Below are 57,671 nucleotides of genomic sequence, written 5' to 3'. Positions count from 1 at the left end.
CGCTGAACCCGAAGGACACGGCGGCGAGCACGCCGCCGAAGGCGAACACGCCGGCCAACCCGTCGCGGTAGACGGCGCTCGCAATGAGGAACCAGAAGGTCGGCCGGTGCTCGCGGAAGAGCGCCACGATGTCGTGCACGAGCACGACGTAGCTCTCGAAGAACCCGACACGCCGGCGGTCGGGGCTCGCCGGCGACTCGGGCACCAGGAAGACGAAGGGGAGCGCGAACAGCACCGTCCATACCGCGGCGCCGACGGCGATGAGGCGGTATGCCAGACCGTCCGAGACGTCGAGTCCGAACCAGTCGAAGGTGTTGAGCACGACGACGAGGGCCAGTGCGAGGATGCCGCCGATGTAGCCGAGGCCCCATCCCAGGCCGCTCACGCGGCCGATCGTCTTCGGGGTCGAGACCTGCACGAGCATCGCGTTGTAGTTGACGCCCGCGATCTCGGACGAGACCGAGCCGAGGGCGACGAGGATGGCGCCCAGCCAGAAGAACTGCGGCTCTGCGTAGACGAAGAAGAGCGCGAACTGCAGCAGGGCCAGCACCGCGGTCGCACCGACCACCCAGCGCTTCTTGGTGCCCGCCGCGTCGGCGCGCTGACCCAGCACCGGCGCCAGCAGGAGGATCAGGATGCCGGCGGCGAAGGTCACCCACCCGTACCACTCCGAGAGGTCGGAGAGGGCGCCGCAATACTGCGTCGCGGCGTCGGCGGCGCGCGAGCAGACCATCTCGCCGTCGGCGTTCTGCGCCGCGACGTCAGCCGGCAGGAACGAGTCCGACACGAGGTACAGCGACACGAAGACGAAAGTGAGGATGACCGAGTTGAAGGGCTGCGTCGCCCAGTCCCACAGCGCCCAGGCGAACACCCGCCGACGCGGCACCGGGGTGTCGTCGAGGCCCGCGGTGTTCAGGGCGGCTGTCGACAGCACCGGATCGGCCGGCGCGGCGGGCTCGTCCGATCCAGGGGCGGGTGAGCTCATGTCGGTCATCGTGACGTCCTTCAGTGAACGGCGGGTGTCGCCGCCGCGGGCGTCACTTCGGCGTGGCGCGTGGCCACACTACTGGAGCGGAAGGATGCCGGGGGTCGGACGCGCGACGCAGGACCGGAGGGTTCGCGGCGACACACCGGCCGGCGGTTGTCGCCGGCCGGTGTGCGCACCATTCTCCGGCGGGAGCCCGCCGTGGGCGGGCTCCCGGATTCGTCGGAGGTCAGCCCTGCGGCACCGTCTGCGTCGTCGCGGCCGCGAGCTGCGGAACCTCCATCGTCGTGCGAGCGACGCCGTTGGCGAAGCGCAGTTCGATCTCGTGCCGGCCGGGCGTGAGGCTCTGCAGGAACGGTGCGCGGAGCGTGATCGCCGTGCCGATGTTGGTGTGGTGCACGGGAGCGATCGAGATCGCGGCATCCGTCCCCGCCACGAGGGCGAGGTCGCTCGACTTCGGCCCGAACGCCGGATACAGCGACGGGTCGATGGCCACGCCGTCGATCGTGATCTCGCCGACGCGGGTGAGCACGTCCTCGGGCAGCGTGTTCACGTAGAAGCGGCGGAACGAGGCATCCGTCACCAGACGCAGCTCCTGCTGTCCCGGGGTCAGCACCGTGTCGGCACCCTCGGTCACCCCGAAGTCGCGGTTGCCCTCGGGGAGCGCCGCGCCGTCGGAGGTTACGTTCTTCAGGCCGCTGCTGTCGGCCCAGACGGCAGCCCCTGACACACCGTCGAACGTCACGTCGTCGAACGAGCTGTCGGTCAGTTCGTCGATCAGCGGGATGCCGGTGTTCGTGAAGTGCACGTCGCGGAAGTGCAGTCGGTTCGAGGCGATGAACGGGATACCGGCGGCCGCGAGCTTCGCGTCGTCGTGGATGCCGTCGACCACGATGCCGCCCGTGCGGCTGCCGTCGACGGTCACGCGCGAGATGTCCCAGTCGTGGAACGAGGGCCAGCGCGTCTTGGTGTACTCGCCGGGGTAGTGCGTCGTGAAGATGAACGGCGCGCCGTCCATCTGGTAGCCGATGGTCAGCGGGTCGACCTGACCGTCGACCAGGTTGGTCAAGTCCTTCATGGCCATGTCGCGGACGGTCACGAAGCGCACGCCGCCGCCCGAGCCGGGCTTCGACTTGGCGCGGATGCCGTCGCTCGTGCCCACGGCGATGTTGTCTTCGACGAGCACGTTGTCGATCCACGACGTGGTGCCGCTGCCGAACGCGATCGCACCGTGGCCGCGGGCGAGGTAGTTGTCGAAGATCCACACCGAGCCGGCGACGGCGCCGATCGGGTCCTTCTGGTACTCGCTGATGTTGCCGGCGTTCAGCACGATGTTGTCGTCGCCCGAGTTGATGACGTTGTTGAGCGCCGTGAACCCCTTGAAGCGGGCGACGTTGATCGAGTCGCCGTTGTTGCCGTTGAACGACTGCACGGTGATGCCGTTGACGATGTAGTTCGACAGGTACTTGAAGCCCGTCACCGAGTTCGCCGGGTTCTGCAGGCGCAGGCCGCCGCCGATGTACATGTTGTCGATGTGCTCGCCCTCGATGAGGTTCGAGCGCTTCTTGTAGCAGTTGGAGTCGCCGGTCGGGCCGCCCGCCGCCACGCACTGCCGGTACATCTCTCCGGCGAGCAGTCCGTTCTCGGCGATCGTGCGGAACGTGCTGGGCAGGGACTCCGCCAGCCCCAGCTGGTCGCCGTAGGCCACGTTGGGCGCGCCGTCGGTGCGGTACTTCCACCCCTGACCGTCGATGGTGCCGGTGCCGATGATGCGCACCTTCTGCAGCCGCGCGCCGGACTGGCCTTCGACGTTGATGAGGTTGAGGAACTTCTCGGCGTTGGTCATCGTGAACTTCGTGCCCTCCGGGACGTACCCGGTGAGGTCGAGGGACGCCGTCAGCGTGCCATCGACCCGCAGCGTGACGCCGGTCTTGAGGAACACCGCCGCTGAGAGGACCCTGGCGTTCCGGGGGATCACGACCTCCGCCGAGCGGCCGGGGTTCGCCACGGCGAACGCCGATGCGTCGTCGATGGCCCGCTGCAGGGCGGCGGTCGATACGAGCGCGCCGCCGTCTGCCGCGGAGGCGACGGGCAGGATGCCGGCATATCCGTCGTTCGCGACCTGGAACTTCTCGGGCCGCTGATCCGGCATCGCGACGGTGCCCGTCGTATAGGCGTCAGGGAGAGCGATCTCGGTGCCGTCAGCGCGCACGCCGACCACGCGGAAGCGATAGTCGTGTCTGCGCTCGAGACCCGAGATCACCAGGTTGTGTGTGGTGGTCGGCTGCGCTGCCGCGTTGCTGGGGTCGGCGCGGAACACGTCGAACGCGTCCTGCGCCGGCGTGGCGTTGGAGCTCGCGAGCCCGACGCGCGAGAAGGCGCCGTACGCGGCATCCTGTCGCTTCTTCGTCGCGCGGTAGACGGCGTAGTCGACGAACTGCTCGTACCCGGCGGGCTTGCCCCACACCAGGGTGGCGTTGAGGCCGTCGGCGGTCGCGTCCTGGGTGATCGACTGGTCGAGCACGGCGGCACCGTCGGGTGCGCGGTCGACGTTGACGGGGCTCGTCGCCTGGGGCTCGTCCTTCTGGGCGAGGGTCGCGCCGGACGCGGTCCCGGCTGCGCCGACGGCGCCGAGCATGAGCGCCGCGACGGCGCACAGCGCCAGCGCGCCGGTTCGGATGGTGCGGAACTTCATCATTCCTCCGTACTTCGTGGGGTGGGGCGACACCGGCTCAGGCGGCGGGAGCCTCCTGAGCGGTGTCCTCGACGTCGATCTCGACATCGAGGACGGTGCGCAGCGGCCGGAAGGTCGCGACGCCGCCGGCCGATCCGTCGCCCAGCGGAGCGGCGGCGAACAGTCCGACATGGGTGCCGATCCAGCGGCCGGGCGTGAACGCCACCGCGTCGGCGAGTTCGATCCAGGTGCGCCCGTCGGTCGACCAGCCGAGCCAGGCCTGCTCGGCGCCGTCGGTACGCACGCGCACGTGGAGCGTGCCGTCGATCGGGACGCCGGCCGTCAGTGCGCGCTCGGCGCCGCCCGGCTCGGTCGAGGCGCGCATGACGGCGCGGACGACTCCGCCCGCCCGTTCGACGCCGACCCACGCGTAGTCGCGGCCGAGCAGCACGAGGCCTGCGCGGCTTGCGTCGCCGGTCAGCGCGGAGGCCTCGATGGTCGTGCTGATGACGGCCGCCTGCCCCGGCATCCGCTGGCTCAGTACGTGGCCCAGAAGGCGCAGGTCGCCGGTGTCGTCGGCGACCGCGGCGAGTCGCAGCGCGCCGTCCGCGGGTCCGGCGGTCCACGCCGCGCGCGGGTTCGCCTGCCACGTCCACGACGGCGCGAGCGACCCGGTGAAATCGTCGTCCTCATAGGGCAGTCGCCGGTCTGGGCCGTCCTCGACAGCACCTTCGGGCGAGGGATGCCGCAGCACGGGCTGACCGACGCCGTCGGGTCCCGGCATCCCCATCTCGGGCCAGCCGTCATCCGTCCAGCGCATCGGCTGCAGGTGGACGACACGGCCGATCGGGCCCCGGTCCTGGAAGTGGAGGAACCAGTGCTCGCCGCCGGGGGTGTCGACCCACGCGCCCTGGTGCGGGCCGTTGATCTCGGTGTCGCCCTGCGCGAGCACGATGCGGTGCTCGTACGGCCCGTACGGGTCGCGCGAGCGGAACACCGTCTGCCAGCCGGTCTCGACGCCGCCGGCGGGCGCGAAGATCCAGTACCAGCCGTCGCGCTGGTACAGCTTCGGACCTTCGAGGGTCGAGAACCCGTCGAGGTCCTCGCCGTCGATGACGACTCGCGGCCGCCCGACGACCCGCGTCAGGTCGGCGGAGACCTCGACCACCGTCAGCCGGTTCTTGAAACCCGCGCGGCTCTTGGCCCAGCCATGCACGAGATAGGCGCGTCCGTCGTCCGCCCACAGCGGGCACGGGTCGATGAGGCCGCGACCATCGATGAGCGCCCGGGGTGTGCTCCACGGCCCGCGCGGGTCGGTGGCGGTCATGACGAAGATGCCGTGGTCGGGATCGGGATACACGATCACGAACCGGCCGTCGTGGTGGCGCAGGCTCGGCGCCCACACTCCTCCGCCGTGGCGCGGGAGTGAGAAGTGCCCGGTGGGCGGCACCTCGGGCAGGGCGTTCGCCACGTGCTCCCAGTGCACGAGGTCGCTCGACCGCAGCACCGGCAGTCCGGGTGCGAGGTTGAAGCTCGACGCGATCATCCAGTACTCGTCGCCGACGCGGACCGCGTCAGGGTCGGAGTAGTCCGCGTCGATGACCGGGTTGCGGTACGTCGGAGCACGCCGAACGTCCATGGTGGCCTCCTGGGGCACGAGAAGAGGGGGAGGGATGCCGCGGGCCGGGCCGCAGAGTGCGGCCCGGCCGGCGTCTCACGAGATGTTGCTCTGGAATGCCGCGAACATCTGGGCCGCGGCATCCTTCACCGTCACCTGACCGAAGATGACCTTGTCGTACATGCTCTTGAACTCGGTGAGGCTCTCGGAACCGCCCTCGGGGGCGACCGGCGGCGCGGGAACGACCGCGTCGGCCATGTCGGTCTCGAACTCGTACGTGGCCAGGTCGCCCCCGGTGAAGCCCGACGACAGGTCATCGAGGATCGCCGAGTTGGCGGGCATGCCGCGGGTGATGCCCAGGATCTCGCCGGCCTCCGGGTCGTTCAGGAAGAAGTCGATGAACTTCGCCGCCTCCTCCTGGTGCGTGCTCGTCTTGGCGACCGTGAGCAGCTGCGTCACGCCCTCGAACATGCCCGCGGCCTCGGCGTCCTCGTCAGCGGGGAACGGTGCCAGCGCCACCTCGCCGAACGCCTGGAAGTACGCCGACGCGAGCGACACATCGTTGAACTCGCCGAGGGCGACGCCCTTGACCAGCGGCGAGTTGGCCGTGGTGCGGTCGTTCGCCGTCGTGATCTCGGCCGGCGTGAGCACGCCGTCCGCCACCAGTCCGGTGGTGAAGTTCCAGAACTCCTCGAGGTCCTTCTGCGTGAAGTTCACCTCGCCGTCGTCGGTGTAGAGGCTCTTGCCCCGCTGCAGCAGCCACGCCTGGAACCACGGCGCCTGGTCGCCGAAGTCGGCAGACAGGTACTTCGCGCCGCCCGACGACTCCTTGATCTCCTCACCGGCGTCGGCGAAGTCGTCCCATGTCCAGCCGAGCTCGGGGGCGTCCAGGCCTGCCGCCGCCCAGGCGGCCGGGTCGTAGAAGAAGGACTGCGTCGACCGGCCGGTCGGCATGCCGTAGATCTTGTCGTCCAGGGTGCCGGCCGCGAGCGCCGCCTCGGCGGTGTCGTCGGTGTGCAGCACCGCGTCGTCGCCCTTCGTGAACGGCGTCAGGTCGGCGATCACGCCGCGCTGCTGGTACTCCTTGAAGTACTCCAGCTTCATCTGGAACACGTCAGGCGTGTTGCCGCCGGCGACCTGCGTCGCCATCTTCTCCCAGTAGTTCGCGTCGGGAGCGAAGCTCGTCTCGATCGTGACGTTCGGGTGCTTCTCCTCGTAGAGATCGACGACCTTCTGGGTGGCGGCGGCGCGGTCATCGTTGCCCCACCACTGGAAGGTGAGGGTGACGGGCGCGTCGGGGTCGGTCGACGGCCCGGCGGACGGCGAGCTGCCGACACCGCACCCCGTCGCCAGCAGGGTGATGCCGGCGACGGCTCCTGCGGTGGCCAGGATCCGGCGGCGAATCCTCGATGATCCGTTCATGATTGCCTTTCGTTCGATGCCCTGTGCGGGCGGGGTCTGTGCCCGGGCCCCGGGCGGCGGCGGCGTTCGGGACGCCGTGGTTCAGGGGATGTCGGCGGAGGCGCGGGACTCGGCGCGCGCCCGCACCGCGGCGGCCGCGACGCAGAGCGGTCCGCCGGCGGCGATCGCGACCGGAGGCACCCACGTCACGATCAGTGCGACGCCGACGACGGCGGTGGCCAGCAGCGCGGTTCCGGAGAGGTCGGTCGATGCCCGGGAGACCGCCGCGCGGACTGCCTCGGACCACGCGATGCCGACGCGCCATTCCGCTGCAGTGCGCAGTGCGACGGTGGCGAGCACGATCGCCGAGATCGCGGCCGCGGCCGTCGCGGGCGCATCCAGTCCCGCCCGTACTGCGAAGAGGTCGGCGGCCAGCACGCCGAGCACGAGCACGGGAACGAGGAATGATCCGACGAAGCCGGATGCCGCGGCATCCCGCCATGCCTTCCAGTAGGTGCGCCACCCGACCGTCGCGTCCTCGGTCTCGCGCAGCCGCGCGAGACGTGCGCCGGCCGCGACCGCCACGAACCACGTCACGACCGGGAGCGAGCCGAGGAGGACGAGCACGCCGAGCAGCAGCGCGTCGGTGAACGCCACGAACCGCCCGCGATAGGTGCGGTGGGCGTCGGGACGGGCGATGGATCGCATCAAGCTCGACATTGCTCAGCCCTTCAGCCCGGATGTCGCGACACCCTCGACGAGGTAGCGCTGGAAGACGAGGAAGAACAGCAGCACCGGAAGGAGCGCCAGCACCGACATCGCGAACATCGCGCCGTACGAGGAGGTGCTGGACTGGTCGATGAACAGCCGCAGTCCGAGCTGGACCGTGTAGGTGGCGGGGTTGTTCAAGAAGATGAGCTGTCCGAAGAAGTCGTTCCAGCTCCAGATGAACGAGAAGATCGCGGTCGTGATGAGCGCCGGCTGCAGCAGCGGCAGGATCACGGAGAAGAACGTCCGGTAGGGGCCGGCGCCGTCCACGGTGGCGGCCTCGTCGAGCTCGCGGGGGATGCCCCGCACGAACTGCACGACGAGGAACACGAAGAACGCTTCGGTGCCGAGGAACTTCGGCAGCACGAGCGGCAGGAAGGTCCCGATGAGACCGAGCTGCTGGAAGATGATGTACTGCGGGATCAGGATCACGTGCATCGGCAGCATCAGCGTGACGATCATGAAGGCGAAGAACGGCCGCTGCAGCCGGAATCGCATGCGTGCGAGGGCGTAGCCGGCCAGCGTGCACGCGAACACGTTGCCGACGACCGACAGGACCGACAGGATCAGCGAGTTCGCGAGCAGCTGCCAGAAGGTGAGTGACCCCGCGCCCTCCAGCGCCTGCGTGTAGTTGCCCGGCGTCCATTCCTGCGGCCAGAACTGCGTCGCGGTGAAGATCTCGCCGCTCGACTTGAAGGACGCCGACACGAGCCAGGCGACCGGGTAGAGCAGCACGATCACCATCGCGATCAGGGCGACGTGCCACGCGGTGACCTTCACCGAGCGGAGCCCCTGCGCGCGGCGCAGGTTCTCGCGATGAACGCGCGTGGTCGAGGTGGCGGGCAGTGTGTCGGTCATCACTTCTCCTCGGCGGTGTAGTGCACCCAGAAGCCGGCGGTGCGGAAGACGATGAGCGTGACGACGCCGATGGCGACCAGCAGCACCCAGGCGAGAGCGGACGCGTAACCCATGTGGAAGAACGTGAAGCCCTCGCGGTACAGGTAGAGCGTGTAGAACAGCGTCGAGTCCGCGGGACCGCCGCGGCCGCCACTGATGATGAACGCCCCGGTGAACGACTGGAAGGCGTGGATGATCTCGAGCACCAGGTTGAAGAAGATGACCGGCGAGAGCATCGGCAGCGTCACGCTGACGAACTTGCGCCACCGCCCGGCGCCGTCGATCGAGGCAGCCTCGTACAGCTCGACCGGCACCTGCTTCAGCCCCGCGAGGAAGATCACCATGGGGGCGCCGAACTGCCAGGCCGCGAGCAGCACGAGCACGTACAGGGCGTACTGCGGGTTGTCGATCCAGCCGCCCGTCTCGATGCCCACCGAGCTCAGCCCGTTGTCTACGGGGCCGCCGGTGGAGAAGAGGGCCCGCCACACCAGGGCGATCGACACCGACGCGCCCAGCAGCGACGGCGCGTAGAAGGCCGACCGGTAGAAGCCGAGACCACGACGCGGCCGGTTCAGAAGCAGCGCGACTCCCAGCGCCAGGGCGAGCTTGAGCGGTGCCGCGAGCAGCACGTAGCGGATCGTCACCCAGGCGGACGTCCAGAACTCCGGTTCCTGGAACATCTTCGTGTAGTTGTCGAAGCCGATCCACTGCGGCGGGCTGAACAGGTCGTAATCGGTGAACGACAGGTACAGCGAGTACAGCATGGGGCCGATCATGAGCAGCGCGGCGCCCAGCATCCACGGCGTCATGAACACGTAGGCAGCGAGGTTGCCGCGGCGACGCGGGACGCGGGGGCCCGTCGCCTTCGGCTGCGTCGAGCCGGAAGCGGGTCCGGAGGCCGGCGGTGCGAGCGTCGTGGTCGCCACTGTGTTCTCCCCGTTGAGGTGTGTTGCGTCGTGATCGCCCAGCCGGGTCGATCACGATGGAAAGGGTTGCATAGATTCCACTGAAATTGCAACAGCCCGCAACAAATGCGCCATCTGGCGCGGAAGTTCAACGGTTCCCAGCGGTCGGCGTGCAGGATACGATGTGGAAACGTTCGCCGGTCACGGCACGACGAGGTGAGTGGGAACACGCGAGGGGACGAGATGGCCATCACGATCCGCGATGTCGCGGCGCGTGCCGCGGTGTCACCCGCCACCGCCTCGCGCGCCCTGACGGGGACCGGATCGGTCGACCCCGCCACGGCGGCTCGGGTGCGCGACGCGGCGCGCGAGCTGGGCTACGAGCGCAACCCGTGGGCCAGCAGTCTGCGCGGCGGCACCACCCGCAAGCTCGCCATGATCGTGCCCGACCTGATGAACCCGTTCTTCGCCGAACTCGTGCGCAGCGCGCAGGCGTACGCCCACGAGCTCGGCTACCTGGTCCTGGTCGCCGAGACCGACGACGATGCCGGCGCCGAGCTGGAGCTGCTGCGATCCCTCTCGGACCGCGTCGACGGCAGCCTGATCTGCACGCCCCAGACTGCCGAGTCGGCACAGGGCCGCCTCGTGGACGAGGGGCCGGCGGTCTTCCTGCACCGCACGAGCACGCTCGTGCCGTATGTCATCAGCGACGTGGCGCTGGGGGTGCGACTCGCGGTCGAGAACCTGGTCGCGCTCGGACACCGTCGCATCGCCTATCTCGACGGACCCGCGGAGTCGTGGTCCGCGGGCCTGCGCCGCGTCGCCATCGCCCAGGCGCGCGAGGAGTTCCCGGACGTCGACATCGTGACCGTCGGGCAGGTGCGTGCACGGTTCGAGGGGGGCGTCGCCGGCGGCGATCTGGTGATCGCGAGCGGAGCGACCGCCGTCCTCGCGTACAACGACGTCGTGGCGCTCGGGCTCCTGCACCGGCTGGCCCGTCGCGGCTTGCGCGTGCCCGACGACATCAGCATCGTCGGCTTCGACGATGTGCCCGCCGCGGCGATGGCGTCGCCGGCTCTCACCACCGTGGCCCAGCCGCTCGCCGAGAGCGCCCGCGCCGGCGTCGACATGCTCGTCGCGCTCGCGCGGGGTGCGCAGCCGGCGGACCGGGCGGTCGTCGTGCTTCCGCCGACCCTGGTCGTGCGCGAGAGCACGGCCCCGCCCGCGGCCGGGCTGCCACGCACCGGGACGGACCCGGTATGACATCGCGGACGAAGGCCGGGCGCTCCACGATCCATGACATCGCCGCCGACCTCGGCGTCTCGGTGTCGACGGTCTCACGCGCGCTGACGCCTGGCGGGACGGTCAGCCCCGAGACCCGGCGCCGCGTCGAAGAGGCCGCGGGGCGGCTCGACTACCGAGCCAACCGCGCGGCCCGCAGCCTGTCGACCGGGCGCATGCACAGCATCGGGCTGATCGTGCCGGATCTTCGCGATCCGTTCTTCGCCGAGGTCGCCAAGGGCGCGCAGATGCGGGCCCGCAGCGTCGACCACACGGTGTACATCGCCGACACCGACCGCTCGGCAGAGCTCGAGTTCGAGGCGATCGACATGATGCGCCGCGATGTCGACGGCTTTCTCGTCTGCGCGCCGCTGGGCGACGACGAGGCGCTGCGCGAGCACCTCCGCGGCACCGCGGCGGTCATGATCCATCGTGAGCTCGCCGGTCTGCCCAGCGTCACCTCCGACCTGGCGAGCGGCATCGCGCAGGCGGTGCAGCACCTTCACGCTCTGGGACACCGTCGCATCGCCCACGTCGCCGGCCCGGACTCGTCGTGGGGCGCGCGCCGGCGTCGCGCCGCGTTCGACCGTGAAGTCTCCGACGGCGACCGGGTGCTCCTCGGGCCGATCGCGGACCCCTTCGAGGGCGGCGTCGCGACGGCCGACGCCCTGCTCGCGAGCGGCGCGACCGCGGTGATCGCCTACAACGACCTGGTCGCGCTCGGCCTCGTCACGCGACTGCGTGCGCGGGGGGTGAGCGTTCCCGACGGCATGAGCGTGGTCGGGTTCGACGGCCTCGACGTGGCGACCCTGGCGACCTCGCTCACGAGCGTCGCCGTGCCCCGTCAGGTGGCCGCGCGGTCGGCCGTGGATCTGCTGCTGCGGGCGCTCGATGAAGGCGGGGAACCGGCATCCGTGGTGCTGCCCACTCAGCTGATCGTGCGCGATTCCACGGCACCGCTGCGGCGCTGAGACCGGCGTCGTCGAGCCCGCCGGCCCGGCGCCGGACCGTCAGCCCATGCCGGTTAGGCCGGAGTCTTCGTGCTCGCCGTAGCGCTCGAGGGGTGCGGGGTGGTTTGCTTCGTCCATGACTGGGGAAACCCCGCCCGCGCCGGCCTTCAACGGGCGCCTCGCCATCCTTCTCGCCATGGCGATGTTCGTGCTCGTCGTCGACACGTCGATCATGAACGTCTCCATCTCGGCCGTGGTCACCGAGCTCGATACGACGGCCAGCGGCGTGCAGGGAGCGATCGCCCTCGAAGCGCTCGTCTCGGCCGCGTTCATCCTGCTCGGCGGCAAGACCGGCGACCTCATCGGACGCAAGCTCGCCTACACCCTCGGCCTGCTCGGCTACGCGGTCGGCGCGGTGGCGATGACGTTCGCCCAGAACCTGACCACCGTCATCATCTTCTGGGCGGTGATCGGCGGTATCGGCGCATCCCTCCTCCTGCCGTCGATGCAGTCGCTCATCCACGGCAACTTCGCCGGCGACCACCAGAAGCGCGTCTACGCGCTCGTCGGGGCCTCCGCGGCGATCGCGGCGGCGGTAGGCCCGCTCCTCGGCGGTTTCATCACGACGTTCTGGTCGTACCGGGTCGCGTTCGCCCTCGAGGCCCTCATCATCGCCGTGGTGCTCCTGGGCCTCGGTCTCGTGAAGGACGTGAAGTACCACGGGGACCGCTCCATCGACCTCGTCGGCGCCGGACTGTCGGTCGTGGGCATGGGCGGTGTCGTGCTCGGCATCCTGGTCTGGCAGGAGGGCGGCGGCTACGTCGGACTCATCATCGGCCTCGGCATCGTCGCGCTCGGCGGGCTCGCGTGGTGGCTCAATGCGCGCAAGAAGCGGGGCAAGCCCGTGCTGCTCGACCCGGCTCTGTTCTCGTCCAAGCCCTTCCGCACCGGGGTCAGCGGGCAGCTCCTCCAGCAGATCGCGCTCGGCGGCACGATGATCGTGCTTCCGCTCTACCTGCAGATGGTGCTCGAGTACAACGCGCTGCAGGCCGGCCTGTCGATCGCCCCGCTGTCGCTCAGCATGTTCGCCGTGGCGATGTGGGCCGGTCGTCGGAGCAAGGGGCGTCCGGCGAACCTCATCCTCCTGGGTTTCTCGCTCGCCCTCGTCGGGCTCGTCGCGATCGTGCCCCTGGTCCCGATCGCCGACTCCGGCTGGTACCTCGCGGTGCCGCTCGTGATCGCCGGGTCGGGGCTCGGACTGCTCGTCTCGCAGCTCAACAACTACACGCTCTCGCCGATCTCCGACGAACGCGTCAGCGAGGCCGCCGGCGTCAACTCGGCGGCGGGTTCGTTCGGGCTCTCCTTCGGTCTCGCGTTCGCCGGCGCCATCATGCTCGCCACACTCGCCACGTCGTTCACCGCGCTCTCCGATGCGAGCACCGTGCTCACTCCGGAGCAGCAGCAGCAGGTCTCCACGGTGCTGGAGGACGACGCGGAGCTGATGTCGAACACCGGCCTCGAAGAGCTCCTCGCCGACGAATCTCCGGAAGCCTCGGCCGAGGTCGTCCGGATCAACACCGAGGCCCGCCACCTCGCGCTGCAGGTCGCGCTGCTGATCCCCATCCTGGCGGCCCTGCTGGGCGCGCTCAACGCGTTCCGCATGCGGCGCCTGCCCGACCCGAAGCCGAACGAGGCGGCCGAGGGGACGATGCTCGGCTGAACGTACCTTCCGCGTTAAGATGTCCGCGAGTGACCCGATTCCGGGTGAGATGTCTTGCCAGGCTGCGTCGAGTTTCGGCGGAACGTGTCTAGATCGGTGAACCTTCGGGGTCGGTCTGGTCTTGGCGGACGCGGTCCGCGACCTCGTGCCGGGAGTTCACACCCCATTTGGCGTAGATGTGCCGGATGTGTGTCACGACGGTGTGGGGGGACACCAGGAGCTCGTTGGCAATCTGCTGGGTTGTGAAGCCTGCTTCGACGAACTCCGCGACTTGACGTTCTCGATGCGAGAGCCCGGTGGCGTCGGCAGCGGAGACGAGTCGCTGGTTTATGCCCTTTGCTCTGAATCGCTGCAGCACTCTGCTGACGTCTCTTGGTGCACCGCATGCGTTGTAGATGCGCATCGCCTCTGTCAGTGCGCGCGTGCCGACGTCGCGATCTGTCGCGAATAGTCCGGCAGCTTCGAAGAGAAGGGCTGCCACCAGCGGACGGCAACCGCTTCGCACCTGTTCTGCGGCCGCGAGGAGGTCTGCGGAGGAGTGGTCGCGCACACCTCGTACCGCCGTTGCAATCGCCGAGACGAAGAGATTGCCGAGGTTGAGTTCGGCGCGTGCCCGCGTGACCTCGACGACGACTTCCAGCGATGATCTGTCTCCAGCGACGTCGCAGAGATACGCCAACATGAAGTCGTCGGCAAAGTCAGATGGCGTCGTCATCGACGGGGCCGCTTCCCGCATCGTGTCGATGGCCGTTGATGCGTATTCGTAGGCCTCATTTGGTCGACCGCGTTCCATGGCTTCCATAGCGAGACTCCACCGGCCGGTGCGGGTCAGACCGACGCCATGGGCCAGCTGCTCGATCAGCGGTCGAGCCCTCTGGCGGATGTCGACGTCGCCTGTGCGGAGACCGATACGGTGCAGAACGACACCCGCGGTGGCGTTCATGAAGTCACCCAGCCCGAGCTGCTCTCCCAGTTCGAGGACGGTTTCGGCTTGCGTGCGTGCGTCTTCAAGACGTCCCAGGTGGTACAGCGCCGTGGATCGGACCATCATCCAGAATGCTTCAGCGATCACATTCTTGGCGGCTCGGGCTTCGGTCAGGCCGTCATCGGTGAGGACGAGTGCTTCGTCGCAGCGTCCGGTGGTGTTGCGCATGAACGCCATCCACAGGCCTTCTGGGAGCCAAATGCCTGTCGGAGTGCCTGTCTGCGCGACCCTCTCCATCGCTTTGCGCTGTAGATCTTCTGCGGCGTCGAAGCGTCCTTGGTAGAACGTCAGCACCGACTCGGTGGCGTCGAGCGTGGCGAGAGCAAGCGTGTCGCGCTTCTCGTCGGCCACCTCCCGCGCCAACCTCAGAGTCTCGCGCACGCTTCTTTCATCAGCCTTGTTCGCGAAGTTGAGAGCGCGAACCGAAAGAAGCTGCACTCGCATCTCGTCGGAGATCCCGGGAACGGCCAGCCCGGCCGCCGTCTCCCGAATCGCGCCGTCGAAATCGCTTTCAGTGAGTTGGCGGGATACGGCGAGGTTGATCCGGGCCCGTTCGTCGGGGCCGAGCAGGGGCCTGAGTGAGCGGCTGATCTCCATCGCGTCCTCGACGCGTCCGCTGGCAAGGACGAGGGGAAGGAGCGCGGCGGTTCGATCGGCGTGAACGGGGTTGCCGGAGGTGAGCTGAGCGCCGAGGATGACGAGGCCAGCCGCACCCGCCATGTCCGTGCGCGAGAGTTGGTTGGCGGCCAGGAATAGCAACTCCAAGGATTCGTCGTCGCCGGCTTCGGCGACAGATGCAATCGTTGACGCGAGCGTGGCTACCCCCTCGCCACCGCGAAGACGCCGATGGATGACTTCACGGGCCATTGCCCGCCTGAGCGTGGGGGAGAGACTGTCCGTCGCAGCGGTCTGCACGCTGTCGTGCCGGAAAGACAACGTCCGGCCGGTGTCTACGATGAAACCCAGATCGAGTAGTTCTTGGACCCCTGGCGCAGCCTGAGTCGCGGTCTGGCCAAGTACGTCCAAGACGCCACTCAGGGGAAAATCGCGCCCATAGAGGCTTCCGACCTGAGCAATCCGGAGGGCATCTCGACTCACCTGCTGGAGGCGGTCACCTGCGGATGTCCCGAAGCGGACCGGAACCGAGTCGTCGTCAACCTCGACCACCCCGTTCGTGGACTGCAGAAGAAGACCGTCCTCCGCGAGTGCCTGCAGGATTTCGAGAATGAAAAGGGGGTAACCCGCGGCGCGCTTGATGGCATTCGCCACCGACTGCCCTGGCATGCTCCCCAGGGTGTCGCGTGCGATTGCTTCCACTGCGTTGTCGTCGAGCGGGTTCAGATCGAGTACCGTTCCGAGCTCGCGGATCTGTGCGATGAACCGTTGATGGGCGGCGCTGTACACACCGGTGCGAGTTGCCAGGAGCCAGTACACCGGAACACCCTGTAGGTCGTGGATGAGCGCCGTGACGGCGCCGAGCGAACCTGCGTCCAGCCATTGCAGGTCGTCGACGACGACGAGTACTCCGGACTCAGCAGCAGCCATCTCGAGGCCGTCGGCAATGAGGCGTGTCAGCAGATACTTGGGCGCGACGCCCTGCATGATCGAGGCGATTTCTGCGCTGCGAAGCAGCGGGGGACTGGTCCGGGTTGCCGCGCCGATGAGCGCGCCGAGAGGCGACAATGCCGCGTCGATATCGGGGGCGACCACCATCGTCGACCAGCCGTGACTATCCACGAGCTGCAAGGCGTGCTGCAGCAGGCGAGTCTTCCCAATGCCCGGCTCTCCGGAGAGCAGCGTGACGGAACCGTCCCCCGAGAGTGCGGCCGTGATCCCACGTGCGATTTCGGTCGACTCCGGCACTCGGCCTCGGAGGGGCGCGAGGGATCGCCCGGCGCTGCTTCCTGAAAGCGCATCGAGGCCGGCTCGGCGCGCCGGCCGGCCTTTACCGAGCACCCGGCAACGTTACCGCGCTTCAGACCGCCGCGGATGACGCTTCCGTTGCCACCTCGACAACATGCGATGTCGGTGAGGAAGGCGGGGGATGTAGCGGAATTGGACCCGGATCTACCGTTCCAGATGCGGGCCTCAGACCCGATGACGTGGCCCCACGTCTCGCATCCTCGCCGGGCACCCGGCACTACTGGAAGGAAATCCGATGAGCGTTATCGTTCGCGACGACCTCGTGCTTTCGCACGCGGTGGTCACCGCAGATGTCACCGCCCCGTTCGAGCACGTCGACATCGAGCAGTGGCTGAAGACCCTGCCGACCCACGAGTACCAGCGCTGTGCGCCCGGCGACCACAAGGCCGCCGGTTACACGGTCGACGATGACGGCACGCCTATGTCGATCAACGTCGAGATGATCGGCTCCGGCTTGGTGATCCAGCAGTACCGCTACGAGGTCGCCAGCCCGCACTACTGCAAGATGGTCTCCATTTCCGACGTGTACTCGCCCGCCGGCTGGACCACCACCCAGGTGATCTGGGAGCTCGGCATTGAGCAGCTCGAGGGCGACCAGCTGCGCTACGTCAACACCGTCACCTCGCACCCGACCGAGGACTTCCTGAAGTTCATCATCGGCAGCGGCCAGACGTTCGAAGACGCCGCCGCCGCCCGCCAGCACGCCTCCGGCGCGCACTGCGAGGTCGAGACGCCGCACTACGCGCAGAGCATCGCGGCGTTCGCGAACGCCCGTGCCGCCGAAGCGGCCAAGGCCTGACCGGCGTCGAGGCCTCAGCAATGACCACCCACGAGGTGCACGCAGAACATCACACCACTGACGCGCACGAACACGGCGATGGATGCGGGCACGAGGCGGTCGATCACGGCGACCACGTCGACTACATCCACGACTCCCACCGTCACGCGCGGCACGGGGATCACTACGACGAGCACTGAGTAGCCAGTTGATCGAAGGGGGCAACAAGCCCCCTTCGATCACGGCGGCGCTAGAAGGGACCAGCATCTCGATGTCCTCCGCGATCCGTTTCGCTCACCCGGGCCCACCCGACGTCCTGCACCTGGTGCAAGTCGACCGGCCAGCGCCGGGACCGCACGATGTGCGCATTGAAGTTGCGGCGGCGGGCGTGAACAACGCTGATCTTCTCGAACGGCGAGGTCACTACCCGGTCCCGCCTAACGCGCCGCCGGGCTTGGGGCTGGAGGTTGCCGGGATCATCACCGCGGTAGGCGGTGAGGTCACTTCCTGGCGGCTCGGTGACCAGGTCTGCGCTCTCGTCGCTGGGGGCGGTTACGCCACAGAGGCGATCGCGCCGGCGGCGCAAGTGATGCCGATCCCGACCGGATTGACGATGATCGAAGCAGCAGCGCTGCCGGAGGTCGCCTGCACCGTCTACTCGAACCTCGCCATGATCGCCGGCCTCACTGCCGGGCAGTCCGTCCTTATCCACGGCGCCGGCGGGGGCATCGGATCGTTCGCGATCCAATGGGCCGACGCGATCGGTGCCCGCGTGATCACCACCGCCGGCAGCGGCGCTAAGACTCAGGCCGCGCGGGACTTGGGTGCCATGGAAGCGGTGAATTACCGCACCGACGACTTCGTCGCCGCGACTCTAGACGCCACCGACGGCCGCGGCGTTGACGCGATTCTCGACATCGTCGGCACCACCTATCTGCGCCGCAACATGGAGTGCCTCGCTGACGACGGGCACCTGGTGATCATCGGGGGCTCGGTGGGCCCGGTCACTTTCGATCTGTGGGACCTGCAATCGCGACGCGCCAGCATCTCAGCCACGCTCCTGCGGGGCCGGCCCGCTCGCCAGAAAGCGGCCATTGTCGCCGGCGTCACCCGTGATGTGCTCCCTCTGGTCGAGGCCGGCAAGATCCGTGCGATCGTCGACACCGTCTTTCCGCTGGCTGAAGCGTCAGTCGCTCATGAGCTGCTCGAGTCGGGCCGGACGGTCGGCAAGGTCGTCCTCGAGACAAGCCGCCACCAGCCGTGGTGAGAGGACAGAAGCCATGACTAACATCGCGGCCGGCACCAGCGCCCGCACCGATCCTGTTCGGGCGCTCGCGCCGTTGACGGTGCCGATCTTCCGCGCGCTCTGGATCGCGGCCCTGGTGAGCAACATCGGCAGCTGGATGCAGACCGTCGGCGCGCAGTGGTTCATGGTCGAGCAGAACAGTTCTCCGCTGCTCATCGCGCTCGTGCAGACCGCGTCAGCCGCGCCCGTGCTCCTGCTCGGAATCCCTGCCGGAGTTCTCGGTGAGCTCCTCAACCGCCGCCGCCTGCTGATCTGGGTACAAAGTGCGCAGGTGCTCATCAGCGCCGGGCTGGTCGCCTTGACCGCAGCCGGCGAAATGACCCCGTACCTATTGCTGGTGCTGACACTGCTCCTCGGCGCCGCATCAGCTGTGCAACTGCCGGCTTACGGGGCGATCTCCGCCGAGATCGTCCCGACCCGGATGATCCCGAACGCGGCATCCCTCAGCGCGATCTCGGTGAACCTGGCCCGCGCCATCGGGCCAGCCATCGCCGGGCTGCTCCTGTTTCGCCTCGGCGTTGCCTTCGTGTTCGCCCTCAACCTTGTATCGTTCGCGGTGTTTCTGCTGGTCCTCATCGGCTGGCGCACCTATCGCCCGGACCCCCACGAGCCGGAACGATTTCTCGATGCAACCCGTGCAGGCGTGCGCTATGTCGCTCACTCAGGCGTAGTTCGCCGGATCTATGTGCGGCTCGGGTCGTTCGTCGTTCCCGGCAGCGTCCTTTACGCTCTGCTGCCCCTGATCGCGACAGATCAGCTGGGGCTGGGTTCTGCCGGGTACGGCGTGCTCCTTGCGGGGCTTGGCGTGGGGTCGGTCGCCGCCGCCTTCCTCGCTCCGGTCGTCCGCGACCGTATCGGCCCCAACCGCACCGTGTTCATCTCCTCCGCGGTGTTCGGTGCAGGAACTCTCGCTGTGGCGCTCTCTCCGGTCATCGCCGTGACGTTGCCGGTCCTCGCGGTTGTCGGCGCGGCATGGATCGGAGTCGTCGCCACACTCAACGGCGCAGTTGAAGCCTTCCTTCCCGTGTGGGTGCGGGCGCGAGGCCTATCGATCTACCAGATGGTGCTGTTCGGCTCCTTGGCGGTCGGCGCTGCGGTCAGCGGGGTCATCGCCCTGTGGATCGGCACCGTCCCCACGGCCGCAGGCGCGGGTGTCCTGGTCATCGTCGTCGCCGCAACACAACTGGCCTGGCCACTATTGTCCACAGCCGAAAAGAAGCGGCCGACCGCACCGTTACCTCTCGCGGAGGACCAAGGCGCCGACATCGATATCGAACGGCAGACGCTCGTCCTCGTCTGGTACGACGTGACCGCGGCCAACAGACCAGCGTTCCTGGACCAGATCACACTCGTTGAGCGCAGCAGGCGGCGCACCGGCGCGCGCACATGGGCCCTCTACCAGGACCGTGAAAATCCGCAGGACGTCGTCGAAGTCTTCAGCGTCGGCAGCTGGCAGGAGCACCTGCAGCAACACGCCACTCGTCCCACTCAATACGACGACGAGACAATCCGCGCAGCCAGTGAGCACGCCGACTCGATCGCCGTCCACCACCTTGTTCAGATCGATCACGCCCAAACCCCCCGCCCCGCCAACTCAACACACCGGCGACAGCACAAGAAGCAGGAGAAACCGGCATGACAACCACCATCAACGACCTCATCGGCGCCTGGAGATTTGTCAGCGCAGACGAGATATTCAGCGACGGCGAGTCCCGACCACAGTTCGGCCCCGAAGCCAGCGGCTACCTCAGTTACAGCCCCAACGGCATCGTGACCGCAGTCCTCGGCAGCATGCGGCGCCCTGCAGGAGGCGCACCCGACCTGCGTAGCGCGAGCGACGCGGAGGTCACCGCCATGGCGCGCGACTTCATCGCCTACGGCGGACCATTCACTCTCGACCCCGAGACCAACACCGTCACCCACCACATCGACATCGCTCTGTTTCCCGGATGGCAGGGCGGCAACCAAGCACGGCACTTCACAGTCGACGGCAACATGCTTCACGGCTCGACGCCCCCTGCGACCACCGCCGACGGGCGCACCTTCCACGTCGAGCTGACCTGGGCTCGGCTCTAGCCAAGACCCTCGCCTTCACGCCGCGCCCGCGCGAGCACCACCCGGGCACCCGCAGCCTCAGCGCCGGTCGACTGCAGCCCTCGCTCGCATCGCAACGCAACGCAGCACCAACCCCATCGAAAGGAACACCATGCCGTACTTCACCACGACCGACGGTGCCGAGATCTTCTACACCGACCAGGGAACGGGCCAGCCCATCGTCCTCAGCCACGGCTGGCCGCTGTCCTCCGACGCCTGGCAGGTCGAGATCAAGCGCTTCTACGACGCCGGCTACCGCGTGATCGCTCACGACCGCCGCGGCCACGGTCGCTCGTCGAAGGTCGCGACCGGTCATGACATGACCACCTACGCCAAGAACCTCGCCGAGCTGATCGAGCACCTCGACCTTCACGACGTCGTCGTGATCGGTCACTCCACCGGCGGCGGAGAAGTCGTGCGTTATGCCGCGCAGTTCGGAAAGGGCCGCGTGGCAAAGGTCGTGACCGCCGGGGCCGTGCCGCCGATCATGCTCAAGTCCGAGTCGAACCCCGAGGGCACCCCGATCGAGGATCTCGACGGCATCCGCGCCAACGTGCTCGCAGACCGCTCTCAGTTCTGGCTCGATCTCGCCGTGCCGTTCTACGGCGGCAACCGGCCGGGCGTTGACGTCAGCGAAGGACTCAAGGAGGACTTCTGGCGCCAGGGGATGCTCGTGAACCTCATCGCCGCGTATGACTGCGTGAAGGCGTTCTCTGAGACCGATCAGGCCGACGACCTCAAAGCCATCGACGTACCCATCTTCATCGCCCAAGGCGACGACGATCAGATCGTGCCGATCGCCGCTGCGGCGAGGAAATCGATTGAACTCGTCAAGCACGGCACCCTCAAGGTCTACCCCGGCGCCTCTCACGGCATCTGGGGCGCCTACCAGGACGAACTCGACCAGGACATCCTCGCGTTCATCGCGAAGTGACGACCGAGAACCGTCATGAGTACCCCATCCCGCCACGTCGCCTCTCTCGTCGAGGCCGCACCCGCCTTCGAAAGCGACCTCGGCTTGGTCGCTCAACTCAGCACCGGCAACTTCCCGATCCTCGACGGCATGACCCTCAAGCGGATCGTGCTCGAGCCGGGAGCGTTCCGCGAGCCACAGTGGAACGTCAACTCGAACCAGATCGCCTACGTCACCAAGGGCACCGTGCTGGTGTCCATGCTCGCCACCGGCGATGAGTTCGCCACCTTCCTCGTCAAGACCGGGCAGATGTACCACGTCGCCTCCGGTGCGGTCTACCACATTGAGAACGTGGGAGAGGAGACGGCCGAGATCATCGCGGCGCTGCGCACCGGCGACCCACAGCATTTCTCCTTCCAGAACAGCGTCAACGTGATGAGCAACGCCGTTCTCGGCAACACCTACGACCAGCCAGCCTCCGCGTTCGACGGTTTCCCGCGCGGTGACGCACCGCAAATCATCCGCCGCACCGGCAGCGCGAGCATCCCCGACAACGTTGGGCTGCCCAACGCCCACCTCTTCGACGCCGAGGGGCAGATCGCACCGCTGGCCTACCCCTACGGTCACGCCAAGCTGGCCCGCAAGCAGTTCTGGGCGGCACTGGAAGACCTGTCGATGTACTCCCTGAACATCGGCGGCGGTGGCATGCGGGAACCGCACTGGCACCCAATCACCGCCGAGCTCGGGTACGTCAAAAGCGGTCACGCCCGCATGACGATCCTTGACCCGGACGGCACCGTCGACACCTACGAGCTCAACCCCGGACAGGCCTACTTCGTGCCACGCGCCTACCCGCACCACATCGAAGCGCTCAGCGAGGAGGGGATCGAGTTCCTGATCTTCTTCGACCAGTTCGTGCCCGGCGACGTCGGCTACCGCGCTACCGCCACCGCCTTCTCCCGCGAGGTGCTCGCCGCGACGTTCCAGGTGCCCGAACGCGACCTGCCGCAGTTCCCGTTCACCCCCATCGACCCGCTCATCGTGTCGCGGAACAACGCCCGCGACCCGATCGCCTGACCGATGACAACCCCTCCCGCCGCGATGACGCCGGCGCGACGATCAAGCCGGACAGCTCTGGTCGCCGTGGTGCTCGCCTTCGCGGCGGGAGCCACCGACGCGTTCGCTTTCCTCCAGCTCAGCGGCGTCTTCACAGCGAACATGACCGGCAACGTCGTTCTCAGCGGTCTCGTCGACCGGCCCGGCTACGGCTCCACCATCGCCGGAATCATCACCGCCGTCGTCGTCTTCGCCGCCACCCTGTTCCTCGCACTGCGATTCATGTCCTCCGATAACCCCACAGAAAGGACGGTCATCCTGCTCGTGCTCGCCGCCATCGCGCAGGCGGCAATCTTCGGAACCTGGGCCGTGCATCCGGGTGCCGCGTCGACGGTCGCCGTGGTCGCTCTGATTGCCCTGTCCACGATCGCGATGGCATGTCAGACCGCCGTCGCCAAGCGCATCGAAGGGGCTTCCGGCGTCACCACCACATACGTCACCGGCACCATTACCAGCCTCATGGCCGATGCCGCTGATCGGAAGCCTCAACCCGTCGGCATACGCCTCGCCGTCATCGCCGCACTTTTGCTGGGGGCGCTCAGCGGTGCCGTCCTCATGCGCGCCGACACGCTCTACGGCGCAGCGCTTCCCATCCTTCCCGCCATCGTCGCGGCCGTCCTCACCGGGAGGACCATCACGCCCAGCAGGTCCCCCGCCCGCCGTGGATCACAACATCTGCCGGCCGGTGCGCCGAACGGAGCGGCCCGAAGATGAATCACCCCCGCCGCTATCTGCTCCCGACCCTCCTCCACGGAATCCGATTCCTCGCCTCTAGGGCCGCACGAGCCCGCCACCCCCAGAAGAAGGTCTCCCGTGAACGACAACTCCCATCCGGATATCGACGCAACCGCGCCACCAAGCGGCACGGGGTGCGTCGACTGCGACCGCGAGAGCAGCTGGTGGGTGCATCTGCGACGGTGCGCGAAATGCGGCCACATCGGCTGCTGCGACGAATCCCTGAACCAACACGCCACGAAGCACGCCGCCGCGACCGGGCACGCCGTGATTCACAGCTTCGAGCCGGGCGAGGACTGGTTCTGGGACTACCGCACCAACGACTACACCGACGGCCCACGCCTAGCCCCACCTGAGAGCCACCCTCATACGCAGTCCGTTCCTGGACCGGCAGACCGTCTGCCCCGGAACTGGAGAGCGCTCCTGGAGGAGCGCGAAGGCCTCGTCTGACCCACCACCACCCACCACATTGGAGGTTCCACCATGAGCACCACCATCGACCAGAGCGCTCCCGCCGTCTACGCCGACGTCCCCGTGGGGATCGACGCGACCGGGGAGCGCACCGAGTTCGACAGCATGGGCACCGTCGACGTTCCCGCCGACCGGTACTGGGGAGCCCAGACGCAACGGTCGCTGCAGCACTTCTCTATCGGCAACGACCACATGCCTATCGAGGTTTACCGGGCCTACGGCATCGTCAAGAAGGCCGCCGCCCTGGTCAACCGGGAAGCAGGACGGCTCCCGGACTGGAAGGCAAAGGTGATCGTGCAGGCCGCCGACGAGACCATCGCCGGGAAACTCGACCAGGAGTTCCCGCTGTACGTATGGCAGACCGGCTCGGGAACGCAGAGCAACATGAACATCAACGAGGTGCTCTCCAACCGCGCCATCCAGCTGCTCGGCGGCACCCTCGGGTCGCAGCACCCCATCGGCCCGAACGACGACGTCAACATGGCGCAGTCCAGCAACGACTCCTTCCCGTCAGCGATGCACATCGCCGCGATCACCGAGATCGACGAACGCCTGCTCCCGCGGCTACGGGAGCTGCACGCCGAGATCGACGCGAAGGCGAAAAGGTGGATGGGGGTTGTGAAGATCGGCCGCACCCACCTGGAGGACGCGGTGCCGCTCACCGTCGGCCAGGAATGGTCGGGCTATGCCGCGCAGCTCGAAGGCGTCATCCGCGAGGTCGAGCACTCCCGCGAGGGCCTGCTGCAGCTCGCGCTCGGCGGCACCGCCGTGGGAACGGGCCTCAACGCTCCTGCCGGGTTCTCGGAGAAGGTCGCCGCGAAGATCGCCGAGCTCACGGGTAAGAAGTACGTCACCGCCGCTAACAAGTTCGAGGCGCAGGGCTCACTGGACGCCATCGTGCGCGCCCATGCCGCCCTTCGCGGGGTTGCGGTGGCGCTGATGAAGATCGCCAACGACATGCGCTGGCTCGCCTCCGGCCCACGCACCGGGCTTGCCGAACTCGTGCTGCCCTCCAACGAACCGGGCTCGTCAATCATGCCGGGCAAAGTCAACCCCACCCAGTGCGAGGCGATCGTGATGATCTCCATCCAGGTACTCGGGGACGACTCAGCCGTTGCGTTCGCCGGATCGCAGGGCAACTTCGAGCTCAACGCGATGCGCCCCATCATCATCAACAACTTCCTACACTCAGCCCGAATCCTGGGCGACGGCGTAGAGAAATTCCTCACCTACTCGGTCAAGGGCACCGAGTTGAACGAGAAGAAGATCGCCTCCTATGTAGGCGAGAGTCTGATGCTCGTCACCGCGCTGAGCCCCGTGATCGGCTACCAGAACGCCGCGCACATTGCCGAGAGCGCCCTGGCCAACGACCAGACCCTCCGCGAGGCAGCGCTGGCATCCGGCAAGGTCACTGCAGAGCAGTTTGACAAGATCGTCGTCCCCGCAACCCTCGTCGGAAACGGCGTCGGCGGCGCCTGATGCCCAGAACACCTGTTCGCGCTGCGGCGCCGGCGACGAGTGATTCCGATCAGGATCTCGTCGCCGGAGCCGCAGCCCTGCTGCAAGCCTCGGGAGAATCCACAGCGGTGACCCTCGCGGCTGTGGAACGGATGAACCGGGGGCTGGGAACCGGGTTCGAACTCGTTCCGGCGTGGACAGCAGTGACCGTCACCGACCATGCCGTTGCCAACCCGTCGCCTGCGCGGATCGCGCCGGCGGCGCCAACCGGAATCTCCATGCGCGCCGTCGCCGTGCTCATGCGAACAGTCGACATGCTCGGCGAGAATACGGGGGGCCGCTCAGACCTCATCGCCGCACTCAGCAGCGCGCGCGAGGCCCGCCCCGCGAACCTGTGGATTTTCCTCCTCGCCTGCGCGACAGGCGCCGGCTCCCTGGCGATCATCTTCGGCGCCCACGATGCCACGGCAGTGTTTCTCGCCGCAGGCAGCGCCGCCCTTGGTGGCGCAATCCGCCGCCTGCTCAGCCGGCTGCACATCGGACCGATCGGCCAGGTGTTCGTCGCCGCCTTCGTCGCCGGCATCATCGGGGGACTAGCGGTGCACGCTGACCTCAGTTCCTCGTTGCGGCTGATCGCCGTCTGCCCGGCGATGATCCTGGTACCCGGCCCGCACATCCTCAACGGTGCCCTCGACCTGCTCGCGCTTCGCATCCCTCTTGGCTTCGCTCGACTCGGCTACGCAGCCCTGCTGCTTCTATCGATCGGGACAGGCCTAGCGATCGCGCTGGCACTCTTCGGCACCAACCTGCCGACCGACCCGACCGGGCGCGCCGTGCCCCTCGGGCTGGATGTCGTCGCCGCAGCGATCGCGGCGGGCTCCTACCCGGTGTACTTCTCAATGCCCTATCGACTCATCGCCTGGCCCGTAATCGTCGGCGCCGTCGCGCACGGGCTTCGCTGGTGGGCGATGAGCCTATGGGGCATGAACGTCGTCGTCGGCGCGTTTATCGCGTGCCTGCTGGTCGGGAGCGTCCTCGCTCCGATCGCGCACCGGCTCCACATCCCCTTCGCCGGCATCGGCTTCGCCGCCGTGGTCTCGCTTGTCCCAGGCGTGTTCGTTTTCCGTGCGATCGATGCCCTCGACAGCCTGCCGTTCGGAGGCACAGACCACCAGCTGCTCGGCGGGATATCCGACGGCACCACCGCCCTCCTGATCGTCATGGCGATGGCCGTCGGGCTCGCCGTGCCGATGCACCTCTACGGGCAGCTCGGGCAGAAGGCGCGCACGTGAACCGGGCAATCCTGCTTCCCACCGTGCTCAGTCTGATTGCCGGAGTCACCGACGTCACAAGCTGGCTTCTACTGGGCGGATTCTTCTCCGCCCACGTCACCGGAAACCTCGTCGTGGTCGCCGCCGACCTTGTGACTGGCACACCGCCCGACATCGTCGCGGTCTTGGCAATCCCGGTCTTCATCCTCACCACAGCAGCTGCGACCGTTGTCGCACGACGCATCGGGGCGCAATCTCCGAACGTCACAACGGTGCTCTTCGGGGCGCAGGCCGCATTCCTCGTAGCTGCCGGCATGCTCTCATTCACCACCCACGCGTCTGCTCACCCCAAAGAGGGCATGGCCATCGTTATCGGGCTTTGCGCCGTCTGCGCGATGGCAACGCAGAATGCCTACCTCCACATCGTTCCCCCGCGGGCACTGTCCACCGCCGTCATGACCGGCAACCTCGTCGCTGCGACCGTCGCCGCCACTGACATCCTCCGCACCCGCGGCGAAGCACCCTCGGCCCGCGCCAAGTGGACGGCCAGCTGGCCGCTCCTCGCCGGTTTTATCGGCGGGTGCCTCATAGGGGCTGTGGGAGCGACGCTGTTCAGTGACCAAGCAGCGCTGATCCCCGCGGCATTGGCAGTCATCTTGCTCTCCGCGCAACTTGCTCGGAGGCGCATTCGTGCCCGTTCTCGAACCGTGATCCGATAGCGCGTCTCGCCGCCCCCATCACCACGCGAGATCGGTCGCCGAGGCAGGGGATGTGGTGTGCGGTCCGCGACCTCCGCCGTCCCATCCGATCATCCGCGATCGCCCCCATCCGCTGATCGAGACCCACCACCCTGTTCCTGGCGGCCCGAGGCCGGCCGCTGCCAGCCCCATCACCCCGTTATCCGAGCTGTCGCAAATGCATCCTGGCGTCGATCGATCATTCCCCTAGGCAGCCGCGACACCTGACCACAACCAACACCCACCGAAAGGCACTGACATGACCAACGACCCCAATTGGAAGCTCCCCAGCGTTCCAACCTTCACGCTGTCCAGCCCAGACTTCACCGACGGTGGAGACTTGCCGCTCTGGGTGCGCGGCTCCGCAGCCGGCGGCAAAGACCGCTCCCCGGAACTCCACTGGCACGGCGCACCGTCCGGCACCAAGAGCTACGTGCTCACGGTATTCGACCCCGATGCCCCGAGCGGATCTGGGTTCTGGCACTGGACGCTCATTGACATCCCCAGCGACGTGACATTCCTGACTAGCGGTGCCGGCACCGATGACGCGCTGCTTCCCAAGGGTGCCGCTCGACGCCGAAACGAATACGGTACCGATCTCTTCATCGGCGCAGCCCCGCCCGCCGGCACCGGACCGCACCGGTATGTCTATACCCTGAGCGCTCTGGACATCGCCACGCTCGAGGTCGCTGCGGATGCAACACCCGCGATCATCGGCCTCAGGCTACGACCGCACATCATCGGACGTGCCCAGCTGATCGGAGTCACGCAGACCGTATAGGGATCCCCGAGTCGACGACGAAGCCGGAACTCTCGGCGCCCGTCTCGCCCCTGGGTGGATTCGTGAGCGGGCGAAGGCGCGTCGCGTCGCGCCGTATGTCCGGACGCCTCTAGCACTGAGGACTCTCGAAGATCGCCTTCCCAGACACTGATCCGGCGTGGCGTGATCACCAAGGTGTCCGCCTGGACACCTATGGGACAACTACGCACGGGAGGAGGCATCTTCGCGCGGAACCTGCACTGCACCTTCGACTACTCCGTTGGCGCACGAGTTGGCAGCAGCTAACTTGAGCCGCTTCGTATCAAGTTTGATTTGACGGATGCCGCGCCCCGGGCGTATGGTTGAGCCATCGCGACTCAACCTCACGTCGAGCCGCGAGCAGACTTCCCATCAACCCCGGGCGCCGGCATCCGTTCTGCGTCCATATGAAGGAGAGATACACATGGCACGTGCTGTTGGAATCGACCTCGGTACGACCAACTCGGTCGTGAGCGTCCTCGAGGGCGGCGAGCCGAAGGTCATCGCGAACGCCGAGGGCTTCCGCACCACCCCGTCGGTGGTCGCATTCACCAAGGACGGCGAGGTGCTCGTCGGCGAGACTGCCAAGCGCCAGGCCGTCACCAACGTCGACCGCACCGTCTCGTCGGTCAAGCGCCACATGGGCACCGACTGGACCTTCGACGTCGACGGCAAGAAGTGGACGCCGCAGGAGATCTCCGCGCGCATCCTGCAGAAGCTCAAGCGCGACGCCGAGCAGTACCTCGGCGACACGGTGACGGATGCCGTCATCACGGTCCCCGCGTACTTCAACGACGCCGAGCGGCAGGCCACCAAGGAGGCCGGCGAGATCGCGGGTCTCAACGTCCTGCGCATCATCAACGAGCCCACCGCGGCCGCCCTGGCCTACGGCCTCGACAAGGGCAAGGAGGACGAGCTCATCCTCGTCTTCGACCTCGGTGGCGGTACGTTCGACGTCTCGCTGCTCGAAGTGGGCAAGGACGACGACTTCTCGACCATCCAGGTGCGCTCGACCGCCGGCGACAACCGCCTCGGCGGCGACGACTGGGACCAGCGTCTCGTCGACCACTTCATCAAGCAGTTCAAGGACACCACCGGTGTCGACGTCTCGGGCGACAAGATCGCGCTGCAGCGCCTCAAGGAGGCCGCAGAGCAGGCGAAGAAGGAGCTGTCGAGCTCGACCTCGACCTCGGTCAACCTTCCCTACCTGTCGCTCACCGACTCGGGCCCGGTGTCGCTGTCGGAGACCATCACCCGCGCGAAGTTCGAGGACCTCACCAAGGACCTGCTCGACCGCACCAAGAAGCCCTTCGAGGACGTCATCCGCGAAGCCGGCATCAAGGTCGGCGACATCGACCACGTCGTGCTCGTCGGCGGCTCGACCCGCATGCCCGCGGTGTCGGAGCTCGTCCAGCGCGAGGCCGGCAAGGAGCCCAACAAGGGCGTGAACCCCGATGAGGTCGTCGCCGTGGGCGCGGCCCTCCAGGCCGGTGTCCTCAAGGGCGAGCGCAAGGACGTCCTCCTCATCGACGTGACCCCCCTGAGCCTCGGCATCGAGACCAAGGGCGGCATCATGACGAAGCTCATCGAGCGCAACACCGCCATCCCGACCAAGCGCAGCGAGACCTTCACGACCGCCGACGACAACCAGCCGTCGGTCGCGATCCAGGTCTTCCAGGGCGAGCGCGAGTTCACGCGCGACAACAAGCCGCTGGGCACGTTCGAGCTGACCGGCATCGCGCCGGCACCGCGCGGCATCCCGCAGGTCGAGGTGACCTTCGACATCGACGCGAACGGCATCGTCCACGTCTCCGCGAAGGACAAGGGCACCGGCAAGGAGCAGTCGATGACGATCACCGGCGGCTCGTCGCTGCCGAAGGACGACATCGAGCGCATGGTGCGCGAGGCCGAGGAGCACGCCGCCGAGGACAAGAAGCGCCGCGAGGCCGCCGAGGTGCGCAACCAGGCCGAGACGCTGTCGTACTCGATCGAGAAGCTCATCAAGGAGAACGACGACAAGCTTCCCGAGGACGTCAAGACGGAGGTCCAGGGCGACGTCGACGCACTCAAGACGGCGCTGGCAGGCGACGACGACGAGGCCGTGAAGACCGCGTTCGACAAGCTCAACCAGAGCCAGGGCAAGCTCGGCGAGGCGATCTACGCGTCCGGTCAGGCTGCGCAGTCGGCTCCGGATGCCGCAGCCGGCGAGCCCGCTGACGCCCAGGGTGCGCCGAGCGCCGACGAGGACGTCGTCGACGCCGAGGTCATCGACGAAGACGAAGAGAACCCTTCGGCAAGCTCAGGGGAGTCGAAGTAACCATGGCCGACAAGGACTTCGAGAACGAGGTCCCCGGTGGCGAGGACCCGGAAGCGCAGGCTTCCGGGTCCGACCCGCAGGAGGGCCAGGGTCCCGTCGGCGGCGCACCCTCGGAGGACGCCGCCGAAGCGGACGAGCTGACGGTGGACGACATCCTCGGCTCGGCGCAGAACGCCGACGCCGCGGCAGAGGATGCCGTGCTCGCCGACCTCGAGTCGGCGCTGCTGAACGACCTCAAGCGGCTGCAGGCGGAGTACGCCAACTACCGTCGCCGCACCGAGGAGCAGCGAGAGGTCGAGATCGAGCGCGCCCAGGGCGCGGTCGCCAAGGGCCTCCTCCCGGTGCTGGACGACCTGGACCGCGCGGAGAAGCACGGCGACCTCGAAGAGGGTTCCCCGTTCGCCGCCATCGCCGAGAAGCTGCGTGGCGTCGCCGAGCGCATGGGCCTGTCGACCTACGGTGCCGCGGGCGAGGCTTTCGACCCGCAGCAGCACGAGGCGATCTTCCAGGTGCCGACGCCCGGCGCGACCGAGCCGACGATCCTCGAGGTCGTCGAGACCGGCTACCGCCTCGGCTCGGTGGAGCTGCGTCCGGCGAAGGTCGTCGTCGCGGTTCCCGCCGACTAGCCCGAAGGAGCACCATGGCCAGTCAGGACTGGTTCGACAAGGACTTCTACTCGGTGCTCGGCGTCTCGAAGGACGTCAGCGAGGCTGACCTCAAGAAGACGTATCGCAAGCTCGCGCGGAAGTACCACCCCGACTCCAATCAGGGTGACGCCGCCGCCGAGGCGAAGTTCAAGGAGGTCAGCGAGGCGTACTCGGTGCTCTCCGATGCGGAGCAGCGCAAGGAGTACGACCAGATCCGTGCGATGGGCTCGGGTGCTCGTTTCACCGCGGGCGGCCAGGGCGGAGCCGGCGGTTTCGAAGACGTCTTCTCGATGTTCAATCAGGGCCGCGGCGCGCGGTACCAGAACGCCGAGGACTTCGACGACATCTTCGCCATGTTCAACCAGCAGCAGGGTGCCGGCTTCGGCTCCGGCCGGTTCGGGCAGTCGACGGGTGGCTTCCGCGGCTACGGCGGTCCGACCCGGGGTTCGGACGTCACAGCGCGCACGACGATCGACTTCGTGACCGCCACCAAGGGCGAGACGATCACGCTGCAGGGTGAGGACGGCAAGCCGTTCAAGGTGAAGATCCCCGCCGGCGTGTCCGATGGGCAGAAGATCCGGCTGCGCGGTCGCGGGCGGCCCTCGCCCGACGGCGGCGAGAACGGCGACATCGTCGTGCAGGTCGCCGTGCGGCCGCATCCGGTGTTCACCCGCGACGGGCTCAACCTCCGCGTGACGGTGCCGGTGACGTTCACCGAGGCGGCCCTGGGTGCCACCATCGAGGTGCCGACGCTCGGTGGCGACCCGGTTCGGCTGCGCGTCGCGCCGGGCACGCCGTCCGGCCGCGTGCTGCGGGTCAAGGGTCGCGGCGTCGAGACGTCGAAGGGCACCGGCGATCTCCTCGCCGAGGTCCAGGTCGCCGTGCCGTCGCACCTCGACGACGCCGCGCGCGAGGCGCTCGAACGCTTCCAGAGTCTGGAGCCGAAGGAGAACCCGCGCGCCGACATGATGGCGAAGGCGCGGGGCTAGACGAGATGACGATCGTCGAGCGAGCGAGGAAAGAGCGAGACGAGACGCCTCGGGACGACGCGCGTCGTCGGTTCGCGACATCTCGCCTCGCACGCTCGCTCGACGACCGGAATCGGGGTGATCGACATGGTTGAGCCGCACGACATCGACGAGGACGCCCCGATCTTCGCGATCGCCGTCGCCGCCGAGCTGTCGGGCATGCACCCGCAGACCCTCCGCCAGTACGACCGGCTGGGCCTCGTGGTGCCGGCCCGCACACAGGGGGGTTCGCGGCGATACTCGCTGCGGCACGTCGAGCAGCTTCGCGAGGTCGCGCGGATGTCGTCGGACGGCATCGGGCTGCCGGCCATCGTGAGGATCCTCGAACTCGAGAATCGCGTGCAGGAGCTGCACGGGCGGGTGCGCGACCTCGAAGACCGTATGCGCGCCGAGCTCGAGAAGCGCCCGGGTGCACGCGTCTTCGCCGCCGGCTCCACCGGCAACGTCGTGACCCTGCGGCACGGCACCCGCGTGCGACGCGCGACGGAGGTCGTCGTGTGGCGCCCCCGGACGCCGATCGCGCCCACGCGCGAGGACCGCGAGCAGCCTGCCGACGACTGACGCGGGCGCGCCGCGCTACGATCGCCGGTCGCGGGATCGGCTTCAGGCGATGGCGCCGGAAGCGCCCTCGGAGGCTCGGCCAGAACGAAACGCGCGGTGAAATCGATTTCGGTTTGGCTGCCCCCGAAATGAAGGCCGCGCGCCGACGTCGATCGGCGCAACCGGGCCGGTGATCGACTGCGTGGTCGGCGACCTCTGGCCGATGTCGTCGGGCCACGGAGCGACGTCGCCGACGGGCGACTGCGGTGGCACCACGCGGAGAACGGGCACGCGGGTCCTGCCGGGTCCTCGCGGAGAGCCCGTCACGGACGGTTGTGAAATCGATACAACCGCGGGCAGTAGTCGCCGAACACGCCCCAGGGGCGTGATTTCGCACCGCTCTGCGCCAGACGCCGTGAATGCGGCCGGCGGGGGCGGCATGCTCTTGCAGAATCGACCCTCGCTCCCGTTGCGCGTGAAATCGATTTCGTCTAGCCTGACCCGAGACGAGATCAGCGGCGATCCGCGCAGGCCGGCGGCCACCGCTCGATCGGTCCGACCGGGCTCCCCTGACCGGCCACAGCTGCGACTCACCGAAGAGTCGTGTTCCTGAGGAGGGACGAATGCACAAGAGAAACAGCAGGCTCTTGCTGGCCGTGGCGGCGGCGGCGACCGCAGGTATGGCGCTCGCCGGCTGCAGCGCCGGTGGCGGCGACAACAGCGATGACGGCGTGGCGACGATCCAGTTCTGGCACCGCACTTTCACTCCGGTCGAGAACGACTGGTACGCCGGCATAGTCAAGCAGTTCAACGAGTCCCAGGACGAGATCAAGGTGGTCGACACGGAGGTGCCTGCCGATGCGTGGGACCAGAAGATGAAGTCGGCGCAGGCGGCGGGGAAGGCCCCTGACATCTACACCTTCTCTGCCAGCATCACCGACGCGGTCAACGCCGGGCAGCTCCACGAGCTCAACGACCTCGTTCCTCAGGACAAGCTCGACGAGATCATCGAGCCGGCGCAGCCCATCTCGCAGCTCGACGGCAAGTACTACGCGTACCCGCTCCTGCTCGAGCCGCAGACGGTGCTGTTCTGGAACAAGGACCTGCTGTCGGCCGCCGGGCTGGACCCGGAGACCGGCCCGACCACGTGGGATGAGCTGTTGGACATGTGCGCGGCGATCAAGCCGACGCTGGCGGACGGGCAGTACTGCATCTCGCCGGCGAGCGACGCCGTGACCTTCGCGTGGTCGTCCGTCGGCCAGCAGTACAACTTCGCCGGTCACACCGCACTCAACGAGGATTGGACCGCGCCCGACATCGACGACGACGGCTACCGGCAGCTCATGGAGAACTACAAGACGCTGTGGGACGAGGGGTACATGGCCCAGCAGGCGCTCGACGTCTACGTCGGAGGCAAGGACTTCGGCGAGGAGAAGGTCGCCTTCAAGGTGTCGGGGTCGTGGATGATGTCGGAGATCGGCTCGGACTACGCGGATGTGCTGCCCAAGACGGGGATCGGCGCGTTCCCGAACTCGGCCGACGCCGACGGTCGCGGTGCGACGACGCTCGGCAACTTCCGCTGGGTCATCGACGCCAAGTCCAAGAACGCGCAGGCGGCGGCCGACTTCCTCACGTGGGCGCTCGCAGGCGACCCCGAGCTTCTCGTCCCCTTCTTCGTGGACACGCAGTTCACCAAGGTGCCGGTGCGCGAGTCGGTGCAGGAGGCCGTCTCGGCCGACGAGGCCAGCGCGGCCGCACCGTGGTCGTCGATCGTGATGAACGACATCGTGCCGAGCGCGATCCCCGAACCCACCTACCCCTGGGACGTGTCGCTCGCCGTCGGCACCGCGATGGAGTCGGTGATGAAGGGTGCGGCCTCGCCCGACGACGCCATCAAGACGGCGGAGGATGCCATCAACACGGTGATCCAGCGTGATGATTTGCCCAGCAAGGCGCCGACGTCTTAGCGAAGGATCGGATCCGGGGGTCGATGCCATCGGCCCCCGGACCTGTGCCCCGGCCCACAGCGAGGTGAGGAAATGACCGCGACGCAGACGATGATGACCGAGACGGAGACGATGGTGCTCCCCGGTCGCCGGCACGACAAGCACCGTCACAACAGATTCCGGTACCGCGACGGAAGGATCGCGTATCTGCTCATCCTTCCGGCGCTGGTCCTCCTCGGGATCTTCGTGGTCTGGCCGGCGGTCTACGCCGGATACCTCTCGTTCCAGGACTGGAGCTTCTACAAGGACCCCGAGTTCGTCGGATGGCGCAACTACACCAACGTCCTGAGCGACCCGCTGTTCTGGGAGTCGATCGGTCGCGGCTTCGTGTTCGTGGCCATGACGGTGCCGCCGATGCTGATCCTCGCGTTCTTCTTCTCGAGCCTCGTCGTCAGCGTGTCGCGCTGGTTCGCCGGTGTGCTGAAGGTGAGCATTTACATCCCGACGATCATCTCGGCGGTCATCACCTCGATCATCTTCGTGCTGATCTACAACTACTCGGGCGGCATCCTCAACGCGATGCTGGGCGGGTTCGGCATCGACCCCATCGCGTGGATCGGCGACCCCGCGTGGGCGCTGCTGGCCATCGCGATCCCCGCGATCTGGCTGGGGATCGGCCTCACCTCGCTGATCATGGTGGCGGCGATGATCGACATCCCGACCGAGTACTACGAAGCGGCGGCGATGGAGGGCGCCGACTGGTGGGAGAAGACGCGGTACATCACGCTGCCGCAGATGAAGAACGTCTTCCTGTACCTGCTCATCACCGGGTTCGTCGCAGCGATCCAGCAGTTCGAGCTGCCGCTCGTCATGACGGGCGGCGGGCCGCTCAACTCGACCACCTTGCCGAACCTGTTCATCTTCAACCACTTCCGCAACGACATCAACGTCGGCTACTCGATCGCGGCGGCGCTGCTGCTGTTCGTGGTGCTGGGCACGGTGTCGGCGCTGGTGTTCCGTTTCGTCAACTCCGAGAGGCTGGTGGACTGACGTGACCGCCGTTCAGCAAGCCGCCGTCGCGACGCCGGTCGTCCAGCGGCGTCCGCACCGCGACCTGACGTGGTGGTTCTACGCGATCGGCAAGGCGATCGTCGGGATCGTCTTCGTCGTCGCCGCGCTGTTCCCGCTGGCCTGGATGGTGATCGCCGGCTTCAAATCGAAGACCGAGGTGATCGAGACACCCTTCCAGTTCTTCCCCGAGGTGTGGCGCTGGGAGAACTACGCCCAGATCCTCGCCGATCCCACGTTCACCCGCACGATGCTGTGGACCTTCCTCGGCGCCGTGCTGTTCACGCTGCTCGCTCTCACGGTCAACTCGCTCGCCGCGTACGCCTTCGCCCGGCTTGACTTCCGGTTCAAGAGGACGCTCTGGGTGATCGTCATCACCACGATGTTCATCCCCGGCATGACGATCCTCCTGACGAGCTTCATCGTCGTGACCAACCTTCAGATGCTCGACACCCTGGCGGTGCTCGTGATCCCCGGTGCGGCCAGCGCCGGGATGATCTTCTTCATCCGGCAGTTCTACCTGAGCATCCCGTCCAGTCTCGAAGAGGCCGCCATGCTGGACGGCTGCGGGCGGATGCGGATCTTCACGAAGCTGTTCCTGCCACTGTCGAAGCCCCCGTTCGTGGTGATGGGCATCACCGCCTTCCTCGCGTACTGGAACTCCTACGTGTGGCCGATCATGACGATCACCACGCCCGACCAGTTCGTGGTGCAGCAGTACCTCGCGACCTTCCGCTCGGAGCGCAGCACCGAACTCGGACTGCTCATCGCAGGATCGGTCCTCGCCGCGGCGCCGGTGATCATCCTGTTCCTCGTCTTCCAGCGCCAGATCATCGGCAACATCAAGATGGCCGGCCTCAAGTAGGCCGACCGCGTCTGTGGAAAGGAGTCGCGAAGATGCGACGACTACGAACGAACACCGCCGTCATCGCCGCTGCCGGCACGCTGGTCATCGGGCTCGTCGCCTCGGGCGGCGCGACGGCGGCGCAAGCCCCGGCACCGGCGCCGACGGACGAGATCGCCGCGGCGTCGGCGTTCGCCGATCACTCGCCGGCGGTGGTCGTCGGCAAGATGACCGGTCCCAAGTCCACGAGCGCGACCGACACCGCCTGGCGGGTGACGGGCACCGATCTCGGCATCATGTGGGACAACGGCCAAGGCCAGATCCTCACCGCGTTCGGCGACACGTTCGGCGACTGGACTGGACCGGGCGGCGGCGGCGGCGACTGGCGCTCGAACGTGCTGCTGCGCAGCTCCGACGCCGACCTCTCCGACGGCATGACCTTCGATTCGGCGGTCGAGGACGCCCCCGGCCACGCGGGCGAACTCATTCCGTCGCTGAAGATCAACGGCCAGGAGATCACGACGATCCCCACCGCGGGCATCGCGGTCGGGTCCCGGCAGTATCTGGCGTTCATGTCGGTGCGGCAGTGGGGCGCTCCCGGCGCCTGGGACACGAACTACAGCCGCATCGCCTACTCCGACGACAACGGCGAGACATGGAACTCGACGGACGGCCCGCAGTGGACGAACACGCCGGACGGACAGCATCCGTTCCAGATGGTCGCTTTCGAGCGCCACGACGGCTATGTCTACATGTTCGGCACACCCAACGGCCGCTTCGGCGCTGCGCACGTCGCGCGGGTGCCCGAGACGGCGATGCTCGATAAGTCGGCCTACTCGTACTGGAACGGGTCGACGTGGGTTCTCGGCGACGACACCGCCGCCGTCGCCTTCGTGCCGCCGAACGTCGCCGAGCTGTCGGTGCAGTACAGCGAGCACACCGGCGGCTGGCTCATGACGTATCTCGACGAGAACCTCGATCTCGTGCTGCGGACCTCGCCCTCGCCCGAGGGCCCGTGGAGCGATCGGCAGCGACTCGCGAGCTTCGCAGACTTCCCCGGGCTCTACGGCGGCTACATGCATCCGTGGTCGGAGGACGGCGAGCTCTACTTCTCGCTGTCCCAGTGGGAGCCGTACAACACCTACCTGTTGCGCGCCGAGATCGATGAGAACGGCACCGTCGTGAACCCGAACCTGATCCAGGACCCCGGTTTCGAGCGCGCCGTCGACGGCTCCATGCCTGCGCCCTGGGCGTGCACGGGCAGCTGCGGCATCGATATCAACCACACGTGGGCCCACGGCGGCACGAAGCAGGGCTGGATGCGGTTCAACGCCGGCTGGATCGACGTCCACCAGGACGTCGCGGTCGAGCCGAACACGACCTATACCCTCACCGGCTTCGTTGTGACCGGCGGCACGCCCGCCCAGGGAGCACTCGGCGTCCGTGAGCTCGGCGCCGGCGGAGCGACCATCGGGGAGACTACATTCGACGCGGTCGGTGCTTACACGCGATTCGCGGTGACCTTCCACAGCGGCGACCGCACACAAGTGCAGGCGTTCGTCGGCACGCACCTGAACGGCGACCGGTGGGTGCAGTTCGACGACCTCTCGCTCGTGAAGGCCGAAGAGCAGCTGCCGGGGCTCTCGGTCTTCGTGAGCTCCGAGCCCGCGGCCGGAACGAAGGTCGTGCGTGACGACGTCGTGACCTACACGGTGACCGCTTCGACCGACAGCGCGACGGCCGAGGGCGTCGCGCTCGCCGTGGACCTCGCGGGCCTCGTGGATGATGCGACGTTGGATGCCGCGTCCCTGGCGTCGTCGATCGGCACACCGGTGCTCGACGGTTCGACGCTGCGGTGGCTGGGTGACATCCCGGCGGGTGAGACCCTCGAGCTGTCGTTCGCGGCGACGGTCCGCAGGGACTCGTCGCGCACCGACTCGCAGCTCGTCGTGACCACCACGGCGAGCGGCGACCGTGCGATCCTCACCTCGTGCGACGGCTGCGCGCTGACGCTCACCGCCGTCCACTACGACCCGCGTCCGCCGCGGCCGGAGTTCCCTGACAAGCCCGGCAAGCCGGACAAGCCCGGGAAGCCCGGAAAGCCGGGCAAGCCCTGACGTCGCGCCGTCGCGCCGTCGCGCTCGCCGCCGGTCCGCAGGACGGGCGGCGCGCGCGATCCGCCGTGGGACGCGGGCTAGCGGCTCGCGTGCAGGCGGTCCAGGAGGAAGGCGTGCGTCTCGGCATCCGCTGCGGCGATGAGACCGTGGTCGCCCGTGTGCAGCTCGTCGCCGGCGAGGTTGGTGACGACCGCGCCCGCCGCGCGGCAGAGCGCGATCCCGGCCGTCCAGTGCACGCTGCCCTGCAGATCGCCCCCGGTGAGGTAGCCCGCCTGCTGACCGGTGGCGACCCAGGCGAGAGCCAGCGTGGTGGACAGGATGCGAGGGCTGAAGCGCGCACGGAAGAGTTCGTCCGACAGTACGCGGGTGCCGCTGTCATCGGGGTAGCTGCTCTCCAGGTTGACGGTGACCAGCCGTGAAGAGGAAGACGGTTCCAGACGGCGGTCGGCGCCGGCTTCCGTAGCCGTCGTCGCGGCACGATGCCAGGCGGCGTGCCCGTCGGTCCAGAACACCTCGCCGGCTGCGGGATCGGCGACCGCGGCGGCGGTGGTCATGTCGTCGACGTCGAGCGCCACGTTGACGGCGAAGAGGGGGATGCCCGCAGCGAAGTTGAGGGTGCCGCAGATCGGATCGACCAGCCATCTGCGGCGCCCGTCGCCGCTCGATCCGAGCTCCTCGCCGACGATCGCATCGCCGGGACGCAGCTCGGCGAGCACGTCACGGATGGTGCGCTCCGTCTCGACGTCGGCCTCCGTGGTGAAGTCCAGACCTCGATCGGCGGTACGCCGGCTTCCGGTGTTGTAGCGCGCCCGCGCAACGGCGGCGCCGGCCGACGCCGCGCGCACCGCCACCTCGGCGTCGGCAACGGGATCGGCAGCGGTCGCGCGAGGGTGCACCATGCTGCCAGTCAATCAGCCCGCGAGCCGGTCCTTCGGCGGGGCGGCCCGGCGAGCTCGGGACGGGTTCCGTTCACGGATGCCGGGCGCCTAGGCTGTCGCGGTGAGCGACGCACTGGACGAAGGGCCGTTCTACCACGGCACGAAGGCCGACCTCCAGGTCGGCGACCTGCTGACGCCGGGCTTCCGGTCGAACTACCGGCCCGAGGTGATCATGAACCACATCTACTTCACTGCTCTGCGCGATGGCGCGGGGCTGGCGGCGGAGCTTGCGGGCGGGGACGGCGCGCCGCGCGTCTACGCCGTCGAGCCGACCGGACCGTTCGAGAACGACCCGAACGTGACCGATAAGAAGTTCCCCGGCAACCCCACGCGCTCGTACCGGAGCGACGCGCCGCTGCGGGTCGTCGGGGAAGTCACGGACTGGACGCGGCTGACGCCCGAGGCGCTGCAGACCTGGCACGAGCGTCTCGCCGCGCTGCGCGCGGACGAGCGCGGCGAGATCATCAACTGACGCCGGCGTGTGCCGTCTCAGTCCTGGGGTGCGCGCGGCGGCGTCGCACCGATGTCGGGCACCGGCGCGGTGCCTAGGTGCACCTCCATGTCGTCGGCGGTCGGCGTCCGGGGCCGGCGAGCGGTGGGCCGGTCGAGATAGAACATCGCGGTCGAGGCGATGTCGTCGCGCAGGGGGAGGTATCGCCACCCGCTGCGCCACCCGAGCGCCTGGATGTCGACCTTGGGGATGCCGCGCGAGAAGTGGATCGGATCCGGCAGGTGCCAGCGGTACATGCCGAAGCGCTGCTGGCTGACATAGAGGCCGTCTGGGCGGAGCACCTGCGGCATGCCGAGGTAGGGGGTCGAGAACTCGGTGTATCCCTTGCCGGGGATGTCGAAGTTCCAGGCGCCGCCGAAGTAGTCCTCGGTGCCGGTGCCGCAGATGGTCGGGTAGTCGGTGTCGTCATCGAGGTAGAACTTGATCTCGCCCTCGCCCCACCAGCCGTTGGAGTTGACGCCCCACGCGATGTAGGTGCCGACGTACTGGCCCTGGCCCTCGATGCCCTCCAGGATCGTGTGGGGGACGAGCTCCTCCAGTGGGTTCGATCGGCGCCATTGCGCGTGGAAGTAGCCGTCGGCCGAGTAGTCGCCGCCGATCTCGTAGGTGACCTGGTAGTACACGCGGACGTCGACGACCGACGTGTTCTCGATGGTGAGCCGCGCGCCGTCGCGGAAAGGCATCGGCCAGTAGGAGTTGAAGCCGCCGTGAGGGTTGGCGGCGATCGCTGCCGAGTTCACCTGGGTGAACGCGCCCCAGCCGTTGCAGAAGAAGTCGCCGTACGGCACCTCGACGGCGGGTTCCTCGGCGCCGTCCCAGTATGCGCGCAGCAGGAGCGTGCGCCAGTTGTCGGTGTGCGTCGTGATCCAGATGTGGGTGATCCGCCCCGGGCCGTCGATGGTGGCGAGGTCGAAGGTCTCGCCCGCCTTGATGTCGACGCTCGGGGAGATCTTCCAGCCGGGGCCGAGGTCGCGGGCGCAGGATGCCCCCGTGCCCTCGGTCGCGCGGCCGCCCCCGCCGGGCGAGCCGTCGAAGTTCTCGGGCGAGATGGACCGCGTCTGCACCGACCGCAGCGAGGCGATCGACGAGAGTGCGGGGGAGGGGAACTGGGGTGCGTTCATCGGTCGGCACGTCCTCGTGTCGGTGCGCCCGACGGGGCGCGATGGTGCGAGCAGATGGCGGACATTCTGGAATCGATTTCAACACTGTATGGTGGGCTCACCGGCATGTCAACGCGCGTCGGCGCAGGGGGAAGCGGGGAGCCGTGGCAACGATCTACGAGGTCGCCAAGCTCGCCGGCGTGTCGCCGGCGACGGTCTCCCGCGTCTTCAACGGCATGGGCGTGTCGGACGAGAAGACGCTGGCGGTGCGCGACGCGGCCCGCCAGTTGAAGTTCACGCCGAATCGCACGGCGCGCACCCTCCGCAGGCAGGCGTCCGAGGTGATCGCTCTGGTGATCCCGGACATCGAGAACCCCTACTTCACCGAGATGGCGCGCGGAGTCGAGGATGTCGCCTCTCAAGCCGGCTACTCGGTGGTGCTGTGCAACACCGATGCTCAGATGGAGAAGGAGGCCATCTACCTCCAGATCGCGATCTCCGAGCACATGGCCGGCGTGATCCTGGCGGCGGCGTCCGATCACACGAATCTCGACGAGCTCATGGCCACCGGCCGCCCGGTCGTGGCCGTCGACCGGGGGACGGGCTACGACATCGACGGTGTGGTCATGGCGAACCGCACTGCCGGGCAGGCGGCCACGGAGAATCTCGTGCAGGCCGGCTACCGGCGGATCGCCTGCATCACCGGCCCGCAGCACATCGAGACCGCCTATGAGCGCGCGCAGGGTTGGCGCGCCGTCCTGGCGCGTCATTTCCCGGACGCCGACCTGGACGAGCTGCTGAGGTACTCGACGTTCCGCGTCGACGGGGGACGCGAGGTCATGGAGGAGCTGCTCGCACTCCCTGATCCGCCGGACGCCGTGGTCGCGGGCAACAACCTGCTCGGGGTCGGAGCGATTCAGGTGCTGACCGAGCACGGACTCACCCCGCCCAAGATCGGTGTCGCCGTCGTCGGTTCGCTGCCCTTCACGACCCTCACCCCGACCGCCGTCACCGTCGTGCGACTGCCGGCGCGGCACATGGGAGTGACGGCGGCGAAGATGCTGCTCGAGCGCATCAATGGCGATGACCAGCCCGCGCGCACCGTCGTCCTGCGCAATGAGGTCCAGCCGGCTCGCGCGTCCGTGCGCGGCTGACGAGACAGCTCGGTTTCACGTTGGAGTCGATTTCGATCGGTTGATCATGAAATCGATTTCGTCTACAGTTGACGCGTTCGCAGACCTGAACGACGCCTGAGCACACTGCCGTGATCGAGGAGGATCCGATGATCGGCCGACCGGAGAAGCGCCGCCGCGCACGGGGGATCCCGCACACCGCGGAGCGGGCCGCATTCCCCCTCGGCGGCGTCGGCACCGGCAACGTCTCGATCGGCGCCCGTGGCGAGCTTCGCGACTGGGAGCTCGAGAACCTGCCCGACAAGGGCCGCGTGAATCCGTACTCGTTCTTCGCGATCCACGCGGCGCCCGAGAACGCCGAGCCGGTCACGCGCGTCCTGGAAGCCCGGCTCACCGGTCGCCGCGATCTCGATGCGGGCTACCCGTTCGAGCGGCAGGCCGGCCTTCCTCGCCTGCGGTCGGCGACCATGCACGGCGAATACCCCGTCCTCGACATCGACTTCGAGGATGACGTGCTCCCCGTCGACGTGTCGCTGCGGGCATTCACGCCGCTGGTGCCGCTCGACCCGGACGCCTCCGGCATCCCGGCAGCCGTGCTGCGCTACCGCGTGGCGAATCCCGGCGCCGGCCGCGTGCGGGTCACCGTCGTCGGCAGCGTCAGCCACACGGCCGGGCGGGGGGACGGCCCGTTCGGCATGCGCGCTCGGCAGACGGTGCAGTGGCGGGAGGAGGGCGACATCCGGGGACTCGACTTCGGCATCGACCTTCCCGCGGACGACCTCGGCTACGGCACCCTGAGTCTCACGACGACGGATGCCGCCACCACGGCGAAGCCCCAGTGGGTCACCGGGTTCTGGCCCGACGGTCCTCGTCTGTTCTGGAACGACCTTTCTGCGGACGGACTCCTCGAACCAGAGCCCCGCCTCACGCTCGAGGATCGGCCGCGCGGACTGTTCGCAGACTCCGCGTCCCCCGGCGAGCCGGACGACACTCAGCGGCCGGGGGCGGCCATGAGCGAGGACGAGCTCTTCGAACTGCTGCCACGACTGCGCACGGGATCCCTCGGCATCGTGCATGAGCTCGACCCGGGCGAGGCGCGCGACTTCGAGTTCGTGCTCGCCTGGAGCTTTCCGAATCGTCACCGGTCGTGGCGCGGGCACATCGTCGCCGACGGCCGCGCAGACGAGGGCGTCGTGCGCAACCGGTACGCGACGCTATGGCCCGATGCGTGGGCTGCTGCATCCCATCTGCATCGTGAGCTGCCCGCACTCGAGGCGACCACGCTGGCGTTCGTCGACGCCCTCTATGGCGGAAGCCTGGACCCGGTCGTCGCCGAGGCGGTCGGAGCGAACATCGCTGCGGTCCGGTCGACGACAGCCTTCGTCGTCGAGTCGCCGAACCCCGAACTGGGGAAAGGGCCGGTGTTCGCCGCGTGGGAGGGATCGTTCGATCACGGCGGTTCGTGCGAGGGCACCTGCACCCACGTCTGGTCGTACGCGCAGACGGCGGCGTGGCTCTTCCCCTCGCTCGAGCGCAGTGCCCGCAGAGTCGAGTTCCTGCTCGAGACCGACGAGGACGGCGCGCAGAAGTTCCGCGGCAACCGCATCTTCGGTGGCCCCGCCTGGTTCATGGGTCCGGCGGTCGACGGGCAGCTCGGCACCTTCCTGCGGCTGCACCGCGAGTGGCGGTTCTCGGGCGACGACGACTTCCTCGTCGAACTCTGGCCGGCGGCGGTGCGCACGCTCGAGCACGCGATCCACCGCTGGGACCGCGACGGCGACGGCCTGCTCGACGGCGAGCTGCACAACACCTACGACATCGAGTTCTTCGGGATCGACCCGCTCGCCAACGGCATGTTCGCGGCGGCGCTGCGCGCGGGGGCGCGCATGGCTGCGCACCTGGGCGACAGCGAACGCGCAGCCGACTGGCTCGACCGCGCCGACCGCGTGGCGGCGGGCATGGACGAGCGATTGTGGAACGGCGAGTACTACCGGCAGGTGATCGACGATGTCGACGCGCATCGGTACCAGTACGGCGACGGCGTGCTGTCGGACCAGCTGCTCGGACAGTTCCACGCGTGGATCAACGGCCTCGGCGACCTCCTGCCCCGCGACCGGCTGCGCAGCGCGCTCGGCGCGATCGTGACGCACAACCACCGCTCCGACCTCACCGCGCAGGAGAGCACGCAACGGGTGTACGCCGTCAACGAGGAGGGCGGGCTGCTGCTGGCCTCCTGGCCGCGCGGCGGCGGGCCGGCCATCCCGTTCGTCTACTCCGACGAGGTCTGGACGGGTGTCGAGCACCAGGTCGCGGCATCCCTCGTCTATGCGGGGCTGGCGGACGAGGCCCTCGAGGTCGAGCGCACGCTTCGCGCCCGCTACGGCGGAGAGACGCGCAATCCCTGGAACGAGATCGAGTGCGGCAACCACTACGCGCGCTCCCTCGCGTCGTGGGCGCTGCTGCTCGCCTTCAGCGGCGTGCAGTGGGATGCTCCCGCGCGCACGCTCTCGTTCGACCCGGCCGGCGATGGTGCCTTTCGCAGCCTCTTCACCACCGGCGGCGCGTGGGGTCGTGTGGAGATCGACGGTGGCGAGATCACACTCCACATCGACGGCGGCACGCTGAGCCTCGATCGCCTGGTGCTCCGCGGCCAGCCCGTCTCTCTGGCCGACCGCCAGCCCCTCACCCTTGCGGCCGGCGACAGTGTCACCGCGCTCTCGGCCGTCGCTCTCGAATCGCCCTCACCACAGGAGACCCCATGACCGGCTACCGCCTTCCCGCCGTCCGCGAGCGCCTCACAGCACCGCCGAAGACGGCCTACCTCGTCGCCTCGGGCGATCTGCGCGAGTCGGCGAACGCCGCCGGCTGGGCGACGCAGGTCGCGCTCGAAGCCGGCGTGACGGGTGTTCTCAACGAGCTCGGCTGGCGGGTGATCCGCGCCAACGACGTCGATCCCGAGACCGGCCACGGGTTCATCTCGAGTCAGCGCATGGGCCTGGAGGTCTTCCAGGGCATTCCCGCCGATGCGCCGCTCATCGTGGCCGAGGCGGTGTGGCAGTACTCGCATCACGTGCTCGCCGGCCTGCGCACGCACGAAGGGCCGATCCTCACCGTCGCGAACTTCGCCGGCGACTGGCCGGGACTGGTGGGTCTCCTCGGGCTCAACGCCGGCATGACGAAGATGGGCAAGGACTACGCCTCGATCTGGTCGGTCGACTTCACCGACGAATGGTTCAAGGCCGGAATCAAGGAGTGGACCGAGACCGGCCGCATCACCCACGATGCATCCCATGTGCGCGCGCTTCCGGAGCTCCCCGGGACGCCCGAGGTCGAGCTCGGCCGGGCGCTCGGCGACCAGCTGCTCGCCGAGAAGGCCCTCATCGGCGTGTTCGACGAGGGCTGCATGGGCATGTACAACGCGATCTTCGACGACGAGCTGCTGAACCCCACGGGCATCTACAAGGAGCGCCTGTCGCAGTCAGCGCTGTATGCGGAGATGCTGACCGTGACGGATGCCGAGGCCGACGCCGCTCGCGACTGGCTGACCGATCGCGGCATGACGTTCCGCTTCGGCACCGACGAGGCGACCGAGCTCACCGAGACGCAGGTGCGCTGGCAGATGAAGATGTACGTCGCGGCGCTGCGGATCGCGGACGATTTCGGACTGGACGCCGTCGGCATCCAGTACCAGCAGGGCCTCAAGGATCTGGTGCCGGCATCCGATCTCGCCGAGGGGGTCCTCAATTCGACCGAGCGCCCGCCGGTGCTCTCGCGCGACGGCTCGCGAGAGCTGTTCGCGGGCCGCGCTCTCCCGCACTTCAACGAGGCCGACGAGGGTGTGGCGGTCGACGCGCTCGTCACCGACCGCGTGTGGACGGCGATGGGCCTCGTGCCCGACAACACGCTGCATGACGTGCGCTGGGGGGAGGACTTCGACGGCCGGTTCGTGTGGGTCTACGAGATCTCCGGCTCGGTGCCGGCGTCGCATCTCGGTGGCTGGGACAAGGCCGAGGGCTGGCGCCAGGGACCCGTCTTCTTCCCCGCGGGAGGGTCGACGATCAACGGCGTCTCGAAGCCGGGCGAGGTCGTGATCTCGCGCGTCTTCATCGCCGAGGGCGTTCTGCAGGCCGACATCTTCCGCGGCACCGTGGTCGAGCTGCCGGAGGAGGAGACGCAGCGTCGAAAGGATGCGACCAACCCGGAGTGGCCCATCGCCCACGTGGTGCTGCACGACGTCACGCGCGACCAGTTCATGGCCCGCCACAAGGCCAACCATGCACAGCTCGTCTACGCACCCGATGCCGAGACCGCGGATCGTGCGCTCGTGGCGAAGGCCGCGATGCTCGACCGCATGGGCATCAAGGTGAACCTGGTGGGCCGCGTCAACGGGCTTTGATCCGCCTGACCCAGGAGGAGAAGCGGACGCCCGGGGACAGCGAAGGCCGCGCGCGGGATGGCCACGGGGCGACCGTCTCGGGCACCCTCGGGTGCGGAGCCGAAGCCGACTGACCGCGCGAGGGCGGAGCCGGATACCGGACCCGCCCTCGCGACGATTCGCGACGGACGTCAGGTGCGGCGCGGGCGCTGCGTCCGCCGCGTCATGAGCACCACGCCGAGGGCGATCAGCCCGAGCGCGCCGAGCGGGACCAGGGGCGAGAGGCCGCCGCCACCCGTCGCGGGGAGCGGGCGCGTGGTCGCCGTGTTCGTCAGCGTCAGCTCAGCGACCTGCGGGTCGCGCGAGACCGACATCGGCAGCAAAGTGCGCCCGTTCTCCTGCGGTGTCAGGATCTCACCGTTGACGGTCCACACCGGCGTTCCCCAGTCCACCCCGGGGATCGACGGGAGCTCGCCTTCGCGGACCTCGAGGATCGTCCCCACTGGGAAGTAGGACGAGTACACCGGTTCGTTCGGCACGAGCTCGATGCGGGGCTGCGGGTCGCCGTCCCACCACCAGTCCAGCGGGAAGGTGGTGCCCGCGGGAAGGGCGGAGGCGCCGGTGCCATCGAGGACCTTCGTGACCGCCCACCGCGTCAGCGCGACCACCGAGTTGGTCACCTCGAGCACGGGCGTCTCTCCCAGGCCGATCTCGACAAAGCTCGCAGGACTCCAGGTCGTCGCACTCCACTCGTAACCCGGGGGCAGCGCGGAGGGGTCGGGCCGGGGCTCGGCGAGGTTGACGATCGTGCCGATCGGGAACGCGATCGGATCGCCCGCCTCGTCGACGGGGCCTGCCGGTGTGCCGTCCGCAGGCAGGACGAAGCGGCCGACGACAGGCATCTGCCCGACCGCGTGCGCGACGTAGTCGACGGTGAAGGAGTCGACGAGGAGCTGGTCCGCATCGATGCCCGAGAGGTCCTTGCTCACCAGGAAGGTGCCGTCGAGGAGCGACGCGTCGTTCGTGAGCGTCGAGTTCACAACCCCTTGGCCGTCCTCGCCGATGACGAGCTCGGCGAGATCGAACCTGGCCTGCCGCCAGGCGATGTGCCGCACCGCGGGCGCAGCCTGTTCGTCGTAGGTCACGACCGTGCCGAATGGGAAGGTCAGCGGCTCGCCGTGCTCGTCGACCGGACCCACCGGCGTGCCGTCGCCGGGCACGCGAAGGGTCCCCTCCTCGGCCTCGCCGGTCGGCAGGATTGCGTACCAGCTCACGGTGAACTCGAGCCCCTCGGGCACGAGTTCCGAGGGAACACCCTCGAACTGCTTGCTGATCGTGAAGGTTCCCTCACGCAGGGCGTTGACCACGTCGATCGTGATGTCGCCGGCCTCCGGCAGCGGGATGTCGACGATCGCGGTCTCGAGCGGAAGGTCGGGGCCTTCGAAGTTCCCGGGTCGGTACTGCGTCGTGACGCCGTCGACGGTGACGTCGATGACCGGGATCTCCCAGTCCGCCGGATCCACCGGCGTGCCGTCGAGGGTCGGCAGCAGCTCGGCGAGCTCGAGCGTGTCGGCACCGGTCTCGACGTCGTCGATGAGCTGCGGCTGGCCGACCGGCAGCGGGATCGTGGTGCGTGTGCCCGCGGGGTCGGTGTTGTAGCTCACGGCGTACCCGAATGCCGGGTCGGCGGCCGCGCCTTGCGCCGACTTCACGATCGTGATCGTGCGCGGCGCCTCGGCCGGCGTCACGGTGTTCGTGAGCACGAGGGCGACCGTGCCGGTCTCCTCGATGACGAACGTGCTGCCCGGATTCCACCCGACGCCGTTCCACTCGTACCCGTCGGGGGGATCGATGCCGTCGAGATCCTCCGTGAGGGTGATGGTCGTCCCGACGGGGAACTGCTGTCCGACGTCGACGACGGTGCCGTCGAAGGGCACGTCGAGTGTCCCGCCGCCGATCTGCTCGCCGCCGAACGTCGCCGTCCACTGCACGGGCACCGTCGCCTGCGACGGCGCGCCCGGCTCGCCCCCCGACAGGTCGTCGATGGACTTCTGGACGCTGAAGGTGCCGGTGGCCCGGCTCGCGGTGTTGGTGACCTCGACGGCGGCCGTGCCGATGCCGATGGTGAGGGGGTTCGGGCTGATGGTCGCGACACCCCACTCCCACCCGGGTACGGTCTCCGGCGAAATCTCCTCGAAGGTCACGACGGTTCCGATGGGGAACTGCGTGCCCGCGGCGACGGGGGTGCCGTCGGCGGCCACCTCGAGGGTGCCTACCGAGTCGTTGCCGTCGGGGTCGACCGCACGGTAGTTGACGGTGAACGTGGTGCCCGCGGGCAGGTCGGCGTCGTCGATCCCCGACAGTTCCTTGTGGATCGCGAAGGTGCCGCTGTCGGCCGCGCAGGGGATCTCGCTCGAGAACAGGAACGAGTGCGCCTCTCCGCCCTGCAGGATGATGTTCTGCCCGATGATCTGACCGTCCAGCGGTGAGGCGTTCACCGTGACCGAGGCATCGGGGGCGTAGATCGAGCCGTCGATGCGAGCCTCCGCCGCGGCCACGGTGACGTCGCCTGTCAGCTGCGACAGGTCCCACACCATGTACGGCGAGAAGTCGCCCTGCGGATCGGCGCGGGCGCCGATCACTTCCGTCGTCCCCGCGGGCACGCGGATGACGAGCGGGTTCGACACGCCCGGCGTCGGGCCGGGGGAGAACTGGATGAGCGCGGTTCCTGCGATGTCGGAGTAGTCGACGACGTTCGGCTGATCGGGGCTCAGCGGAGCGAGCACGACGCGGCTGCCCGCGTTCTCGGCCACCTCGACCGGATAGCCGGCGCCGGCGATCGGATCGGCGATGTCGTCGAAGCAGCTGCTCGCCTCCTCCCACGAGGCGTCGCGATTCGCCTCGACGTAATCGGCGACCGCGGTTGCGGAGGTGTTCGCTGTGTAGATGCTGCCGTTGCCCGTGGCACCTGTCGGGGGCGCGGCATCCGCCGGATAGTCCTGGTGCGTGGCATCGATGAGCGGGGTCTGATCCGGGTTGGCGGCGTTCCGGTTCAGTCGCAGCCAGTCGGCGCGCGTGAATGCCTGCCATCCGCCGTCTCGCTGCACCATCTTGAGATCGCCCCACAACGCGGGGTCGTTCGTGCCGGCGCTCGTGATGGCCAGGATGTCCCTGCTCGAGGCGCTGTACTCGCCCACGAGGAAGCGCGTCGGGTCGCCGTCGACCGTCGGCAGATCGTAGTCGCCGGTGCCGGCCGAGACGTGGATGATCGTGTACTGACCGCTGCTGCCTTGCACGGTGGCCGTGCCGCCGACGGCGATGCTGCCCTCGGTCTCCTGGTTCTGAAGGAGCGCGTCCTCGCGGGCGTAGATCGTGAAGCCGCCTGCGATCGCGAACGGGTTCACCGAGTCGGGGTAGGCGGCGGCCGCCGGCTGGGGGTCGACCGCTCCGGCCACGACGGTTCCGGTGGCCGCGAGCAGTGCCGCAGTGAGGCCGGCGACCCAGCGACGCAGGCGTGGGCGTGGGCGCGGTCGATCGAATCGTGCCATCTGGCGGGTCCCCCTCCGGCCGAGGCGCGTGGTGGCGCGTCCCGGTAGTCCCGTACCTTATCGCCCTCCGTGAACCGGACGATAGCGCACAGGGCTCGCCCTGGACGCCGATCCGTCCCATGATGGGGGCATGGCGACCCTCGACGACGTGCGCGCCATCGCGCTCGGCTTCCCCAGCGTGATCGAGCAGGTGGACGGGCACCGTGGTGGAGCGAGTTGGCGCACGCCCGCGGGGGCCTTCGTGTGGCAGCGCGGTCCGAGTGGCCGCGACCGCGAGCAGCTCGCGACGCTGGGACGGGACTGGCCGCCCGGCGACGTCATCGGCGTGCGGACAGACGGAGAGCAGGTGAAGCAGGCGCTTCTCGAGACCTACCCCGATGTCTTCTTCACGATCCCGCACTTCGACGGGTATCCGGCGGTGCTTGTGCGCCTCGATGCGGTCGACCCGGCGCTGCTGCGCGAGGTCATCACGGACGCCTGGCTCTTGAAGGTCACCAAGCGCGTCGCCGGCGAGTGGCTCGCCTCTCACCCGCCGGCAACCGGATAACGCCGCGCCCCAGGGCATCCTCGATCCCGTTGTGACAGCTGCGGCAGGCCGAGGGCCGTCCCTCCGACATCATGCAGTTCGGATGACGCGCCGAACCCCGGGCAGGGATTGGCTGTAGTCAGCCCGACGACGCAAGGAGACGCCATGAACCCCGATCGGCACGCGCGCACCATGCTTCCCATTCCGGATCGCCGATCTCCGGGCCTCACCACGTACGACGCCAAGGACCCGGCGACCGCCTTCGCGCCGATCGAGCCGCTGCTGCCGCCCGCCGGTGCGCCGAACGTGCTGATCGTGCTCCTCGATGACGTCGGATTCGGCGCATCCAGTGCCTTCGGCGGTCCGTGCGCGACTCCGAACGCCGAGAAGCTCGCCGGGGGAGGGCTGAAGTTCAACCGCTTCCACACGACGGCGCTCTGCGCGCCGACGCGTCAGGCGATGCTGACCGGCCGCAACCACCACTCGGTGGGGATGGGGAGCATCACCGAGACGGCGACTTCAGCGCCCGGCAACAGCTCCCTGCGGCCGAACACCAAGGCACCGCTGGCCATGACCCTGAAGCTCAACGGCTACTCGACGGCGCAGTTCGGCAAGTGCCACGAGGTGCCGGTGTGGCAGTCCTCGCCCCTCGGCCCGTTCGACGCGTGGCCGTCCGGCGGTGGCGGCTTCGAGACGTTCTACGGCTTCATCGGCGGCGAGAACAACCAGTGGGAGCCGGCGCTGTACGAGGGCACGACAGCGGTCGAGCCTCCCGCGACGGCCGAGGAGGGATACCACCTGACGGAAGACCTCGCTGACCACGCCATCAGCTGGATCCGGACCCAGAAGGCTCTCATGCCGGACAAGCCGTTCTTCGTGTACTTCGCGCCGGGTGCCACCCACGCGCCGCACCACGTGCCGGTGGAGTGGGCCGACAAGTACAAGGGCCGATTCGCAGACGGCTGGGACGCTCAGCGAGAGCGCACCTTCGAGCAGCAGAAGGCACTGGGCGTCATCCCAGCGGACGCCGAACTCACGCCACGGCACGACGAGATCCCCGCGTGGGACGAGATGCCTGACGAGCTCAAGCCGGTACTCGAACGCCAGATGGAGGTCTATGCCGGCTTTCTGGAGCACACCGACCATCACGTGGGGCGTGTGATCGACGCCATCGACGACCTCGGCGTGCTCGGGGACACGATCGTCTACTACATCATCGGTGACAACGGCGCCTCGGCCGAGGGCACGATCAACGGCGCCTTCAACGAGATGGCCAATTTCAACGGCATGGCGGCCCTCGAGACGCCGGAGTTCATGCTGTCCAAGATGGACGAGTTCGGCACACCGTACTCGTACAACCACTACGCGGTCGGCTGGGCGTGGGCCATGGACACCCCGTTCCAGTGGACGAAGCAGGTCGCCTCGCACTGGGGTGGCACGCGCAACGGCGCGATCGTGCACTGGCCCAACGGCATCGCCGAGAACGGCGGGCTGCGCTCGCAGTTCACGCATTGCATCGACGTCGCCCCGACCATTCTCGAGGCCGCGGGTCTTCCCGAGCCGACGATGGTCAACGGTGTGCAGCAGTCGCCGATGGAGGGCACGAGCATGCTCTACGCCTTCAACGAGGCGGATGCCGCGGAGCGCCATGACCTGCAGTACTTCGAGATGTTCGGCAACCGCGGGGTCTACCACCGCGGCTGGAGCGCTGTCACGAAGCACCGGACACCCTGGGTGATGACCGGCGGCGCCCTGGTCGCGTTCGACGACGATGTCTGGGAGCTCTACGACGGCAGCGTCGACTACAGCCAGGCCCAGGACCTCTCGGCGCAGCATCCCGAGCGGCTCCACGAGCTTCAGCGGCTGTGGCTCATCGAGGCCGTCAAGTACAACGTGCTGCCCCTGGATGATCGCACCGCCGATCGTCTCAACCCCGACATCGCGGGTCGGCCCACGCTCGTGAAGGGCACCTCGCAGCTGCTCTTCCCTGGGATGGGCAGGCTTTCCGAGAACAGCGTCGTGAGCATCAAGAACAAGTCGTTCACCGTGACCGCCGAACTCGATATCCCGTCGGGGGGCGCGCAGGGTGTGATCATCGCGCAGGGCGGCCGATTCGGCGGATGGACCCTCTTCGTCGACGACGGCGTCCTGAAGTTCGTGTACAACGTGCTGGGGATCCACCACTTCGCCACGACGTCGGGCTCGCGCCTCCCCGAGGGGGCGCACCAGGTGCGCATGGAGTTCGTCTACGACGGCGGTGGGCTGGCGAAGGGGGGAGACGTCACGCTCCGCTGCGATGGGGAGGCCGTCGGCACGGGACGGGTGGAGGCCACGCAGCCGCTGGTGTTCTCGGCCGACGAGACGACCGATGTGGGGTACGAGTCGGGCACCCCCGTCAGCGAGGACTACACGCCGCAGGGCAGTCGGTTCACGGGGAAGATCCACTGGGTGCGGATCGACACCGGTGACGATGATCACGATCACCTCGTCGACGCGAACGAGCGGTTGCGTGTCGCCATGGCGCGTCAGTGACGAGAACGGACCCGACCGCCCGGACCGACGGGATCCGCGGATGCCGCAGGGCGTGGGTCGGCACGGTTCGCATCGGCTCCTCGCGGTCCTGCGCGACGGTCGTCGTGCCGGGCCAGAACCAGAAGAGGTGACCCGCCCCCGCGATACCGCCGTCAGACCTCGCTGAGTCCGCGGTGCCGGCGGAACAGCTTCCAGTCCGCGCGGGAGAGATCGGCGTAGGCGTAGGCCCATTCGAGGATGGCCTCGCCCGCCACACGGCCCCCGCCGGCATACCCCACCACGGCGGCGGAGGCAGGCGACTGGCCGTGCGCTCGGGCCAGCGTCGCCGCGCAGGCGTCGGCGTACCAGAGGAACCCCTTGTCGTCGAGCGCGTCCATGTCGAACCCGCCCTTCTTGTCGCGGAACTGGCGGACGTAGAAGTCGCGCTGCGCGCCGTATGTCGTGCGGCCGACATAGCCGAGGAACGGGTCGGACACCGCCTGGAGGATGCGCTGCATCCCGACCACGCGCCCGCCGTCGCCGAACTGGTCGATGAACCGCGAGACGGACTCCGGCTGCTCGGCCTTGCCGTGCTCGATCAGCACGCTCCGGCCGGCCTCCTTGCCCTGCAGGAGCAGGACGCCGTCGTCGCCGTCCTGCATGGCGATGACGAAGCATCGTGTTCCGACGCTGCCGACTCCCACGACGCGCAGGGCGATGTCCGACAGCCGGTATTTCTGCAACAGCGCTCGGATGTCGATGTTCGCCGTCTGCACGTACTGGTCGAAGACGCGCAGGACGCGCTCCTCCGACTCGGCGTCGATGTGTGTCATCGTCGGCGGAGCCTCGACGAAGACGACCCGTCCCTCGGCGTCGAGCTGCGTCATCTTCTTCGCCGCGCGCGCGCCGGTGCGCTTCTCCGCCTCCTTGATGGCCGAGTCGATGGCCGCGCGCGTCTCGTCGTCGACGGCGCGCTCGGCGGCCAGGGCGTCGAAGCGGTCGTAGTAGCGCTTGAGCGGGCTGCGCTTGGCGCCCGCGCCGATCGAGCGCGCGTAGACGCGCACCGCATCGAGAGACGCCTCGCGGATCACCGAGTCGGCGCGCCCTGTCGACTGCCCGGCGATGACGATGCTGGCGACCAGTCGTTTGACGTCCCACTCCCACGGCGCCCACGCCGACTCGTCGAAGTCGTTGAGATCGAAGACCAGCGTCCGCTGAGGTGACGCGTAGAGCCCGAAATTCGACACGTGCGCGTCGCCGCACGACCCGACGCTCACGCCGCTGCTCGGCGAGCGGGCGAGGTCGGCGGCCATGAGGGCGGCGGTGCCGCGGTAGAACGCGAAGGCGCTCGCCGCCATGCGTTCGGTGCGCAGCGGAACGAGCTCGGGGACCCGGTCGGCGTCCTGCGCGTCCAGGATGCCCATCGGATCGCGGTCGTTCGTCGGCAGCTCGGCGAGCGCCTCGCGCGGATTCTGCTCCCGCGCTCTGCGGCCCTCCGCCACATGGTCCGCATAGGACGGCAGAGGAGCCCAGGTGCGCCCGATCGGTGACTCGGCGGTCGTTGACATGTGCTCAGTGTGGCACTGCGGCGAACCGCCGTCATCAGGTGAAAAGGATGAAGCCGCGTCGCGCGGAGGGGGACGGATGCCGCGGCATCCGCACCCGGTAGTTTCGGCGTGTGAGCACCTCTCTGTCGCGACGTCCCGTCTGGCTGCTGCCCACGCTCGCCGGCTACCGGTCGGCGTGGCTCGGCCGCGACGTGCTGGCGGGCCTGTCGGCCGGCGCGGTGGTCGTGCCGCAGGCGATGGCGTACGCGACGATCGCGAATCTGCCCGTACAGGTGGGTCTCTACACCTGCATCGTGCCGATGCTCGTGTACGCGGTGCTCGGCGGCAGCCGTGCGATGAGCGTCTCGACCACATCGACCATCGCGACGCTGACGGCGACCACCATGGTGTCGGTCGGTGTCGCCGCCGGCTCCGACGACGCGATCGGCTCGCTCATGATGCTGACGCTGCTGGTCGGCGTGATCCTCCTGGTCGCCCGGGTGTTCTCGCTCGGATCGCTCGTCGAGAACATCAGCGGCGCGACGGCCCTGGGCGTGCAGATCGGCGTGGGCGCCACGGTCGCCGTCGGGCAGCTCCCCAAGCTCCTGGGCGAGACCGCGAACGCGTCGGGCGAGGGCTTCTTCGGCACGATCATCGCGGCAGTCGAGGCGCTGGACAGCGCCGACCCGGCGACGGTGGTGCTCTCGGCGGGATCGATCCTCGTGCTCGCGGTGCTCAAGGTCTTCGCCCCGCGGGTGCCCGGCGCGCTCATCGTCGTAGTCGCCGGCATCCTGCTGGTCGCGTTCACTCCGCTCGGGGAGTCCGGCGTCGAGCTGATCGCCCCGGTGCCGTCGGGTCTGCCCGTGCCGGGCCTGCCCGACCCTGCCCATCTCGCGGCCCTGATCCCCGGCGCCCTCGCCATCGCCGTGATGGCCCTCTTGGAATCCGCGGCGGTGGCCCGCGGCATCCGTCTGGCGACCGAGCCGCAGATCGACAGCAATCAAGAGCTGCTCGCCACCGGTGCGGCGAACTTCGCCGGCGCATTCTTCACCACTCTGCCTGCCGCCGGCGGCTTCTCGCAGAGCGCCGTCAACCAGGGCGCCGGTGCGAAGACGCAGGTCGCCGGTCTGGTCACCGTGGTGCTCGCGGTGCTCGTGGCCCTGTTCCTCGGCCCGGTCCTCAGTCTGCTCCCGCAGGCGACCCTCGCCGCGATGGTGTTCGTCGCCGTCATCGCGCTCATCGACATCCGAAAGCTCGTCCGCTGGGCAGCCATCAGCCGGCGCGACTTCGGCATCGCCCTCACCGTCGCGATCGTCGGACTCACGGCGGGACTGCTGGCGGCGGTCGCCGTGGGAGTCGTGCTCACGCTGATCCTGGTGCTGCGCGAGGTGAACACGCCCAAGCTCGACATCGGCGAGCGGCGGGGCGGCGCCCTCGCGATCCATCTCGGCCGAGGGCTGTACACCGCGAACGCCCTTCCGAACGAGCGGGCGATCATCGCTGTCGCGACGAGTCAGGAGGACCCCCTCACGGCGGTCGTCCTCGATGTCGAGCGTCTGGATATGGTGACCATCACGGTGCTGGACGCGCTCGCCGATCTCGATCGCGAGCTCCAGCAGCACGACATCGCGCTGCACCTGGCGCGCCTGCCGGAGCCGGCGGCTCGGATCGCGCGCCGCACCGACTGGTTCCAGGCGCTCGATGCCGCCGGACGCGTGCACCCGAGCGTCGAGAGCGCGCTGGCCGCGGCATCCGTCCCGTACTGAACGGCATGCGGCCCCGCATGCGAGGTGGCGGGCGCGGCGTCCCCTAGCCTGGCCTCGTGAAGCGCGATGCGTCCCCGCCCCCCGCCCCGGCCCTGTCGCCGGGGCTCCGCGTCCTCGTCGTGCTCGCGACGACGGTGGTGGTGCTGGCCGGCGTGTACTTCGCCCGCAGCCTCATCGGTCCCCTGGCTCTGGCGATCGTGCTCGTCGTCATCTGCGAGCCGGTGCGCCGCCCGCTCGAACGCCGCGGCTGGCCCCGGTGGACGGGCACGACGGCGGTCATCGTCGTCGCCTACCTCATCCTCGTCGTGATGGGGGTGCTGCTGTGGGTCGCCGGTGTGCAGTTCGCGCGCCTGGTCGCCGACTATCTCGACCAGCTGCGCGGAAGCGTCGACGGCTTCCTGGCATGGCTGCAGTCCGCCGGGCTCGATCAGGAGGCGACGGATGCCGCGGCCGCCGTGCTCGATCCTTCGGCCATCGTCCGACTCGTGTCGAGCCTCGGCGGCACCGTGCTCGCCGTGCTCACGGCGCTCTTCTTCGTCGTGTCGTACATCATCTTCATGGCCGCCGACGCCGCCCGGTATCGCGACGCCGAGCGCGTGTTCGGCGCTCCGCGGCGCCCCGCGCTGGCCCGAATCGGACGCCTGAACACCGGCATCCGTCGCTATTACGTCGTGAACGCCTCGTTCGGTGCGGTCGTGGCGATCATCGACGGTCTCGCGCTGTGGGCGCTCGGCGTGCCGGCGCCGATCGTGTGGGCCGTGCTCGCCTTCGTCACGAACTTCGTGCCGAACATCGGCTTCGTGCTCGGACTCATCCCGCCCGCCGTGCTGGCGTTCGTGGTGGGCGGCTGGCCGATGCTGCTCGCGGTGATCGCGATCTACTGCGTCGTCAACGTCGTGCTCCAGGTGCTCGTGCAGCCGAAGTTCGTCAGCGACGCCGTCGACCTCAGCCTCACACTGAGCTTCTTCTCGGTCATCTTCTGGACGTTCGTGATCGGACCGCTCGGCGCGATCCTGTCGATCCCGCTGACGCTCTTCGTCCGCGCGCTCGTGCTGGAGGGCGACCCGGGGTCGCTCTGGCTGCGCTGGCTGTCGGGTGACCGCACCGCGACGCCCGCCTCCGCGGCGCGCGACCCGCTGACGCCTTCCTGATCCAACGCCCGACACCGTCCGCACCGCATCACTCACGGAGGCAGCAATGACCCAGACCTCGCTCGATCTGCCTTCGCCCGACGGGCAGGCCTCAGCGCCTACGCACGCCCGGCACCGCGTCCTCGACCGGTTCAGCGAGCGCTCCCTCGAGTCGCTCGCCCTCGGCACGGGTGCGGGCTCGTTCGTCATCGTGGCGCTCGCCGCCCTGGTCGCGTTCGGGTTTCAGGCGGCGCCCATCTCGGGCCCCGGCTCGGTGGGGCAGTTCGCGGCGAT

Annotated in this window: 45 protein-coding genes (2 of these 45 cut by a window edge); 32 read left to right on the top strand and 13 right to left on the bottom strand. The window is 68.4% G+C overall.

All coding sequences use genetic code 11. The features are described 5' to 3' along the window. From NCG93_RS12370 to NCG93_RS12340, 7 genes are all read right to left on the bottom strand, one after another. Positions 1-985, bottom strand: the 5' portion of a protein-coding gene (locus NCG93_RS12370; protein ID WP_194413706.1) for an MFS transporter. 482 nt of this gene lie to the left of the window's left edge; 985 of the gene's 1,467 nt are visible here — the first part of the coding sequence; the start codon lies at positions 983-985; the stop codon falls past the left edge of the window. Positions 986-1,214: 229 nt separating this feature from the next. Continuing rightward, positions 1,215-3,680: a glycoside hydrolase family 28 protein gene (locus NCG93_RS12365; RefSeq protein WP_194412335.1), complete on the bottom strand. Its 2,466-nt coding sequence runs from the start codon at positions 3,678-3,680 to the stop codon at positions 1,215-1,217. A gap of 37 nt (positions 3,681-3,717) precedes the next feature. Further along, entirely contained in the window at positions 3,718-5,298 is a 1,581-nt protein-coding gene (locus NCG93_RS12360) for a glycoside hydrolase family 43 protein (RefSeq protein WP_194412336.1), read from the bottom strand. Between the two features lie 75 nt (positions 5,299-5,373). Then, positions 5,374-6,699, bottom strand: coding sequence for an ABC transporter substrate-binding protein (locus NCG93_RS12355; protein ID WP_194412337.1), 1,326 nt, complete (start codon positions 6,697-6,699; stop codon positions 5,374-5,376). An 81-nt stretch (positions 6,700-6,780) separates the two neighbouring features. Continuing rightward, complete coding sequence (locus NCG93_RS12350) at positions 6,781-7,398, bottom strand: hypothetical protein (protein ID WP_194412338.1); 618 nt, start codon at positions 7,396-7,398, stop codon at positions 6,781-6,783. 3 nt (positions 7,399-7,401) lie between these two features. Continuing rightward, positions 7,402-8,304: a carbohydrate ABC transporter permease gene (locus tag NCG93_RS12345; RefSeq protein WP_194412339.1), complete on the bottom strand. Its 903-nt coding sequence runs from the start codon at positions 8,302-8,304 to the stop codon at positions 7,402-7,404. Further along, positions 8,304-9,269: a carbohydrate ABC transporter permease gene (locus NCG93_RS12340; protein ID WP_372495988.1), complete on the bottom strand. Its 966-nt coding sequence runs from the start codon at positions 9,267-9,269 to the stop codon at positions 8,304-8,306. Before NCG93_RS12340 ends, NCG93_RS12345 begins: the two co-directional genes overlap by 1 nt. Before the next feature lie 222 nt (positions 9,270-9,491). Between NCG93_RS12340 and NCG93_RS12335 the strand changes: the two genes are divergently transcribed. From NCG93_RS12335 to NCG93_RS12325, 3 genes are all read left to right on the top strand, one after another. Next, the gene (locus tag NCG93_RS12335) at positions 9,492-10,511 is read left to right on the top strand and encodes a LacI family DNA-binding transcriptional regulator (RefSeq protein WP_194412340.1); all 1,020 of its coding nucleotides are present in this window, start codon (positions 9,492-9,494) and stop codon (positions 10,509-10,511) included. Beyond that, the gene (locus tag NCG93_RS12330) at positions 10,508-11,500 is read left to right on the top strand and encodes a LacI family DNA-binding transcriptional regulator (RefSeq protein ID WP_194412341.1); all 993 of its coding nucleotides are present in this window, start codon (positions 10,508-10,510) and stop codon (positions 11,498-11,500) included. The genes NCG93_RS12335 and NCG93_RS12330 overlap by 4 nt, the downstream gene beginning before the upstream one ends. 115 nt (positions 11,501-11,615) lie before the next feature. Beyond that, on the top strand, positions 11,616-13,199 hold the full coding sequence (locus tag NCG93_RS12325) for an MFS transporter (RefSeq protein WP_194412342.1): 1,584 nt from the start codon (positions 11,616-11,618) through the stop codon (positions 13,197-13,199). Between the two features lie 88 nt (positions 13,200-13,287). Here NCG93_RS12325 and NCG93_RS20355 read toward each other — a convergent pair whose 3' ends face one another. Then, positions 13,288-16,047, bottom strand: a complete 2,760-nt coding sequence (locus NCG93_RS20355) for an ATP-binding protein (RefSeq protein ID WP_194412343.1) — start codon at positions 16,045-16,047, stop codon at positions 13,288-13,290. A gap of 295 nt (positions 16,048-16,342) precedes the next feature. On the opposite strand from NCG93_RS20355, the gene NCG93_RS12315 reads away from it, so the two are divergent. Next, positions 16,343-16,906: a hypothetical protein gene (locus NCG93_RS12315; RefSeq protein WP_194412344.1), complete on the top strand. Its 564-nt coding sequence runs from the start codon at positions 16,343-16,345 to the stop codon at positions 16,904-16,906. Between the two features lie 14 nt (positions 16,907-16,920). Here NCG93_RS12315 and NCG93_RS12310 read toward each other — a convergent pair whose 3' ends face one another. Continuing rightward, positions 16,921-17,082 (bottom strand): hypothetical protein, encoded by a 162-nt coding sequence (locus NCG93_RS12310; RefSeq protein WP_194412345.1) that lies wholly within the window; start codon positions 17,080-17,082, stop codon positions 16,921-16,923. A gap of 74 nt (positions 17,083-17,156) precedes the next feature. On the opposite strand from NCG93_RS12310, the gene NCG93_RS12305 reads away from it, so the two are divergent. The 19 genes from NCG93_RS12305 to NCG93_RS12215 all read left to right on the top strand — a co-directional run bounded on the left by NCG93_RS12305 (position 17,157) and on the right by NCG93_RS12215 (position 38,292). Beyond that, positions 17,157-18,152, top strand: coding sequence for an NAD(P)H-quinone oxidoreductase (locus NCG93_RS12305; protein WP_194412346.1), 996 nt, complete (start codon positions 17,157-17,159; stop codon positions 18,150-18,152). Positions 18,153-18,165: 13 nt separating this feature from the next. Continuing rightward, complete coding sequence (locus NCG93_RS12300; RefSeq protein ID WP_194412347.1) at positions 18,166-19,830, top strand: MFS transporter; 1,665 nt, start codon at positions 18,166-18,168, stop codon at positions 19,828-19,830. Then, positions 19,827-20,267, top strand: coding sequence for a lipocalin-like domain-containing protein (locus tag NCG93_RS12295; RefSeq protein ID WP_194412348.1), 441 nt, complete (start codon positions 19,827-19,829; stop codon positions 20,265-20,267). Before NCG93_RS12300 ends, NCG93_RS12295 begins: the two co-directional genes overlap by 4 nt. 130 nt (positions 20,268-20,397) lie before the next feature. Continuing rightward, a complete protein-coding gene (locus NCG93_RS12290; protein ID WP_194412349.1) occupies positions 20,398-21,219 on the top strand; it encodes an alpha/beta fold hydrolase in 822 nt (273 codons plus the stop codon). 15 nt (positions 21,220-21,234) lie between these two features. Next, positions 21,235-22,275, top strand: coding sequence for a cupin domain-containing protein (locus tag NCG93_RS12285; protein WP_194412350.1), 1,041 nt, complete (start codon positions 21,235-21,237; stop codon positions 22,273-22,275). 3 nt (positions 22,276-22,278) lie between these two features. Next, entirely contained in the window at positions 22,279-23,028 is a 750-nt protein-coding gene (locus tag NCG93_RS12280; protein ID WP_194412351.1) for a YoaK family protein, read from the top strand. 99 nt (positions 23,029-23,127) lie between these two features. Next, entirely contained in the window at positions 23,128-23,499 is a 372-nt protein-coding gene (locus NCG93_RS12275; protein ID WP_194412352.1) for a UBP-type zinc finger domain-containing protein, read from the top strand. A gap of 84 nt (positions 23,500-23,583) precedes the next feature. Next, a complete protein-coding gene (gene fumC / locus NCG93_RS12270; protein WP_443677191.1) occupies positions 23,584-24,999 on the top strand; it encodes a class II fumarate hydratase in 1,416 nt (471 codons plus the stop codon). Further along, positions 24,999-26,270 (top strand): threonine/serine exporter family protein, encoded by a 1,272-nt coding sequence (locus NCG93_RS12265; RefSeq protein WP_194412354.1) that lies wholly within the window; start codon positions 24,999-25,001, stop codon positions 26,268-26,270. The genes fumC and NCG93_RS12265 overlap by 1 nt, the downstream gene beginning before the upstream one ends. Then, positions 26,267-26,968: a YoaK family protein gene (locus NCG93_RS12260; protein ID WP_194412355.1), complete on the top strand. Its 702-nt coding sequence runs from the start codon at positions 26,267-26,269 to the stop codon at positions 26,966-26,968. Before NCG93_RS12265 ends, NCG93_RS12260 begins: the two co-directional genes overlap by 4 nt. A gap of 277 nt (positions 26,969-27,245) precedes the next feature. Beyond that, positions 27,246-27,767 (top strand): YbhB/YbcL family Raf kinase inhibitor-like protein, encoded by a 522-nt coding sequence (locus NCG93_RS12255; protein WP_194412356.1) that lies wholly within the window; start codon positions 27,246-27,248, stop codon positions 27,765-27,767. Between the two features lie 442 nt (positions 27,768-28,209). Further along, positions 28,210-30,102 carry a molecular chaperone DnaK gene (dnaK, locus tag NCG93_RS12250; protein ID WP_194412357.1) on the top strand — a complete coding sequence of 631 codons (1,893 nt, stop codon included), beginning with the start codon at positions 28,210-28,212 and terminating at the stop codon, positions 30,100-30,102. 2 nt (positions 30,103-30,104) lie between these two features. After that, a complete protein-coding gene (locus NCG93_RS12245) occupies positions 30,105-30,728 on the top strand; it encodes a nucleotide exchange factor GrpE (protein WP_194412358.1) in 624 nt (207 codons plus the stop codon). Positions 30,729-30,742: 14 nt separating this feature from the next. Beyond that, positions 30,743-31,738, top strand: a complete 996-nt coding sequence (locus tag NCG93_RS12240; RefSeq protein WP_194412359.1) for a DnaJ C-terminal domain-containing protein — start codon at positions 30,743-30,745, stop codon at positions 31,736-31,738. A 126-nt stretch (positions 31,739-31,864) separates the two neighbouring features. Then, positions 31,865-32,338, top strand: a complete 474-nt coding sequence (locus NCG93_RS12235) for a heat shock protein transcriptional repressor HspR (protein ID WP_194413708.1) — start codon at positions 31,865-31,867, stop codon at positions 32,336-32,338. 602 nt (positions 32,339-32,940) lie between these two features. Further along, positions 32,941-34,284: an extracellular solute-binding protein gene (locus NCG93_RS12230; RefSeq protein ID WP_241741557.1), complete on the top strand. Its 1,344-nt coding sequence runs from the start codon at positions 32,941-32,943 to the stop codon at positions 34,282-34,284. A 72-nt stretch (positions 34,285-34,356) separates the two neighbouring features. Continuing rightward, complete coding sequence (locus tag NCG93_RS12225) at positions 34,357-35,313, top strand: carbohydrate ABC transporter permease (protein WP_241741558.1); 957 nt, start codon at positions 34,357-34,359, stop codon at positions 35,311-35,313. Position 35,314: 1 nt separating this feature from the next. Next, a complete protein-coding gene (locus NCG93_RS12220; protein ID WP_194412360.1) occupies positions 35,315-36,196 on the top strand; it encodes a carbohydrate ABC transporter permease in 882 nt (293 codons plus the stop codon). Positions 36,197-36,228: 32 nt separating this feature from the next. Beyond that, positions 36,229-38,292, top strand: coding sequence for a glycoside hydrolase family 183 protein (locus NCG93_RS12215; RefSeq protein ID WP_194412361.1), 2,064 nt, complete (start codon positions 36,229-36,231; stop codon positions 38,290-38,292). A 77-nt stretch (positions 38,293-38,369) separates the two neighbouring features. On the opposite strand, the gene NCG93_RS12210 is transcribed toward NCG93_RS12215, so the two are convergent. Next, entirely contained in the window at positions 38,370-39,191 is an 822-nt protein-coding gene (locus NCG93_RS12210) for an inositol monophosphatase family protein (protein WP_194412362.1), read from the bottom strand. A gap of 100 nt (positions 39,192-39,291) precedes the next feature. Between NCG93_RS12210 and arr the strand changes: the two genes are divergently transcribed. Further along, positions 39,292-39,702 (top strand): NAD(+)--rifampin ADP-ribosyltransferase, encoded by a 411-nt coding sequence (gene arr / locus NCG93_RS12205; protein ID WP_194412363.1) that lies wholly within the window; start codon positions 39,292-39,294, stop codon positions 39,700-39,702. Between the two features lie 17 nt (positions 39,703-39,719). On the opposite strand, the gene NCG93_RS12200 is transcribed toward arr, so the two are convergent. Next, positions 39,720-40,862, bottom strand: a complete 1,143-nt coding sequence (locus NCG93_RS12200; protein WP_194412364.1) for a glycoside hydrolase family 172 protein — start codon at positions 40,860-40,862, stop codon at positions 39,720-39,722. A gap of 143 nt (positions 40,863-41,005) precedes the next feature. On the opposite strand from NCG93_RS12200, the gene NCG93_RS12195 reads away from it, so the two are divergent. From NCG93_RS12195 to NCG93_RS12185, 3 genes are all read left to right on the top strand, one after another. Continuing rightward, positions 41,006-41,995 (top strand): LacI family DNA-binding transcriptional regulator, encoded by a 990-nt coding sequence (locus tag NCG93_RS12195; protein ID WP_194412365.1) that lies wholly within the window; start codon positions 41,006-41,008, stop codon positions 41,993-41,995. 128 nt (positions 41,996-42,123) lie between these two features. After that, on the top strand, positions 42,124-44,736 hold the full coding sequence (locus tag NCG93_RS12190) for a GH116 family glycosyl hydrolase (RefSeq protein ID WP_194412366.1): 2,613 nt from the start codon (positions 42,124-42,126) through the stop codon (positions 44,734-44,736). Beyond that, positions 44,733-46,370 (top strand): fucose isomerase, encoded by a 1,638-nt coding sequence (locus tag NCG93_RS12185; RefSeq protein WP_194412367.1) that lies wholly within the window; start codon positions 44,733-44,735, stop codon positions 46,368-46,370. The genes NCG93_RS12190 and NCG93_RS12185 overlap by 4 nt, the downstream gene beginning before the upstream one ends. 170 nt (positions 46,371-46,540) lie before the next feature. On the opposite strand, the gene NCG93_RS12180 is transcribed toward NCG93_RS12185, so the two are convergent. Continuing rightward, on the bottom strand, positions 46,541-49,897 hold the full coding sequence (locus NCG93_RS12180) for a DUF5979 domain-containing protein (protein WP_194412368.1): 3,357 nt from the start codon (positions 49,895-49,897) through the stop codon (positions 46,541-46,543). A 130-nt stretch (positions 49,898-50,027) separates the two neighbouring features. On the opposite strand from NCG93_RS12180, the gene NCG93_RS12175 reads away from it, so the two are divergent. Together NCG93_RS12175 and NCG93_RS12170 are read left to right on the top strand one after the other, a co-directional pair. After that, complete coding sequence (locus NCG93_RS12175; RefSeq protein WP_194412369.1) at positions 50,028-50,444, top strand: MmcQ/YjbR family DNA-binding protein; 417 nt, start codon at positions 50,028-50,030, stop codon at positions 50,442-50,444. Between the two features lie 144 nt (positions 50,445-50,588). Beyond that, the gene (locus NCG93_RS12170; RefSeq protein WP_194412370.1) at positions 50,589-52,955 is read left to right on the top strand and encodes an arylsulfatase; all 2,367 of its coding nucleotides are present in this window, start codon (positions 50,589-50,591) and stop codon (positions 52,953-52,955) included. 152 nt (positions 52,956-53,107) lie between these two features. Here NCG93_RS12170 and NCG93_RS12165 read toward each other — a convergent pair whose 3' ends face one another. Then, positions 53,108-54,502, bottom strand: a complete 1,395-nt coding sequence (locus NCG93_RS12165) for a DUF2252 domain-containing protein (RefSeq protein WP_194412371.1) — start codon at positions 54,500-54,502, stop codon at positions 53,108-53,110. Between the two features lie 110 nt (positions 54,503-54,612). Between NCG93_RS12165 and NCG93_RS12160 the strand changes: the two genes are divergently transcribed. The 3 genes in view from NCG93_RS12160 to NCG93_RS12150 are tightly spaced (at most 56 nt apart) and all read left to right on the top strand, a layout consistent with a single transcriptional unit that may run on beyond the window. Further along, complete coding sequence (locus NCG93_RS12160) at positions 54,613-56,247, top strand: SulP family inorganic anion transporter (RefSeq protein WP_194412372.1); 1,635 nt, start codon at positions 54,613-54,615, stop codon at positions 56,245-56,247. Between the two features lie 56 nt (positions 56,248-56,303). Beyond that, complete coding sequence (locus NCG93_RS12155) at positions 56,304-57,398, top strand: AI-2E family transporter (protein ID WP_194412373.1); 1,095 nt, start codon at positions 56,304-56,306, stop codon at positions 57,396-57,398. A 46-nt stretch (positions 57,399-57,444) separates the two neighbouring features. After that, positions 57,445-57,671 carry the 5' portion of a DUF998 domain-containing protein gene (locus tag NCG93_RS12150; protein WP_194412374.1) on the top strand. The gene runs 880 nt beyond the window's last position, so only the first 227 of its 1,107 coding nucleotides appear in the window; the start codon lies at positions 57,445-57,447; the stop codon falls past the right edge of the window.

The sequence above is a fragment of the Microbacterium yannicii genome (assembly GCF_024055635.1).
In the GTDB taxonomy this organism is placed as follows: domain Bacteria; phylum Actinomycetota; class Actinomycetes; order Actinomycetales; family Microbacteriaceae; genus Microbacterium; species Microbacterium yannicii.
Note: the sequence above shows the minus strand (reverse complement) of the source record. Positions and strands in the feature narration are given on the sequence as shown.

Excerpts from the sequence above, each read along its gene's own strand:
- NCG93_RS12365 (WP_194412335.1), bottom strand. The coding sequence starts at position 3,680 with ATGAAGTTCCGCACCATCCGAACCGGCGCGCTGGCGCTGTGCGCCGTC.
- NCG93_RS12360 (WP_194412336.1), bottom strand. The coding sequence starts at position 5,298 with ATGGACGTTCGGCGTGCTCCGACGTACCGCAACCCGGTCATCGACGCG.
- NCG93_RS12355 (WP_194412337.1), bottom strand. The coding sequence starts at position 6,699 with ATGAACGGATCATCGAGGATTCGCCGCCGGATCCTGGCCACCGCAGGA.
- NCG93_RS12350 (WP_194412338.1), bottom strand. The coding sequence starts at position 7,398 with ATGTCGAGCTTGATGCGATCCATCGCCCGTCCCGACGCCCACCGCACC.
- NCG93_RS12345 (WP_194412339.1), bottom strand. The coding sequence starts at position 8,304 with ATGACCGACACACTGCCCGCCACCTCGACCACGCGCGTTCATCGCGAG.
- NCG93_RS12335 (WP_194412340.1), top strand. The coding sequence starts at position 9,492 with ATGGCCATCACGATCCGCGATGTCGCGGCGCGTGCCGCGGTGTCACCC.
- NCG93_RS12330 (WP_194412341.1), top strand. The coding sequence starts at position 10,508 with ATGACATCGCGGACGAAGGCCGGGCGCTCCACGATCCATGACATCGCC.
- NCG93_RS12325 (WP_194412342.1), top strand. The coding sequence starts at position 11,616 with ATGACTGGGGAAACCCCGCCCGCGCCGGCCTTCAACGGGCGCCTCGCC.
- NCG93_RS12315 (WP_194412344.1), top strand. The coding sequence starts at position 16,343 with ATGAGCGTTATCGTTCGCGACGACCTCGTGCTTTCGCACGCGGTGGTC.
- NCG93_RS12305 (WP_194412346.1), top strand. The coding sequence starts at position 17,157 with ATGTCCTCCGCGATCCGTTTCGCTCACCCGGGCCCACCCGACGTCCTG.
- NCG93_RS12300 (WP_194412347.1), top strand. The coding sequence starts at position 18,166 with ATGACTAACATCGCGGCCGGCACCAGCGCCCGCACCGATCCTGTTCGG.
- NCG93_RS12295 (WP_194412348.1), top strand. The coding sequence starts at position 19,827 with ATGACAACCACCATCAACGACCTCATCGGCGCCTGGAGATTTGTCAGC.
- NCG93_RS12290 (WP_194412349.1), top strand. The coding sequence starts at position 20,398 with ATGCCGTACTTCACCACGACCGACGGTGCCGAGATCTTCTACACCGAC.
- NCG93_RS12285 (WP_194412350.1), top strand. The coding sequence starts at position 21,235 with ATGAGTACCCCATCCCGCCACGTCGCCTCTCTCGTCGAGGCCGCACCC.
- NCG93_RS12280 (WP_194412351.1), top strand. The coding sequence starts at position 22,279 with ATGACAACCCCTCCCGCCGCGATGACGCCGGCGCGACGATCAAGCCGG.
- NCG93_RS12265 (WP_194412354.1), top strand. The coding sequence starts at position 24,999 with ATGCCCAGAACACCTGTTCGCGCTGCGGCGCCGGCGACGAGTGATTCC.
- NCG93_RS12255 (WP_194412356.1), top strand. The coding sequence starts at position 27,246 with ATGACCAACGACCCCAATTGGAAGCTCCCCAGCGTTCCAACCTTCACG.
- dnaK (WP_194412357.1), top strand. The coding sequence starts at position 28,210 with ATGGCACGTGCTGTTGGAATCGACCTCGGTACGACCAACTCGGTCGTG.
- NCG93_RS12245 (WP_194412358.1), top strand. The coding sequence starts at position 30,105 with ATGGCCGACAAGGACTTCGAGAACGAGGTCCCCGGTGGCGAGGACCCG.
- NCG93_RS12240 (WP_194412359.1), top strand. The coding sequence starts at position 30,743 with ATGGCCAGTCAGGACTGGTTCGACAAGGACTTCTACTCGGTGCTCGGC.
- NCG93_RS12235 (WP_194413708.1), top strand. The coding sequence starts at position 31,865 with ATGGTTGAGCCGCACGACATCGACGAGGACGCCCCGATCTTCGCGATC.
- NCG93_RS12230 (WP_241741557.1), top strand. The coding sequence starts at position 32,941 with ATGCACAAGAGAAACAGCAGGCTCTTGCTGGCCGTGGCGGCGGCGGCG.
- NCG93_RS12225 (WP_241741558.1), top strand. The coding sequence starts at position 34,357 with ATGACCGCGACGCAGACGATGATGACCGAGACGGAGACGATGGTGCTC.
- NCG93_RS12215 (WP_194412361.1), top strand. The coding sequence starts at position 36,229 with ATGCGACGACTACGAACGAACACCGCCGTCATCGCCGCTGCCGGCACG.
- NCG93_RS12210 (WP_194412362.1), bottom strand. The coding sequence starts at position 39,191 with ATGGTGCACCCTCGCGCGACCGCTGCCGATCCCGTTGCCGACGCCGAG.
- NCG93_RS12200 (WP_194412364.1), bottom strand. The coding sequence starts at position 40,862 with ATGAACGCACCCCAGTTCCCCTCCCCCGCACTCTCGTCGATCGCCTCG.
- NCG93_RS12190 (WP_194412366.1), top strand. The coding sequence starts at position 42,124 with ATGATCGGCCGACCGGAGAAGCGCCGCCGCGCACGGGGGATCCCGCAC.
- NCG93_RS12185 (WP_194412367.1), top strand. The coding sequence starts at position 44,733 with ATGACCGGCTACCGCCTTCCCGCCGTCCGCGAGCGCCTCACAGCACCG.
- NCG93_RS12180 (WP_194412368.1), bottom strand. The coding sequence starts at position 49,897 with ATGGCACGATTCGATCGACCGCGCCCACGCCCACGCCTGCGTCGCTGG.
- NCG93_RS12175 (WP_194412369.1), top strand. The coding sequence starts at position 50,028 with ATGGCGACCCTCGACGACGTGCGCGCCATCGCGCTCGGCTTCCCCAGC.
- NCG93_RS12170 (WP_194412370.1), top strand. The coding sequence starts at position 50,589 with ATGAACCCCGATCGGCACGCGCGCACCATGCTTCCCATTCCGGATCGC.
- NCG93_RS12165 (WP_194412371.1), bottom strand. The coding sequence starts at position 54,502 with ATGTCAACGACCGCCGAGTCACCGATCGGGCGCACCTGGGCTCCTCTG.